This window comes from Cellulomonas fimi ATCC 484 (assembly GCF_000212695.1).
Classification (GTDB): domain Bacteria; phylum Actinomycetota; class Actinomycetes; order Actinomycetales; family Cellulomonadaceae; genus Cellulomonas; species Cellulomonas fimi.
In genome coordinates this window covers 4,186,447-4,244,117 of record NC_015514.1, presented here as the reverse complement: position 1 = coordinate 4,244,117, position 57,671 = coordinate 4,186,447, and the positions used below count along the sequence as shown (strand labels likewise).

Sequence of the window (57,671 nt, the reverse complement as noted above, 5' to 3'; positions counted from 1 at the left end):
GGCCCTTCGGCAGGCACCACTCGAGACGGCCGGCGCGGTTGCGGCGCGCGATGACCGCGGCCTGGTAGACCCCGTCGCGCTGGCGGACGACGATGCCGCCCGCCGACGTCTCGTCGACCACGGGCAGCGGCGGCGGCGCGGGGCGCACGGGGCTGTGCCGCGGGTCGATGCGCAGCGCGTGGCCGCCCGGCGGCGCGGGTACGCCCCCAGGGACGGAGGGCTGCGCCGGGCTCGACATGCCGACACTGTAACGACTTGTCGGGAGCGTCAGTCCCGCGTCGGAGGGCCGCCCCATCTGGCAGGCTTGGACGAGTGCCTCCCCTCGACCCGACCACCGCGACCACGCCCGACACGGCCGCCGCCCTCGTCGCGCTGCGCAAGCGCGCGCTCGGCGTGCTGGCCGGCCTCTCCGGCGACGCGATCGAGCTGGGGGAGCTGTTCCGGGCCGCCGGGCACGAGCTCGCGCTCGTGGGCGGTCCCGTGCGCGACGCGTTCCTGGGCCGGCTGAGCGCGGACCTCGACTTCACGACGTCGGCGACGCCCGACGAGACGGAGGCGATCCTCGCGCGCTGGGGTGACGCGCACTGGGACATCGGCAAGGAGTTCGGCACGATCGGCGCGCGCCGCATGCCCGGCGGCCGGCGCGGCGCCGAGCGGGACGTCGTCGTCGAGGTCACGACGTACCGCACCGACGCGTACGACCCGTCGTCGCGCAAGCCCGAGGTCGTGTTCGGGGACACCCTCGAGGGCGACCTGTCCCGCCGCGACTTCACGGTCAACGCGATGGCGGTGCGGCTGCCGGAGCTGACGTTCGTCGACCCGTTCGACGGGCTCGCGGACCTCGCGCGCGGGGTGCTGCGGACCCCGGTGGACCCGCGGCAGTCGTTCGACGACGACCCGCTGCGGATGATGCGGGCGGCGCGGTTCGCGGCGCAGCTCGGGTTCACCGTCGAGCCGGCGGCGCGCGCGGCGATCGAGGACATGGCCGAGCGGATCGGGATCGTCTCCGCGGAGCGGGTGCGCGACGAGCTGTCGAAGCTGCTGGTCGCCGCGCAGCCGCGGGCGGGCCTGGAGGTGCTCGTCGACACGGGCCTGGCCGACCACGTGCTGCCCGAGCTGCCGGCGCTGCGTCTCGAGATCGACGAGCACCACCGGCACAAGGACGTGTACGAGCACTCCCTGACGGTGCTCGACAAGGCGATCGCGCTGGAGACGGGGCCGGACGGCCCGGTGCCCGGGCCCGACCTGGTGCTGCGGCTCGCGGCGCTGCTGCACGACATCGGCAAGCCGCGCACGCGCCGGTTCGAGCCGGGCGGCGGCGTGAGCTTCCACCACCACGAGGTCGTCGGCGCCAAGCTCGCCGCCAAGCGCCTCAAGGAGCTGCGCTTCGACAAGGCGACCGTCCAGGCGGTGTCCCGGCTGACGGAGCTGCACCTGCGCTTCCACGGCTACGGCGAGGGCGGCTGGACCGACTCCGCGGTCCGGCGGTACGTGACGGACGCGGGACCGCTGCTCGAACGCCTGCACCGGCTCACGCGATCCGACTGCACGACCCGCAACCTGCGCAAGGCGGCCCGCCTGTCCGCGGCCTACGACGACCTGGAGACGCGCATCGCGCGCCTGCAGGAGCAGGAGGAGCTCGCGGCGATCCGCCCGGACCTCGACGGCACGCAGATCATGGAGATCCTGGGGATCGGCCCCGGGCGTGAGGTCGGGGCGGCGTACAAGCACCTGCTCGAGCTGCGCATGGACCGCGGACCGCTCGGCCCGGACGAGGCTCGTGCCGAGCTCCTCCAGTGGTGGGACGAGTTCCTGAACGCCTGAGTCAGGCGCCGCGCACGACCAGCAGGCACACGTCGTCCTCCTGGTGCTCGCCCACGAGCGCGGACACGAGCGCGTCCCGCACGCCCGCCGCGTCGGTGCCGTCCGGCACGGCCGCCAGCGCCGCCTCGAGCGCGTGCAGGCCGTCGACGAGCGCGCGGTCGCGGCGCTCCACGAGCCCGTCCGTGTACAGCACGAGCGTCGCACCCGGGGGCACCTCGACCGTGGCGTCCGGGACGGGCGGTACGCCCGCGAGCCCGACGGGCGTGCGCAGCGCCCCACCCAGCCGCTCGACCCGCCCACCGGGCAGCCGCAGCATCGGCGGCGGGTGCCCGGCGCGCGCGTACGTCAGCCGGACCCCCTCGTCCGTGCGGGTCCAGCGCGCGTAGGCGCACGTCGCGACGTCCGCCAGGTCGAGGCCGCGCACGACGCCGTCGATCCGGTCGAGGACCTCGCCGGGCGGCGCGAGCTCCCACGCGTAGGACCGCAGCAGCGAGCGGAGCTGGCCCATGGCGGCCGCCGCACGCAGGTCGTGGCCCACGACGTCGCCCACCGCGAGCCCCACCGAGCCGTCCGGCAGGGGAAGCACGTCGAACCAGTCCCCGCCGACCTCCGCCGTGCGGCCCGCGGGCAGGTACTCCGCCGCGACGTCGAGCCCCGCGACGTCCGGGACGTCGGGCAGCAGGCTGCGCTGCAGCGTGAGCGCGGCGGTGCGCTGCGCGAGGAACAGGCGCACGTTCTCCAGCGCGAGGCCGGCCCGCCGGCCGAGGTGCGCGGCGGTGACGACGGTGTCCGGGGTGAAGCCGTCGACCTTCTCGTGCACCAGGCACAGCACGCCCAGCACGCGCTCACGGGCGCGCAGCGGGACGAGCAGCGCGCTGCCGAGCCCGAGCCGCTGCAGCAGGGCGAGCTGCTCGGGGGTGGTGCGGGCGGGCAACGACTCGACGTCGACCGGGAACGGCTCGGCGACGAACCCCGGCGGGCTGTCCAGGGTCGCGCTCGTGCGCGGCGAGCGCTGCAACCAGCTCACGTCCTGCGCGCCGAGGTTCTCCGCGAGCTCGACGTCGGCGGCGTGCCCGGCGACGACGTGCACGTGCTCGAACCGGCCGCGCTCGTCGGTGACCGCGACGAAGCCCCACGTCGCGAGCGGGGGCACCGCGGCGTCGGCGAGCGCGTCCACGGCGTCGTGGTAGTCGAGGTGCGGCGCGAGCTCGTCGCTGACCCGGGCCAGCAGGTCGAGCCGCGCGGTGGTCTGGTCGCCGAGCGTGTCCCGGAAGCGCTGCGCGTCGACCTCGTCGGTCACGTCGGTCAGCACCCCGACACGGCGCACCACCCCGCCGGCGCCGTCCCGGACCTGCGCGACGACGAGCCGGTTCCAGAACGGCGTGCCGTCCCGGCGGTAGTTGAGGACCTGCGCGGTGGCGGGACGCCCCTCGTCGAGCGCGGTGCGCAGGGCGCCGATCGCGGCGAGGTCCGTGCCGGTGCCCTGCAGGAAGCGGCAGTTGCGGCCGACGACCTCCGACGCGCGGTGCCCGGTGAGCCGCTCGAACGCGGTGTTCACCCAGACGATCGGGTCGTCCGGCTGCGTCGGGTCCGTCACGCACGCGGCGACACCGCTGTCGACGACCGCCCGCAGGAGCACCTCGTCGGGAACCGCGTCGGGCGAGGGGCGCCCCGCGGGCACGGCGCGAGCGGGGACGGTGTGGGCGGGCACGGCGCGAGCGGGGACGGTGGGAGCGGGGTCGTCCGGGCGGCCCGGCGCACCGAGCGGACCGGTCGCCGGCGTCATGCGGCGACCGTCGTGCCGGCGGGGCGGTGCCGGACGGTGCGCGCGGCCGCGGTCCCGTACCCGACGGCGCCCGCGACGTACGCGGCGGCGAGCGCGAGGAACACGCCGCGCGACCAGCCCGTGTCCGGCAGGGTCACGGCGCCGAGCGCCGCGGCGCCGACGAACGCGGCGTTGTAGAGGACGTCGTACAGGGCGAACGCCCGGCCCCGGTACGCGTCGTCGGTGTCGCGCTGCACGATCGTGTCGACCGCGATCTTCGCGCCCTGCGCGGCAAGGCCGAGCGTCGCCGCGCACACCAGCAGCACGACACGGTGCGGCGTCACCGCGAGCAGCACCTGGCTGGCCGCGGCCAGCGCCAGGCACGCCACGATCCACCGGTGCGGCCCGGTGCGCGGCGACACCACGGGCGTGACGACCACGGCGAGCGCGAACCCGACGGCGGACGCGGCGGCCACGGTGCCAAACGTCGCGAGGCCCTGCGTCGCGTCCGCCGGGTCGGACAGCAGGTTGCGGGCGATGAGGATGCTCGCGATGAATGTGACGCCGTACAGGAAGCGGTGCGTCGCCATGATGCCGAGCGCGTAGGCCGGCGTGCGGCGTGCGACGAGGTGACGCGCGCCGGCGACGAGCCCGCGCGCGAGCGTGCCGAGCGCGCTGCGCAGGGCGGTCGCGTCGGCGCGCTCGACGGGCCCGAGCTGGTCGCGTCCGAGCCGGGTGGCGAGCGCGGCCGCGACACCCATGACCGCGGCGGCGACCGTCAGCGCCGCGGCGTCCTTGAGGCGGCCGGCCGGCAGGACGAAACCGAGCAGGAAGCCGAGCCCGGCGCCGACCCCCGCCGCGGCCGCACCGAGGGTCGGCGTGAGCGAGTTGGCGGTGAGGAGCAGCGGCCCGTCGACGACGCGGGGCAGCGACGCGGACAGCGCCGACAGCAGGAACCGGTTGATCGACAGGTTGACCAGCGCGAGCACGTACACCGCGACGCTCACGCCGTCGGTCACCATGAGCAGCGCGATCGTCACGGTGAGCCCGACGCGCACGACGTTGCCCCACAGCAGCACCTGGCGCCGCCGCCACCGGTCGAGCAGCACCCCCGCCCACGGCCCGACCACCGTGAACGGCAGCAGGAGCACCGCGAACGCGGCCGCGACGCCCGTCGCGGTGCTCGCGTTCTCCGGGGAGAAGAAGAACAGGGTCGCGAGCCCGACCTGGAACATCCCGTCGGCCGACTGGCTCACCAGGCGCACGGCGAACAGCCTGCGGAAGCCCTCGAGCGGCCACAGCGCCCGGAGGTCGGCGATCACCTGCACGCCGCCCATCCTCGCACCCGCCGCGGTCGGACCCCCGTCGCCGCCCCGGTCGGCGCTCGCGTCGGCACCCCCGGTAGCGTCGGGGGGCGGTCCGCGTCGCACCGCCCTGCACGGCCCGCGACGGCCACCAACCTGCACGCGCCGGGCTCCGTTCTCCTTGTCGTGCGCAGCAGGACAGGACGAGGGGGACGCCGATGACGGCCCGGTGGCAGACGGTGCTCGAGCAGCTCGTCGACGAGCGGTACGCGCGGCTCCTCGCGCGGGCCACGCTGGTCGCGGCGAGCGCGGCCGACGCGGAGGACCTCGTGCAGGACGCCCTCGTCGCGACCTTCGCGAGCCGGGCCCGGTTCACGCACGTCGCGCAGGCCGAGCAGTACGTGCGCCGCGCGATCGTCACCCGGTCCGTGGACCGGGCCCGGTCGGCAGCGTCCGAGCGTCGGGCGGTGGAGCGCTCCGCGGCCCAGCCCGTGCCCGTCGTCGAGATCGAGCTGCCCGGGCTGCAGCGGGACGTGGTCGCGGCGCTCGCGGACCTCACCCCGCGGCAGCGGGCGTGCGTCGTCCTGCGGCACGTCGAGGACCTCTCGGTCGCCGAGACCGCAGCCCTGCTGGGGCTGGGCGAGGGAACCGTCAAGCGCTACACCGCGGACGCGACGGCCGCGCTGCAGCGACGCCTGGACGTCGCACCCCCCGAGGACGACCGTGAGCAGGTCGCCCTCCTGACCCGACAGGAGACGACGCGTGACTGACCTCGGAGAGCTGCTGAGCGGCACGGAGGCGGGCATCGCCCGGCTGCGGGCCGGGTCCACCCCGGCCGACGGTGCCGTCGCGCGCACGGTCCGGCGGGTGCGCCGCCGGCGCGGCGTCCGGCACACGCGGGACGCCGTCGTGGGCGTGGCCGCCGTCGGGGCCGTCGGCACGGCCGCGTGGTGGGCGGGCCCCCTCGGGCTCGAGGCGACCGAGGCCGCGTCGAGCCCGTCGGCCACGGCGACGAGCAGCGCGACGCCGGTCGCACCGGTGGAGGCGGCCCCGCCCGCGACGGCGCGGCCCGTGCACGTCGCCGAGCCGCTCGCCGTCCCGGACGGGCTGCTGGCCGGCACCGCGCCCGGCTGGGTCCTCGCGACGAGCCTCCAGCAGCGCCCGGGGCCCGCGGACACCGCCGACGACGTCCGAGGCGCGCTGCACCTCGTCGCGCCCGACGGCACCCGCACCACGCTCCTGCACGTCACGGGTCCCGTGCTGCTGTCGGTGCTGGACTGGCGGGCGGGCGAGTCGACCGCCCTCGCCTGGGCGGACCTCGACGGGACGCGGACCGTCGGGCGGCTGGACCTGCGCACGGGCGACCTGACACCCCTCACGGGCCTGCCGTGGGGCAACCTGCTGGTCGGCTCGCTCGACGACGGCGCCTCGGTGTGGCTGTCGTGGGACGCCGCGTCCGACGCACCGCCGGACGCGGCGTCGGTCGCGGCCCGGCACGTGTCCCGCCTCGGCACGGACGAGACGTTCACGGGCACGTTGCGGGTCCTCGCGGCGGACGGGACGTCGCGCGACCTGGCTCCCGTCTCGACGGCCCGGTGGGTGCCGACGCTGAGCCCCGACGGCGGCCGCGTCGCGATGACGTCGCCCGCGGGGGAGCCGCAGGTCGTGGGCGTGCGGACGGGTGCGGTCGACACCCTCGCGGACGTCGGCGACGGGTGCACCCTGGCGGGCTGGGCGAGCGCCGGCGAGATCGCGCTGAGCTGCCCGGCCGGCGACGGGTTCACGCTGCTGGCCCGCGACGTCACGGGTGGTTCGCCGGGCCGGACCCTCGCGACGACGCAGCACCCGGTCCGGGACGCCTGGCCCCTGGGGGACGGGCGTGTGGGCGTCGGCCTCGCAGAGCGCGCGGCGCCGTGCGACGCGGACGTGCAGCCCGCGGTCGTCGCCGGCGGCGAGGTCACCGCGATCACCGGCGGCTGGGGGGCCGGTGACCACGGAGGCCCCGTGGCGTTCGCGGCCGGCGCGGCGTACACGCAGCTCAACGCGTGCAGCCTGGGGGAGACGCCCGGTCCCGTGCGGGACGTGCGCACCGACGTGGCGACCGGCGACGTCGTGACCTTCGGGTGGCTCGACGAGGCGCACGCGCAGGACCTGGCCGCGCCGGACGGCTGGGGCGACTCGTCGGTGGGGTTCGTCGTCGCCCGCTGACCGGCCCGCTGACTGGCCTGCTCCACAGCCTGCTCAGCGGCCTGCTCACCGGCCCGCTCAGCGGCCTGACGACGCCCTCGCGGGGGACGGCGGTGGCGGATGCGGTGGTGACGTCCACCACAGCCGCCACCGTTTCCCGTGAACAGTCCCGATCCGCAGATGAACACTCGGTGAACTGGGACCTTTTCGGCCTCGAGCACCCCTGCGCACCAGGCACTCTCTAGGACGTGGACGGGACCCTCATCCTCGCGCTCGTCGTCGCGGCAGCACTCGCGTTCGACTTCACCAACGGCTTCCACGACACGGGCAACGCCATGGCCGCGTCGATCGCGACCGGGGCGCTCAAGCCCCGGCAGGCCGTGCTCCTGTCGGCGGCCCTCAACATGGTCGGCGCCTTCCTCTCCCTGGCGGTCGCCGCGACCATCGCGAAGGGCATCGTCGACCAGGGCGTCGTCACGCTCCCGCTCGTCGTCGGCGCGCTCGCCGGGGCGATCGTGTGGAACGTCGTGACCTGGTACCTCGGCCTGCCGTCGTCGTCGTCGCACGCGCTCGTCGGCGCCCTGGTGGGCGCGACGCTCGCCGCGGTCGGGACGGGCGGCGTCGTGTGGGCCGGACTCGTCCAGAAGGTCGTCCTGCCCGCGCTGCTCGCGCCGCTGATCGCGGGCACCGTCGCGGCCCTGTCGACCGCCCTCGTCTACCGGATCACGCGCCGCGTCCCCGAGGACCAGCGCGACCGCCGCCTGCGGTGGGGCCAGATGGCGTCCGCGTCGATGGTGTCCCTCGCGCACGGCACGAACGACGCGCAGAAGAGCATGGGCATCATCCTGCTCGCGCTCGTCGCGGGCGGCGCCGTGCCGGCCGGGTCCGACGTTCCCCTGTGGGTCGTCGTCTCGTGCGCGCTGGCCATGGCCGCCGGGACCGCGCTCGGCGGGTGGCGCGTCATCCGCACGCTCGGCAAGGGCCTCACGGACATCCAGGTGCCGCAGGGCATGGCGTCCGACACCTCGTCCGCGTCGGTGATCCTCGTGTCCAGCGCGTTCGGCTTCCCGCTGTCCACCACGCAGGTCGCGACGGGCTCGATCCTCGGCTCGGGCGTCGGCCGCCGGGAGAAGGTCCGCTGGGCCGTCGCGGGCCGGATGCTCGTCGCGTGGCTCGTGACCCTGCCTGCCGCGGCCGCGTTCGGCGGCCTCGCCGTCGGCCTCGAGCGGGTCGTCGGTGGCGATGCGGGCATCCCCGCGGTCCTCGGGGTCGTGGCGGCCGTCTGCGCGGTCATCTGGTGGCGCTCGCGCCGCGCCGCCGTCGACGCCGGGAACGTCACCGCCGAGTGGGAGGACACGGCCGACGGCCCTGCCCGCCCCGCCGAGCCGGTCGCCGCCGGCACCGCACCGGCCGACGACGCCCTCGTCGCCCGACCCGCGCCCGTCCCGACGCCCGTCGGCGTCTGAGCGACCAGGAGCCGTCGTGATCGTCACCGTCCTCACCGTGCTCGGCCTGAGCCTCGTCTTCGGCGTCGGCCTGCCCGCGCTGACCTCCACCGCGGCACGCGTCGCCGCCCCCGAGCTCACGACCGCCGACGGCGGCACCGTCCCCGCGCGCGGTCCGCGGGCGGTGCGGCTGGGCGCCGCGGTGGCGCTCCTCGTGGTCGTGGTCGCCGTCGTCGCCTTCGCCGTGTGGCTCGTGGCGACCGGCGGCACGAAGTAGCACCCCGCCTCGTCCGCCCGGTCGGGCGCGGGCGCCCGACCGGGCGGGAGCGCTGCACGACCGGGCAGGCCGTCACCGCGGCCGGCAGTCGCCCGATCCGGTGGACCGCGGGCCGCGCACAATCCTGACCTGCGTCACGGCCGCCGCCGGGGACGGGATCACGGGCCCCGTGGCTGGTCGGCCCTGACGGCGCTGACGCGATCCCCGTCGAGGGGGACGACGCGCCCACGCGTGCTGTCGCCACCCTGCTGTCGTCGGACGGAGGTGGGCGGAGCCGGGCGCATGGCGACCGCCGTCACGGAGCGACCCCCGGGACGGCCGAAGGGCCGACGCCGAAGCGTCCGACCACTCGAGCTTGGCTGCGCTCCGCGTCAGCGCTCGTTCTGCCGGTCGCGCTGCCGCTGCGCTCCGCTACGGCCGAGGGGCCGGACGCTGACGCGTCCGACCCCTCAACCTTCGCTGCGCTCCGCGTCAGCGCTCGTTCTCACCGCGGATGAAGGCCTCCAGCTCGGCACGGCCCTGCGTGTCCTCCATCTGGACCGGCGGCGACTTCATGAAGTACGTCGACGCGGACAGGATGGGGCCGCCGATGCCGCGGTCCTTGGCGATCTTCGCGGCGCGCAGGGCGTCGATGATGATGCCGGCGGAGTTCGGGGAGTCCCAGACCTCGAGCTTGTACTCGAGGTTCAGCGGCACCTCGCCGAAGGCACGGCCCTCGAGGCGGACGTAGGCCCACTTGCGGTCGTCGAGCCACGCGACGTAGTCCGACGGGCCGATGTGGACGTTGCGGTCCTCCTTCTTGCCGCCCAGGGGGCCGGACAGGTTGGAGGTGACGGCCTGCGTCTTCGAGACCTTCTTGGACTCCAGGCGCTCGCGCTCGAGCATGTTCTTGAAGTCCATGTTGCCGCCGACGTTCAGCTGGTACGTGCGGTCCAGGATGACGCCGCGGTCCTCGAACAGGCGGGCGAGGACGCGGTGCGTGATCGTCGCGCCGACCTGCGACTTGATGTCGTCGCCGACGATCGGGACACCGGCGGCCTCGAACTTCGCGGCCCACTCGGGGTCGGACGCGATGAAGACCGGGAGAGCGTTGACGAACGCGACGCCAGCGTCGATGGCGGCCTGCGCGTAGAACTTCGCGGCGGCCTCCGACCCGACGGGCAGGTAGCAGATGAGGACGTCGGCCTGGACCTCGCGGAGCGTGGCGACGATGTCGACCGGCTCGGCGTCGGACTCCTCGATGGTCTGCGAGTAGTACTTGCCGAGGCCGTCGAGCGTGTGGCCGCGCTGCACGGTCACGCCGAGCGGCGGGACGTCGCAGATCTTGATGGTGTTGTTCTCGGAGGCGACGATCGCCTCGGACAGGTCGAAGCCGACCTTCTTCGCGTCGACGTCGAACGCCGCGACGAACTCGATGTCACGCACGTGGTAGTCACCGAACTGCACGTGCATGAGACCGGGCACGGTCCCGTTCGGGTCGGCGTCGGCGTAGTAGTGCACGCCCTGGACCAGCGACGCGGCGCAGTTGCCGACGCCGACGATGGCGACGCGGATGGAGGTCATCCTCGCTCCTTCTCGGTGGTGTTCGCCGTGTCGACGGAGTCGGACGGCACAGCGGGGGAGTCGGCTCCGGCCGGGCGGCCGGTGCCTGCGGTACGCGCGCGGCGGTGGCCACGCTCGTTGTCGATGAGCCCGTCGAGCCAGCGGACCTCACGCTCGACCTGTTCGAGGCCGTGCCGCTGGAGCTCGAGCGTGTACTCGTCCATGCGCTCGCGGGTGCGGGCGAAGGACTGGCGGATCGTCTCGAGCCGTTCGGTGAGGCGGGTGCGCCTGCCCTCGAGGATCCGGAGCCGGGTCTCGGCGTCGGTCTGCCCGAAGAAGGCGAACCGCACGTCGAAGTTCTCGTCCTCCCAGCTGGACGGGCCGGACGACGCGAGCACCTGCTGCAGGTGCTCCTTGCCGTCGGCGGTCAGCTGGTAGACGATGCGCGCGCGCTTGCTGGCGACGGCGTGCCCGGCGCTGGGCGTGGACTCGGTGCCGACGATCCAGCCGCGGTCGACGAGCGACTTCAGGCACGGGTACAGCGACCCGTAGGACAGTGCGCGGAAGGAGCCGAGCACGAGGTTGAGGCGCTTGCGCAGCTCGTAGCCGTGCATCGGCGACTCGTGCAGCAGCCCGAGGATCGCGGGCTCGAGGACGTCGGAACGACCACGCACGGCACGACCTCCTCACGGGCTGCGGTAGCGTCCGCGGCACCCGGGCCGCAGGACGAAAGGGACGACGACCGGACCGCTCCGTCCGTCGATGTATCAACTCGATACATCTGGAGACTATGTCGCCTCGATGCCTCGCGACAAGTCCGGCATCGACGCGCCCTGGGCGGTGACCGCCGCCACGGCACCCTGCCGACCCGCGGGGAAGCATGGATGGCCACGTGCCGATCGTGTGAAGGGTGTCGCGAGGAAGCCCTCGTCACCCTGGGCGGACACCGACGACTCCCCCATACTGGGCTGCGCGGTGGACGTCCGTCCGACGTGGCCCCGGGCCCCGGGCACGCCACCGCGGTCATGTCGTCGTCAGGAAGGCACCGCCTTGGCAGGCTCGAACCGGCGCGCCGCGCCCTCACGGACCCGACGCGCCACGCGCGCGGCCCGTCCGTCGTCGCGCGCCACGGCCTCGACGCGCGCCGGCACCGCCTCGGCCGGCAGCGGGCGCAAGCGCAAGTTCTTCGACTACCCGCGCAGCGGCTACCGCGGCCTGCACCGGTGGCTGCCGTCGTGGCGGTTCCTGCTGGGCTCCTTCCTCACGTTCTTCTTCCTGTGCCTCGGCGGTGCCGTCGCCGCGTACCAGTCGGTGACGATCCCCGGTGCGAACGACGACATCGCCAAGCAGACGACGACCGTCTACTACGCGGGCGTCGACGGGCAGCCCGGTCCGGTCATGGGCCAGTTCTCGGTGCAGAACCGCGAGATCGTCGACTACGCGACGCTGCCGAAGTACATCGGGCAGGCCGTCGCCGCGGCGGAGGACCGCACGTTCTTCACCAACTCCGGCGTCTCGGTCACGGGCATGGCGCGCGCGCTGTGGATCAACATCACGACCGGCAAGAAGCAGGGTGGCTCGACGCTCACGCAGCAGTACGTCGAGCGGTACTACTTCTCGACGACGACGGACTACGTCGGCAAGGCCCGCGAGGCGCTGCTCGCCGTCAAGGTGAGCCGGCAGCTCGACAAGGAGGACATCCTCGGGCGCTACCTCAACACCATCTACTTCGGCCGGGACTCGTACGGCATCCAGACGGCGGCGAAGGCGTACTTCGGCAAGAACGCCGCGGACCTCACGGTGTCGGAGGCGGCGCTGCTCGCCGGGATCATCCCGTCGCCGAACAACTGGGACCCGGCCGTCTCCCCGGAGAAGGCCGAGGCGCGGTGGAACATCGTGCTCGACTCCATGCAGGAGATGGGGTGGGTCACCGCCGCCGACCGTGCCGCGATGACGTTCCCCGCGACCGTGGAGTACCAGCGCACCAACGACATGGTCGGACCCAACGGTCTGCTGCTGCAGATGGTTCGTGACGAGCTGCGGGCGGAGCCGCTCGCGCTCACCGACGAGCAGATCGACACCAAGGGCTACAAGGTCTACACGACCATCCAGGAGCCCCTGCAGCGGCAGGCGGTGTGGACCGCCGAGGCGTTCCGGCTCGGCGCGCTCGAGGGGATGGACGGCGCGGTCCCGTTCGCGCGGACCAAGTTCTCCATCTCGTCGGTCGACCCGCAGACGGGCGGCATCGTCGCGCTGTACGGCGGGCCGAACGACGCCGCGGACCAGATCAACCGCGCGGCCTGGGACAAGATCCAGGGCGGGTCGACGTTCAAGCCGTTCACGCTGATCGGCGCGCTGGAGAGCGGCATCAGCCTCGCCACGCGCTACGACGGCAAGTCGCCGCAGCGCTTCCCCGAGTGGGAGGGCGGTCAGAAGGACGTCAAGAACTTCGGCTCCGGCAAGGGCGGCCAGTTCGGCAACATCGACCTCGTCGAGGCGACGGCGAACTCCGTCAACACGGTCTACGCCAAGCTCAACATCGAGATCGGTGCGGCCAAGACGGCCGAGGTCGCGCAGCGCGCGGGCGTCACGACGACGATCAACCCCGACAACGTGTCGAACGTGCTCGGCACCGACCTCGTGCACCCGCTCGACATGGCGAGCGCCTACGCGAGCATCGCGAACCAGGGCAAGCACATCGACGCCCACATCGTCGCGAAGGTCGACAACTACAACGGCACGACGGCGTTCACCTACGACACGGGCGGCGAGCAGGTGTTCGACGCGGGCGTCATGGCCGACACCGCGTTCGCGATGCAGCAGGTCGTCCAGGAGGGCTCCGGCGAGGACTGGGTCAAGCCGCTCGGACGCCCGATCGCCGGCAAGACCGGTACGACCACCGACAACAAGGCGTCGTGGTTCGTCGGCTTCACGCCCAACCTCGCGACGGCCGTCTCGATGAGCCAGGTCGGTGAGGACGGCAAGTCGCAGGAGTCGATCGAGCCCTTCGGCAAGGACAAGCGAGGCCGGACGCTCGAGCAGATCACCGGTGGCTCGTGGCCCTCGTTCCTGTGGGCGCGGTACATGGAGCAGGCCTTCACGCTGCCGCAGTACTCCGCGGTCGTGGAGTTCCCCCCGCGGGCCAACGTCGGCGGGAAGCCGACCGCCACCCCCACGCCGACGCCGACGCTGACGGAGGCACCGCCGGAGGAGGTCGCGCCGCAGGTGGTCGACGTGCCGAACGTCGTCGGGAAGCTCGAGGCCGACGCGGCAGCGACGCTCGACCGGCTGGGCCTCGGCGTCTCGGTGGTCACGGAGCCGTCGGACAGCGTGTCGAACGGCCGCGTCATCCGGATGGACCCGGGCGGCGGCCAGGTCCCCGTCGGGAGCACGGTGACGCTCGTCGTGTCGACGGGCCCGAAACCGCAGCCCACGCAGGGCCCGCCGACACCGCAGCCCACGCCGACGCCGACGCCGAACGCCGGCGGGAACGGCAACGGCAACGGCGGCTGACCGTCCACGCCCACCGGCCCGTCGCGGTCCGCAGGCCCCGTCGCACGACGGGATTTCTGCGGGCGGCGGCGGGCCGGTAGGCTGTCTCCCTGCTGTGCCCGTGCACGCCTGCCGCCGATCGGCGGGACGCGCGGGACGCCACCCGGACCGCGACCTCGGTCGTCGTGCGGGTCGGCTCGCAGCGACGCACAGAACCCTCCTGTCACGGAACGACCGTGACCGCCGAGACCAGAGGAGGTGGGTATGAGCCTGCGTCAGTACGAGATCATGATCATCCTCGACCCCGAGATCGAGGAGCGCACCGTCGCCCCGTCGCTCGACAAGTACCTGTCGGTCGTCAAGACCGACGGTGGCACCGTCGACAAGGTGGACATCTGGGGCCGTCGTCGCCTCGCGTACGACATCAAGAAGAAGTCCGAGGGCATCTACGCCGTCGTCGACTTCACCGCGGAGCCCGCGACCGCCAAGGAGCTCGACCGTCAGCTCGGCCTCAACGAGGTCGTCCTGCGGACGAAGGTGCTGCGCGCCGACGCGTGAGTGTCGGTCTCCGCGCGTACCGTGCGGAGCCGACGAGCGGTCCGGCCCCGGACCGACCCGACTGATCGAACGAGCGAGGAGCTGGCATGGCTGGTGAGACCACCATCACGGTGATCGGGAACCTCACGGGGGACCCCGAGCTCCGCTTCACCCCCTCGGGGGCTGCGGTCGCGAACTTCACCGTCGCGTCGACGCCCCGCACGTTCGACCGTCAGAGCAACGAGTGGAAGGACGGCGACACGCTGTTCCTGCGCTGCTCGATCTGGCGGGAGGCGGCCGAGTCGGTCGCCGAGTCGCTCACCAAGGGCACCCGCGTCATCGTCACCGGCCGGCTCGTGCAGCGCTCCTACGAGACCCGTGAGGGCGAGAAGCGCACCGTGTACGAGCTGCAGGTCGACGAGGTCGGCCCGTCGCTGCGCTACGCCACGGCCAAGGTCACCCGGACCCAGCGTTCGGGTGGCGGCGGCTTCAGTGGTGGGGGCGGCGGCGGTGGCGGCTTCGGCGGCGGTGGCGGTGGCGGCAGCTACGGCGGCTCCGGTGGTGGCGGCCAGCAGGACGACCCGTGGGCCACGCCCGCGGGTGGGTCCGGCGGCGGCTACTCCGACGAGCCCCCGTTCTGATCGACGGGTCCGCCCACAACCCCAGACATCCCCATCCCCGGGTCCGGCAAACCCCGGGGCTCCGAACGAAGGAGCACCACGATGGCCAAGGCCGTTGTCCGTAAGCCCAAGAAGAAGCAGAACCCCCTCAAGGCCGCGAAGATCGAGTCGGTCGACTACAAGGACACCGCGCTCCTGCGCAAGTTCATCTCCGACCGCGGGAAGATCCGCGCGCGTCGTGTGACGGGCGTGTCCGTGCAGGAGCAGCGCGCGATCGCGCGTGCCGTCAAGAACGCCCGCGAGATGGCCCTGCTGCCGTACTCGTCGTCGGCCCGCTGAGGAAGGAGAGACCCGACATGGCGAAGATCATCCTGACCCACGAGGTCACCGGCCTCGGTGCTCCTGGCGACGTCGTCGAGGTGAAGGACGGGTACGCCCGCAACTACCTCATCCCGCGCAGCCTGGCCACGCCGTGGACCAAGGGTGCCGAGAAGGACATCACCGCGATCCGCAAGGCCCGCAAGGCGCGCGAGATCGCGACGCTGGACGACGCGAAGGCCGTGCGCGACTCGCTCGAGTCGAAGACCGTCGTCGTCACCGCCAAGGCGGGCGACTCCGGTCGCCTGTTCGGCGCCGTCACGACCGCCGAGATCGCCGACGCGGTCAAGGCGTCGGGCGCCCCGGCGATCGACAAGCGCAAGGTCGAGATCGGCCAGCCGATCAAGGCCCTGGGCGAGTACAAGGTGTCCGTCCGCCTGCACGCGGACGTCGCTGCGAACGTGACCGTCAAGGTCGTCGCCGGCTGACACCGGCACCGTCGCCGAAGGGCCGCACCCCGACCGGGGGTGCGGCCCTTCGTCCGTCCGGTGCCCGCGGCCGAGCCCGACGACCGAGGGTGGTGGAGCCCACCGGGCGGAGATACCGTGCTGATGTCACCCTGACGGTGCACGACCCGACGGCATCCAGCGAGGGGTGTCGGTGCCCGGGATCCGCGAGGCCCGCATGTCGCTCACGACGGCTCGTCCGCCCCAGGCAGCACGCGCTGCCGCATCGGTGGTGCCCGAGGAGCCGCGGATCTTGCGCTCCGTGGGGGTCGAGGAGGAGCTGCTCCTCGTCGACCCCGGCACCGGCCGCACCGTCGCCGCCTCCGTGGCCGTCACCGGCGGGCCACCGGACGAGGTCGCGGTGTCGGTCCCGGCGGGTATCTCGGCAGCGGCCTCGTCGGCGCTCACGTCGGCTGCGGTCGACGCGTCCGTGACCGCGGCGTCGGACGACGCGGTCGGTCCGCGTGTCGTGCTGCCGCTGACGACCGAGCTGCAGCAGGAGCAGGTCGAGACGGCCACGCCCCCGCGGACCCGCATGGCGGACCTCGCCGCCGACCTGAGGGCGCTGCGCCGGTGCGCCGACGACGCCGCCCGGACCGTGGGGGCGCGCGTCGCCGCGCTCGCGACGTACCCGCTGACCGTCACGCCCGTCCTCACGCCGTCGCCCCGCTACCGCGCGATCCGCGACCAGATGGGCCTGACGTGCGCCGAGCAGCTCACGTGCGGCTGCCACGTCCACGTGGCCGTCGAGTCCGACGACGAGGGCGTCGCCGTGCTCGACCGGCTGCGGCCCTGGCTCCCGCTCCTGACGGCGGTCGCGGCGAACTCGCCGTACTGGCAGGGCGCCGACACCGGGTACGCGGGGTACCGCACCCAGGCGTGGAACCGCTGGCCCGGCACCGGACCCGCCGACCCGTTCGGCTCCGCGGCCGCCTACCACGCCGTCGTGGCCGAGCTGCTGGCGACGGGCACGGTGCTCGACGAGGGGATGGTCTACTTCGACGCGCGCCTGTCCCGGCACTACCCGACGGTCGAGGTCCGCGTCGCCGACGTGTGCCTGGACGTGGACGACGCCGTGCTCGTCGCCGCCCTCACGCGCGGGCTCGTGGAGACGTGCGTCGACCGGTGGCGGGCGGGCGAGCCGGCGCCGGGCGACCCCACGAGCGTCCTGCGCATGGCGGCGTGGCGCGCCAGCCGCTCCGGGACGACGGGAGACCTCGTGCACCCCCGGACGCACCGGCTCGTGCCCGCCGCGGAGGCGTTGGCGTGCCTGCTGGAGCACGTGGGGCCCGCGCTCGGGGCGTCCGGGGACCTCGGGCTCGTCGAGCAGGGGATCGAGCGCGTGCTGGCGCGGGGGACGGGGGCGGCCCGGCAGCGGGAGGTCGCGGCCGCGTCGGGCCGGCTCGAGGGCGTCGTCAAGGACGCGGCCGAGCGCACGGTCGCCTGACGCGTCGGTCCGCCCCGGGCTGTCTGCCGTGGGCGGATCCGCGCACGGCAGACCCGAGCCGGTGCGTGCGCCGGGCGGTGGCAGCGTCGGAGGAGCCGACGTACCCCATCCCGACGAGGAGGCTCCCGTGACCGTCACCGCCCGCTCCGCCGCACCACCCACCCGCCCGTTCGACGACGACCTCGCGACCCGGCTGCTGCACCAGCGCATCGTCGTCCTGGGCCAGGAGGTCGACGACACCGTCGCCAACCGCGTGTGCGCGCAGCTTCTGCTCCTGTCCGCCGAGGACCCGCGCCGCGACATCGCGCTCTACATCAACTCGCCCGGCGGCTCCGTGAGCGCGGCGCTCGCCATGTACGACACCATGCGGCTCATCCCGAACGACGTCGCGACGCTCGCCATGGGGCTGGCCGCGTCGGCCGCGCAGTTCCTGCTCAGCGCCGGGACGCCCGGGAAGCGGTTCGCGCTGCGCCACGCACGGGTCCTCATGCACCAGCCGTCCGGCGGGATCGGCGGCACCGCCGTCGACATCGCGATCCAGGCGCAGAACCTCGCGCACGTGAAGCGCACCATGCAGGGCCTCATCGCCGAGCACACCGGGCAGGCCGTCGAGACGATCGAGCGGGACTCCGACCGTGACCGCTGGTTCACGGCTGCCGAGGCGCTCGAGTACGGGTTCGTCGACAAGGTCGTCGAGCACCTCGACGACGTGCGCCCCGACGGCGCGCTGCGGAAGGCGGGGCTGTGATGGCCGGCCAGTACACGATCCCTTACGTCGTCGAGCAGCGGCCGACCGGCGAGCGTGCGTCCGACGTCTACTCGCGGCTGCTGTCCGACCGGATCGTCTTCCTCGGCACCGAGATCGACGACGGCGTCGCGAACGTCGTCATCGCGCAGCTGCTGCACCTGCAGTCCGAGAGCTCCGAGCTACCCATCCACGTGTACGTGAACTCGCCCGGCGGCTCCATCACCGCGCTGCTCGCCGTGTACGACACCATGCAGTACGTCCGCCCGCCCGTCGCGACGTTCTGCCTCGGTCAGGCGGCCTCCGCCGCCGCCGTGCTGCTCGCGGCAGGCACGCCCGGGCAGCGGCACGTCCTGGAGCACGCGCGCGTGCTGCTGCACCAGCCCTCGGGGGGTGCGGAGGGGACCGCGGCCGACCTGGAGATCCAGGCCGCCGAGATCCTGCGGCTGCGCGGGCAGGTCGAGCAGATCCTGTCCCGGCACACCGGGCAGAGCGTCGAGCGGCTGCGGCAGGACACCGACCGGGACCGCATCTTACGCCGTGTGGAACCAGGTGTTCGCCGGGGTGGAGGGCGCGCCCGACGACGCGACCTTCCCCGACCCGCCGTACACGACGCTCGACCAGACGCCGCTCAGCCGCGAGAAGCCGTACCTCTTCGTCGACGCCCGCGGCCGCTGGAACGTCCGCGTCCCGTCCGCGCACGAGGGCACGCGCGGCATCAGCTGGGCCGACGGCCTGACCCCGGGCCGCACCGTGCCGCTGAGCGACTTCTACGTCGCCAAGCCCGGCGACCCGGTGCAGCGGATCAACAGCAAGCTCGCGCAGGGCAAGCACCTGCTCCTGACCCCCGGCGTGTACGACGTCGCGCGCAGCATCGAGGTCAAGCGGCCCGGCACCGTCGTGCTCGGTCTCGGCCACGCGACGCTCACCGCCGTCGGCGGGGCCGTCCCGCTCACCGTCGCGGACGTGCCCGGCGCGATCGTCGCGGGCGTCACGATCGACGCGGGGACGACCGAGTCGCCGGTGCTGCTGCAGGTCGGCGACCGCCGCGGCGGCCACGGCCACCACGGCCGGGGCGCCAGGCTCGACCCGATCACGCTGAGCGACGTCTACTTCCGGGTCGGCGGCCCGCACGTCGGCAAGACGGACGTCGCGCTGCGGATCGACGCGGACGACGTGCTCGTCGACCACACGTGGGTCTGGCGTGCCGACCACGGCGTCGAGGGCTTCACCGCGGGCGTCAACGGCGACACCGACCGCTGGCGCACCAACACCGGGCGCACCGGCGTGGTCGTCAACGGCGACGACGTCACCGCGACCGGCCTGTTCGTCGAGCACTTCCAGCAGCACAACACGATCTGGAACGGCGAGCGCGGACGCGTCGTGCTCTACCAGAACGAGCTGCCGTACGACCCGCCGACGCAGGCCGACTGGACCGAGCCCGACGGCACGCTCGGCTGGGCCGGGTACAAGGTCGGTGACCGCGTGCGTGACCACCAGCTCTGGGGCGCGGGCGTGTACGTGTTCAACCAGAACAACCCGTCGATCGTCACCGAGAACGGCTTCGAGGTGCCGCAGCGGCCGGGCGTGCGGCTCACGCACGTCATGACGGTGAACCTCAGCGCCGGCACCGTCCGGCACGTCGTCAACGGCGTTGGGGGCCAGGCCGACTCCACGAACACCGGCACGCCGCAGTTCGTCACGAGCTACCCGGGCTCGTAACGACCGGTCGACCCGCTCGACGGCACCCCGTCCGCACCCGTGCGGGCGGGGTGCCGTCGTCGGTGCGGGGCAGGAAGCCGTGCGCCTGCGGGCCGGTGGTGCAGGAGGTGGCGCCGCCGGGGGGCACGGCCGCCGGTACGCTCCGACGCCATGGACGCGTCCGCCCCGAACCCGCCGGCCCCTGCACCAAATCCGCAGGTCCCGGGCACGCCGCCGGTCGTCGCGGGGCGCACGTCCCTGGTCGGGCCCGTCGTGCTCACCTCCGTCGCAGCGCTGCTGGTGGTGGCCGCCGTCGTCGTGACCGTGCTCGTCGTGCGCGCGTTCGCCGGGCTGCTGCCGCTGGGGGTCGTCGGCGCCGACGGGGGTGCGGGCCCGGCCGCCGTCGGGGAGAGCTCCGTGCCGGGGACGGTCGAGCTGGAGCTCGAGGAGGGCCTGCACGACGTGTTCCTCGTCCTTCCGGGCGGGCAGGCGCACGGTGGGCTGGAGGGCGAGGTCCTCGTGGTGGGTCCGGACGGTGGGTCCGTCGACGTCGACGACGCTCCCGGCGTGAGCATCAGCGCCGCGCGTGGCGACCACCACGCGTTCAACGTCGCGGCGTTCCGGGCGCCGACGGCGGGCGAGTACACGCTGACGTTCCCGCCGTCGACGCCTCCGGACGCGCTGGCCGTCGTCGCGGAGGGCCAGGAGGTGCCGTCGTTCCTCGCGGGCGTCTTCGGGACGATCGCGGGAGTGCTCGTGGCGGTGGCGCTGGGCGTCGTGGCGATCCCGCTGCTGATCACCGGGATCGCCTGGTGGGTCGTCCGGGCGAGCGCCCGGCGCCGCGTCCCGGCCTGAGGTCGGTTGCGCTCCTAAACGGTTCATCGCTCGACCGGGGTATCCCGGGCGCCGGTTTCCTGGCTACGATCGAGAAACCGGTTTCCCGGTAGGGGGCGCACGCCGCAGCGACGCGGCGACGGCGCCCGACGAGCACGTCCGCACCGGCACCTCCCCACGCGGTCGGCGCCACGCGCCCGCAGAAGGCCGTTCCGGGAAACCGGTTCGCACCGTGCTCGACCCGCTACGACGAAGGTGAGGCAACGATGAGACGACCGGTCGCAGTGCGACTTCTCGCGGCAGGGGCCGCGACGGCTCTGGCGACGACGATCGGCGTGACCGCCCTGATGGCGCCCGCCGCCCAGGCGGTCACCGGCAGCGCCAACGGGTTCGCGGCACAGAACGGCGGGACCACGGGCGGGGCCGGCGGCGCGACCGTCAGGGCGACGACCGGCACCGCCATCCACCAGGCGCTGTGCGGTCGCGCCAGCGCCAGCACCCCGATCACGATCCAGGTCGAGGGCACCATCACCGTCGGCAACACCGCGAAGGTGTCGGGCAGCTGCAGCACCGCCGCCGGCGTGATCGAGCTCAAGGAGATCAGCAACGTCACGATCGAGGGCGTCGGCAGCGGCGCCACGTTCGACCAGATCGGGATCCACATCCGGGACTCGAGCAACATCATCATCCAGAACGTGACCGTCAAGAACGTCAAGAAGTCGGGCTCCCCGACGTCGAACGGCGGCGACGCGATCGGCATGGAGAGCACCGTCCGCAACGTCTGGGTCGACCACGTGACGCTCGAGGCGTCGGGCGGCGAGTCCGAGGGCTACGACGGCCTGTTCGACCTGAAGAACGACGTCGAGAACGTCACGCTGTCGTACAGCATCCTGCGCAACTCGGGCCGCGGCGGCCTCATCGGCTCCAGCGAGACCGACACCGGCAGCGGGAACATCACGTTCCACCACAACCTGTACTCGAACATCGACTCGCGGACCCCCCTGCTGCGCGGCGGTGTCGCGCACATCTACAACAACCACTACGTCTCGCTCAACGAGTCGGGCATCAACTCGCGCGCCGGGGCCAAGGCGAAGGTCGAGAACAACTACTTCGAGGACTCGAAGGACGTGCTCGGCACCTTCTACACGGACGCGAAGGGCTACTGGCAGGTCGCCGGGAACATCTTCGACAACGTCACGTGGTCCAGCGCGAGCGGCACGACGCAGCCGGCCGGGCCGAACGTGCAGTCGACGACGACCGTGAGCATCCCGTACTCCTACAGCCTCGACGGGGCGAGCTGCGTGCCGTCGGTGGTCAGCGCGACCGCCGGCGCGAACAAGGGTCTGAAGACGTCGAACGGCTCGTGCACGCCCACCACGCCCACCCCGGACCCGACGTCGCCGAACCCGACGACGCCGAACCCGACGCCGACCACCCCGACGCCCACGCCCACGTCGACCGCGCCCAGCGGCACCAACCTCAGCCTCTCCGCCAGCGGCGCGGACGGGTCGAGCAAGGCCAGCGGCACGAGCTACGGCAGCGTCAAGGACGGCTCGCTCAGCACCTACTGGTCGCCGACGGGCTCGACGGGGACCATCTCGGTCAAGTGGGGCTCGGCCACGACGGTGTCCGCGATCAACGTGCGCCTCGCGTCCGGCAGCGGCTCGATCAGCGCGTGGCGGGTGCTCAACGGCGACACGGGTGCGGTGCTGAAGTCCGGCACCGGAACGCCCGGTGCGATCAGCTTCACGTCGACGTCGCTCAAGAAGGTCAGCTTCGAGATCACGAGCGCGTCGGGCACGCCGCGCGTCGCGGAGCTCGAGTCGTACCGCTGACCGACCCCTGACGCACGGCCCGCTGAGCGGGGACGTGCACGCACCACGACACCCCCGGCCGAGGACCTGCGGCCGGGGGCGTCGTCGTGGCCGGTGCGGGAGAGCGGCCCGTGCACCGGCAGGATGGGGGCATGAGTGCCACCCTCCAGGCCCGCGCGGTGGCCGCCGCCTTCGGTGACCGTGAGCTGTTCGCAGGGCTGGACCTCGTCGTCGCGCCCGGGGACGTGGTGGGGCTCGTCGGGCCCAACGGCGCGGGCAAGACGACGCTCCTGCGGATCCTGGCGGGCGTGCGGGCGCCCGAGCACGGGTCGGTGCAGCTCTCGCCACCGACGGCGCAGGTCGGCTACCTCGTGCAGGAGGTCGAGCGGCGAGCCGACGAGACGGTCCGGTCGTTCCTCGAGCGGCGCACGGGCGTCCTCGACGCGCAGACGGAGATGGACGACGCGTCGCACGCGCTCGCGGCGGACGAGCCCGACGCCGGTGACCGCTTCACGCACGCGCTGGAGCGGTGGATGGCGCTCGGCGGCGCCGACCTGGACGCGCGGCTCGGGGTCGTCGCCGACGACCTGGGGCTCGCGGTCGACCTCGACCTGCCGATGACGGCCCTCTCGGGCGGGCAGGCGGCGCGCGTCGGGCTCGCGGCGCTGCTGCTGTCGCGGTTCGACCTGTACCTGCTGGACGAGCCGACCAACGACCTGGACGCGGACGGCCTCGACCGGCTCGAGGAGTTCGTGCAGCGCGCGCAGGCGCCGGTGGTCGTCGTGAGCCACGACCGGGAGTTCCTCGCACGCACGGTGACGACGGTCGTCGAGATCGACCGCAGCCTGCAGCGCGTCGCGACCTACGGCGGCTCCTACGACGCCTACCTGGAGGAGCGCTCGACGGCCCGGCGGCAGGCGCGCGAGGCGTTCGAGGACTACGCCGCCCGCCGCGGGGCGCTCGAGCTCCGCGCCCGCACGCAGCGCGCGTGGATGGAGAAGGGCGTGCGCAACGCCCGGCGCAAGGCGACGGACAACGACAAGAACGTCAAGCACCACCGCGGGGAGACGTCTGAGAAGCAGGCCGCGAAGGCGCGCCAGACGGACCGGATGATCGAGCGGATGGAGGTCGTCGAGGAGCCGCGCAAGGAGTGGCAGCTGCGCATGAGCATCGCGACGGCGCCGCGGTCGGGGGCGGTGGTGGCGACGGCGCGTGCGGTGGTCGTGCGGCGCGGGGACTTCGTCCTGGGGCCGGTGGACGTGCAGCTCGACTGGCAGGACCGGGTCGCGGTGACCGGCCCGAACGGGTCGGGCAAGTCGACGTTGCTGGCGCTGCTGCTGGGCCGCCTCGCGCCGCAGGACGGGTACGCCTCGCTCGGGTCGGGCGTGCTGGTCGGCGAGGTCGACCAGGCGCGGGCGGCGTTCGAGGGCGACGCACCGGTGGGGGAGGCGTTCGCGCGCGAGGTGCCGGACTGGACGACGGCCGACGTGCGGACGCTGCTCGCCAAGTTCGGGCTGGCCGGGCACCAGGTGGGGCGTCCCGCGGCGTCGCTGTCACCGGGCGAGCGGACGCGTGCCGCCCTCGCGCTGCTGCAGGCGCGCGGCGTGAACCTGCTCGTGCTGGACGAGCCGACGAACCACCTGGACCTGCCGGCCATCGAGCAGCTGGAGCAGGCGATGGAGTCGTTCGACGGGACGGTCCTGCTCGTCACGCACGACCGGCGGATGCTGGAGACGGTGCGCCTGACGCGTCGGTGGCACGTCGAGGACGGGCGCGTGACGGAGGTCGCGGCGGACTGACCGGCCGGTCCCGGGGGCGGGACGGCGGCGCGTACGGGCGGCAGTCATGGTCGCCCGAGCGGGGGACATGCCTCCGCTTGACAGGGACTCGCGGCCGGGTGAGCCTTGGGGTGCGGCCCGGTGACACGAGTCACCAGGCGGTGTCCCTCAGAGCCGAGGGATCCCGTCGCCCTGCCGGGTCGCACCCTGGGCGGCCATCCGGCCACCCGCACCACACCGACCGCGACGCGCGGCCGGGCCGCGACGACGACGTCGGGGACCGGGCACGCGGCCGGTCGGCCCCCACCGGCATGGGGCCCGCAGGGCACCGGGCCGGAACCGCTCGCAGGCGCGTCCCCCCTTCGCGCGCCCCGCCCCGGTGCCGCAGCGCTCGACGACGAACTCCGCGGCACCCGACGCAGCAAGAACGGAGTCCGTCGGATGTCTGGTCATGCAGACCTGAGGAGAACCCGACCCGCCCTGGACCGCCGTGCGGCCCTCGCGATGGTCGTCGTCGGCGCCCTGCTGGCGTACCTGGTGCAGGCGCTGTTCCTGCCCGTGCCGCAGGCGGCCGCCGTGGCCGTCGGGCAGGGGAGCTACGCCGAGGGCACACCGCCCGGCGGCGCCGTGCCCACGGAGTGCAACAACACCCCGATCACCAACCCCCGCGCGCACGTCACCGCCAACTTCCCGGCGGGCGCGATCCCGACGAACGACTGGTGGACGTCGCTGCTGTGGCGCAAGTTCGACTGCGCCGCCGTGTCCGAGAACCTCGTCGCGCACCCGCTGACGTTCCGCGCCAGCACCCAGGGCCTCGGCGTGAGCTACCCGACGACGCCCAGCATCTCCGGCACCGCGACGGGCGTGAGCGAGTACCACTACGGGTACGCCGAGGACTTCCGCATCGGCGTCGCGGGCCTCACCGCCGACGGCAAGGTCGACGGCTACTCCGACTGGACCGTGAGCGAGCTCTGGACGAACGGCAGCAGCAGCCTGCGGACGACGTTCGGCCACGGCCTGCCCTTCGTCTACGCGACGAAGACGGGCGGCAACGCGACGCTCACGACGACCGCGCCGCCGACCGTGTGGAGCAGCACCGACGGCACCCTCGGGTTCACCGTCAACGGCCACGACTACGCCGCGTTCGGCCCGACCGGTTCCACGTGGAACGTCTCCGGCACGACCATCAGCTCGAACCTCTACAACAAGAGCTACTTCTCGGTCGCGGTCCTGCCGACGGCCGCCGGGAGCAGCACGGCGACGAAGGTCGCGGCGCTCAACGCCTACGCGCCGTACGCCCACAACCACGTGACGGGCACCAAGGTGTCGTGGTCGTACGACGAGGCGACGGCCCGCATGACCGCGACCTACGCGTTCACCACGACCGCGCGCCAGGGCTCCGGCACGGGCACGGTCTACGCGCTCTACCCGCACCAGCGCGACCAGCTCTCCGGCGTCACGCCGAGCAGCTACGCGTACGTCTCGCCGCGCGGGCCGATGCGCGTCGTAGTCGGCGGCTCGCAGTTCCAGACCGTCGCGAAGTTCAACGGCGTGCTGCCGCAGCTCGCGAGCACGGGCTTCCCGGCGGGCTCCGCGGACGCGGCGCAGCTCAACGGCTACGTCGACCAGGTGGCCGCGACCGACCCGTTCGCGGGCTTCGGCGAGGACACCTACTGGACCGGCAAGGCCCTCGGCCGCGCCACCCAGGTCATCCAGATCGCCCACCTCACCGGGAACACGACGGCGCGCGACAAGCTGCTCGGCTCGGTGAAGACCCGCCTGACCGACTGGATGACGGCCTCGTCGGGCGAGACGCAGCGCGCGTTCTGGTACAACCCGTCGTGGGGCACGCTCATCGGGTACCCGGCGTCGTACGGGTCCGACACCGACCTCAACGACCACCACTTCCACTACGGCTACTACGTCGTCGCGGCGGCGACCGTCGCGCAGTTCGACCCGTCGTGGGCCGCGGACTCCGCGTACGGCGGCATGGTCGACACCGTCATCAAGGACGCGGCGAACTGGGACCGCACCGACACCCGGTTCCCGTTCCTGCGTGACTTCGACATCTACGCCGGCCACGACTGGGCCTCCGGGCACGGTGCGTTCGGCGCGGGCAACAACCAGGAGTCGTCGTCCGAGGGCATGAACTTCGCCAGCGGGCTGATCCAGTGGGGTCAGGCCACGGGCGACAAGACGGTCCGCGACCTGGGCATCTACCTGTACACGACGCAGGCGTCGGCCATCGAGAACTACTGGTTCGACACCGACGACGAGGCGTTCCCCGCCGCGTTCGGCCACTCCACGGTCGGCATGGTGTGGGGCGACGGCGGCGCCTACGCCACCTGGTTCAGCGCCGAGCCCGAGATGATCCAGGGCATCAACCTGCTGCCCAGCACCGCGGGCCACCTGTACCTCGGCTACGACCCCGCGTACATCGGCCGCAACCTCACCGAGCTCGAACGCAACAACGGCGGCCCGGCCACCGTCTGGCAGGACATCCTCTGGGAGTTCCAGGCCCTCGCCGATGCCCCGACTGCCCTGTCGCAGTTCCGCGCGCAGGCCGGCTCGTACGCCGTCGAGGAGGGCGAGTCCCGGGCCCACACGTTCTACTGGCTGAAGAACCTGTCCGGCCTCGGGACCGTCGACCGCACCGTCACCGCGAACACCCCGCTGCACGCGGTGTTCGTCAAGAACGGCGTGCGGACCTACCAGGCCGCCAACATGAGCGGCACGGCGACGACCGTGACGTTCTCCAACGGGGTCACGCTCCAGGTGCCGGCGCGTTCCGTCGCGAGCTCGACGGGTGGCACCGGCGGAGGCGACACCAGCGCGCCGTCGACCCCGGCGGGCCTGGCCGCGTCCGGGACGACGTCGACCGCGACGTCGCTCTCGTGGTCGGCCTCGACCGACAACGTCGGCGTCACCGGGTACGAGGTGCTCCGCAACGGGACCGTCGTCGGCACCGCGACCGGCACGACCTACACCGCGACCGGGCTCTCGCCGTCGACCGCGTACACGTTCGCCGTCCGGGCGTACGACGCGGCCGGCAACCGGTCCGGCACCTCGGGGTCCGTCTCCGTGACGACCACCGCCGGGGCCGGTGACGCCACGGCACCGTCCACGCCGTCCGGGCTCGCCGCGTCGGGCACCACGTCGTCCGCGACGACGCTCGCGTGGAACGCGTCGACGGACAACGTCGGCGTCACCGGCTACGAGGTGCTGCGCAACGGCACCGTCGTCGGGACCACGAGCAGCCGGACCTACACGGCCACCGGGCTGTCCCCGTCGACCGCGTACACGTTCGCGGTGCGCGCCTACGACGCGGCCGGCAACCGGTCCGGCACCTCCGGCGCCGTCAGCGTCACCACGTCGGCCGGCTCGACCGGCGTGGACGCGACGTCGCGCATCCAGGCCGAGGCCTACAGCGGGATGTCCGGGGTGGCCGTCGAGACCACGCAGGACGTCGACGGCGGGCAGAACGTCGCGTGGATCGCCAACGGCGACCACCTCCGGTTCGACGGCGTCGCCTTCGGCAGCACCCCGCGCACCCAGTTCAGCGCGCGGGTCGCCTCCGGTGTCGGCAACGGGGCCAGCGGTCTCGTCGTGGTGCGGCTCGACAGCCTCACGGCCGCCCCCGTCGGCAGCTTCGCGATCGCCAACACCGGCGGCTGGCAGACGTGGCGCACCGTCCCGACCAACATCACGGGCGTGACGGGCACCCACACGGTCTACCTGACGTTCGAGTCCGGCCAGCCGGCCGACTTCGTCAACGTCAACTGGCTCACCTTCCAGTAGACCGCCCCGCGACCGCCTCCAGGCGGCCGCACCCGCAGGGCGCACCCGCCGGGCTCCACACCGGCGGGTGCGCCCTCGTCGTCACGGTGCGGCCGCGCGCCGCCGCGACCCGCCTGACGGCCGTCCCGGCGTCCGGGACCGGTCGGCGGTCACGTCGTCGACGGGGGAAGGGAGGGAGCCGCTGTCGGCGCCGGCCGACGACGGAGGTCGGCGTCAGGTCGACTCGCGCTGGACGACGTGGAAGACGTCGCTCGTGCGCTGCGGGGGGTCGTGGGCCAGGCCCAGCGCCGTGAGCACCGACGCCGCGAGGTAGGACGCCTGCGCGTCGATCGCCTGCCAGACGGTCGTGAGCGCCGGAGCGGCGAGGCGCGCGGCGGAGATGTCGTCGACGCCGATGACGGCGACGTCGTCGGGGACGCGCAGGCCCTCCGCGCGCAGCCCCGCGAGGACGGCCAGCGCGACCTCGTCGTTGTAGGCCGCCACGGCCGTGACGGGGTCGTCGCCCGAACGCCACTGGCGGACCGCCGCCACGGCGGACGCGACGTCGAGGTCCACGGGCGCGACCCGGGGCTCCGGCAGGCCCAGCCGCTCGCACACCGCCCGCGCACCCGCGAGGCGGCGGTCCGCGAACGCGGCGAGGCGGTCGTCGCTCGGTGCGGCGTACGCGAGGACCCGGTGCCCGCGCTCGGCCAGGTGCTCGACCTGCAGCCCGCCGATGTCGGCCTGCGGGACGGAGAAGATCTCGGGGTGCGGGTCCTCGTCGAGAGCGGTGCCCACGACCGGGATGCCGGCCTGCCGCATCGCGTGCGTGTCGGCCTCGTCGAAGGGCGCCAGGCCCAGGACCGCGCACGGCGTGACCGCGCGCCAGAGGTCGGCCAGCGATCCCTTGCCGCGCCCGCTGTGCACCAGCACGGACAGCCCGTGCTCGGCGAGCGCGGTCGTGAGGTGGTCGATGAGCGTGTCGATCACGGGGCCGACGGTCCAGTCGGGCAGCACGCACAGGACGAGGTCGCTCCGGCCGGAGCGCAGGGTCCGGGCCGCGGCGGAGGGGGTGTACCCGAGCCGGGCGGCGGCGTCGAGCACGCGCTGCCGGGTCGCGTCGGTGATGACGACGCCGTCCTTGGCGTTGAGCACGTACGACACGGTCGTCCGCGAGACGCCGCTCTCCCGCGCGACGTCCGCACTGGTCACCCGCGCCACGGTGCTCTCCTCCCCGACGCCCGCACGACTGCGCGCCCACCCTAGTCGCGTGTCCAGTGCCGTGGTGGCCGCTCCCCGAGGAGCGTCGCCGGTCCGCCGTCCAGGTGCGACACACTCGAGCACGTGCCGGACAGGAGCCGGGTATGAAGGACGACCCACCGGAGGCCCGCACGACGTTCGTCGCGCTCTACGAGCAGGCGTACGCCGACGTCGTGCGGTTCGCTCAGCGCCGCGCCGGGCCGGACCACGGCGAGGACGTCGCGGAGGACACGTTCCTCGTGGCGTGGCGCCGGCTCGACGAGGTCCCGGCCGCGGCCGACGACGCGCGGGCGTGGCTGTTCGGCATCGCCCGGCACGTGATGCTCAACCGACGCCGCGGCGACCAACGCCGCGAGGCGCTCGCTGTCCGTGTCGCGCACGAGGCGGCCGTGCCGCGCGGGCCCGACGACGACGCCGATCTCGTCGCGCGGCGGGTGGACCTGGCCCGTGCGTGGCGGCTGCTCTCGCCCACGCACCAGGAGGCGCTCGCGCTCGCGGTCCTCGACGGGGTCGACGCCCCGCACGCCGCACAGGTCCTCGGGATCTCGCCCGTCGCGTACCGGCTCCGTCTCAGCCGCGCACGACGCGCGCTGCGCGCACACCTCGGACACCTCCCTGCGACCGGAGCACCGGCCCGGGCACCGGAAAGGACCTCGACCCGATGACGCACCACGACCACCTCACGCTGCTCCACGACCTGGACGTGGCGGACCCGCACCCGGACCCCCGCTCGCCACGCGCCCGCGCGGCCGTCGAGCGCATCCTGCGCGCCGACCCCCCGGCTCCCGCGCCCGTGCCCACCCGGTCCCACCGACTCCGACGCGTCGCGGTCGCGGCCGGTGGGATCGCGGCGCTCGCCGTCGGCGGTGTCCTCGCGCCGCCGCTCACGGGTGGGGACACCGCCTACGCGACCTGGACGCCGCAGGCCACGGTCGCGACCGGGGTGCAGCGCGCGGACGCAGGCGAGGCGTGCCGCGACCGCCTGCGGGACGCGGCGGACGACGACGCCGCGCTCGACTCCGCCCGGGTCGCCGTCGCCGAGCAGCGCGGCACGTGGACGACCGTGGTCCTCGCGGGGGACGGGGGATTCTCGGGCCTGTGCGTCGACGACGGGTCTGCCGGGCTGTTCGACACCATGCTCGGGTCGGTCGGCACGGCGCTCGTCGCGTCACCCGGGCCGCGCGAGGTGACGGCCACCGATCTCGGCGTCGGCGCGACGTCGGCGGGCGAGCTGTCGCTGGTCGCCGGGATCGCGGGCGACGAGGTCGCGGCGGTCCGGCTCGTCAGCCCGACGGTCGGTGTCGTGACCGCGACGGTCGGCGACGGCCGGTTCGTCCTGTGGTATCCCGGTGACGAGCTGTTGGACGCGAGCACCCGTGGCGTCGACCTCGAGCTCACCTTCGCGGATGGCAGCACGGGAGCGGCCACCGTCCGGCTGTGAGCCGGCCGAGGTCGGAGGTCGCCGCAGCCGGCGGCGTGCGGGAGGTCCCCGCCACGCCGCCGGCGGGCGGTCAGGGCTGCTGCGAGCGGGCGACCAGGCGCTGGCCGAGCTGGCCGGCGGAGCGGTTGTCGAGCATCTGCGTCTGCGCCTCGATCATGCGGACGAGGGCCGGGTCGTGCCGCTGCACCTCGGACGACTGGAGCAGGACGGTGCCGGCGCCGGTGAAGTCGAACTGGCGCTCCTCGCCGGACTGGCGGCCGAACATGCCCTGGATGCCGGCGACGAGCGACTGCGCCATCCAGTTGTAGTCGTAGTGGTGGCTGGGCGACGGGCAGTCGGCCCAGCCGAGCAGCGCCTCGGGGTCGGCCCGGAACGGCGGCTCGACGAAGATCACCGGCCCGTTGGACGAGGCCAGGAACTTGCCGGTGCCGATGAGCGTCACGAAGCCGGGGACGATCGACTGCTTGAGCTCGAGGCCGGTCTCGAACGCGAGCAGGTTGGTCTGCTTGATCGTGAGGTTGCCGGCCTCGAGGTCGTACGAGTTGATGTCGTTGCCACGGTCGCCGATGACGAGCTTGCCGTGGCCGGACGCGACGACCCAGTCCTGCGCGTACAGGGGCGAGGAGAACCGGGCGGCGACCCAGGCGGCACGCGACGCGTACGCGCTGACGCCGGAGAAGTCGATGTTCCCGTAGTACGCGATCATCGCGCCCTTGGACGTGAACCACTCGCCGTTGAGGTCGATCGAGAACGCGTACGGGTTGACGTTGTCGTTCACCGGCAGGGTGCGCGCGTCGAGGATCGTGGTGTCGATGCCGCTGATCATCAGAACTTCTCCTCCGAGGCCTGGACGTACACCGTGCCGTGGCCGGACACGTGGAGCTGGAACGCCTCGCCGGAGCCGCGTCCGACGAGGTCGCGCAGCCCGACGGAGGCCTTGAGGTCGACGTTGAGCGCGCCGGTGTGCCCGACGTAGGCCTGCGGGTCGACGCCGACGGTGTCGCCGTTGAGCTGCAGCGGGAACGTGCCGCCGTGCGAGAGCACGGCCACGGACCCCTGGCCGGAGATGCGGGTGGTGAACAGGCCCTGCCCGGTCATCGCGCCGCGGACGGCGGAGCGGACGCCGCCCTGGCCGATGAACTCCACGGACGTCTGCAGGTGCGCGTCGTGCGCGAGGACGCGGTCGGCCTCGACGGTGAGCGAGTCGCCCGTGAGGTCGATGACGGTGACGTGCAGCCCCCGGAACCCGTAGAGCACGGACCCGTTGCCCTCGGTCGCCATCATCGGGTTGGACTCGCCGGACATCGCGGCGCCGACCATGCCGCCGACGCCGTGGCCCTGCCCGGAGATGGGGCGGAACGCGACCTGGCCGCTGTACCCGAGCATCGCGCCGCGCCGTGCGAGGACGGCGTTCTGCGGCGTGACGGGGATGCGGACGACCTTGCTGTTGACCTTCTCGAACGGCATTCCGGTGCCCCTCAGCGCTCGGCCGGCTGGATGTAGACGGTGCCCTGGCCCTCGAAGCGCAGGGAGAACGGCTCGCCGCCGTCCTCGCCGACGAGCGACCGCCAGGACACGCCGGACACGAGGCTCATCTGCGTCTGGCCGGTGCCGGCGACGTAGACGTCGGGGTCGACGACGAGCGGCTCGCCCGGGTTCACGGCGAGCGCGATCAGCGGGCCGTCGGAGATGATCGCGCACTGGCCGGTGCCGGTGACGGTGGTGGTCGCCAGGCCCTGGCCGGACGTCATGCCGCGCAGGCCGGAGAACTGCACGTCGAGCTGGAGCCCGTCGGTGACGGCGAGGATGTGGTCGGACTCGACGGTGAGCCGGTCGTTCTGGAGGTGCACGACGGTGACGTCCATCGCGTCCTGCGCGAGGTAGACGCGCCCGGCGCCGGAGCACGTCATGAGCGAGATCGACTCGCCCGCGACCCGCTGCTTGAGCGCGGCGCGGAGCCCGCCGCCGCCGCCCATGCCGGCGGACTTGAACTCGACCTTGCCGGTGTAGGCGACCATCGAGCCGGACGCGGCCCGGAGCGAGTCGCCCTGCAGGTCGGCGTGCAGGACCTTCTTGTCCGCGGTGAGGACGGCCACGGCTCCCCTTTGTGGTGTCAGGCCCGACGGGCCCCGGTGACGCCTGGTGCGGCCCTGGGCCGCGGCGTCCGGTCGCCGGGAGCCTAACGGTGCGGCGGGGCGCCGCGGTGCACGATCCGGGGTGCGGGTGGGTGATTCGCCCGATCGCGTGTGCGCCGGTGCCCCGGACGGGCACGCCGTCGGTGCGCACGTCGTTCGTGCGCTGCGCGCGGTCTCCGCGGAGGTCGACGGAGGGTGACGGAGGGTGACGGAGGGTGACGGCACAATCGTCCTGCGGCCGGACCTGTCGGCCGCAGGACGGGAGGTGCGGTGGCGTACCGGTACCTCGGCAACAAGGCCAGGCTCGCGGGCTGGGTCGTCGACGCGATCGCGACGCGCGTGCCCGCCGGTGCGACGGTCGCGGACCCCATGTGCGGCACGGCCGCCGTCTCGCGCGAGCTCGCCGACCGCGGCTACCGCGTGCTCGCCGCGGACCTGCTGCGGTTCCCGACGCTGCACGCGCGCGCCCGGCTGCTGGTCGACGCGACGTTCGACGACGAGGTCGGCTTCGCGCCGGTCGGCACGTACGCGGACGCGCTCGCGGCGCTCGACGCGCTGCCCCCCGAGGACGGCCTGTTCGCCCGCGAGTACGGCATGGCCGGCACGCCCGCCAACGGGTCACGCCCGCGCCGGTACTTCACGCCCGAGAACGCGGGCCGGATCGACGCCGCCCGTCGCACGCTGCGCGAGTGGCGGGCCGCCGGGATGCCCGACGCGGCCGTCGACCTGCTGCTGCACGACCTCGTCCGCGCGGTGAACACGGTCGCGAACGTCGCCGGCACGTACGGCTTCTACCGGGCCGACCTCAACCCGGCCGCGGCGGGCAGGCTCACGTTCACGCCGACACCGCGGGCGCCCGACCGCGGTCCGGGTGCGGGGCACCGCGTCGCGCAGGGGGCGGTCGAGGACCTGGCCGCGACGATCGAGGCGGACGTCGTCTACCTGGACCCGCCGTACACGAAGCGCCAGTACGCGGGCGTGTTCCACATCCCGGAGACGATCGCGCGCGAGGACGACCCGGAGCCCGCCGGCCTCGGCGGCCTGCGCGACTGGTCCGACGCGCGCTCCGACTTCTGCTCCTACCGGCGCGCGCGGCAGGCGCTGAGCGACACGGTGAAGCGGCTCGAGGTGCCGCTCGTCGTCGTCTCCTACAGCGAGGACGGGGTGGTCCCGCCGGACCGGGTCCGGGAGACGCTCGACGAGCACGGGCGCGTGACCCGGCTGGAGCGCCCGCGCGGGCGGTTCCGGTCGAACGGCGGCCGTGACGGGCCCGTGCACGAGCACCTGTACCTCGTCGAGAAGCGCTGACGCCGGCCGCTGCCGCCCTCAGAGCGTGACCGTGCAGAACGAACCGCCGCCTGCCCACGCGGTCGCGGGCGTGACCCCACCGGGGTCGAGGCCCTTGACGACGAGCTCGAGCCGCGGCACGGCCACCTCGGTGAACGTCCGCTCCTCACGCTCGACGGCCACCCAGCGGCGCCCGGTCTTGTGTGCAACGGCGGCCGTCGTCCCCGAGCCCGCGAACAGGTCGAGCACGAGGTCGCCGGGGTCCGACGCGACACCGATCACGCGCGCCACCAGGGCCTCCGGCTTGGGCGTCTCGAACGGCACCTGGTCGGGCAGCAGCTGCTTGAGGTGCCGCTTCGCGGACGCGGTCGTGCCGACGACGTCCCCCGGCCACCACGTGTCCGGCACGAGCCCGGGCTCGACCTCCGCGAGGAACCGCTTGAGCCGCGGCAGCCGGTCGCCGTCGCCGAAGTCGATCCGGTCGTCGTCGCGCAGCGCCTCGAACCGCTCGCGCGTGAACCGCCACGCCGTCCCGGGCGTGGGCCGGACCATCCGTCCCGACGGCAGCGTCACGTCGTAGAACTGCGCCGCGCGGCGCCCCGGCCCGGCCTTCGCCATGAGGTCGCCCGACGTCCACGGCCCCCGCGGGTCGGCGTCGGGGTTGCGGTACCGGTCGAGCTGCGTGGGCGTCGGCGGCATCTTGTTGCGGCGCGCGTGCCAGGCGATGCGGTTCCGGGCGTAGACGAGCAGGTACTCGTGGCTCGTCGAGACGGCGGTGCGGCTGTCGCGGCTCATCGTCTTCTGCCAGACGACGGTCGCGACGAACGCGTCCGGGCCGAACACCTCGTCGAGCAGCGTGCGCATGACGGGCATCTCGGCGTCGTCGATGTGGACCCAGAGGCTGCCGTCGTCGGTGAGCAGGTCCCGGACGGCGGCGGCCTGCCGACGCCGGTCCTGCGCCCACGCGTCGCGCCGCTGGCTGTCGGCGTAGTGGTGGAACCGGGTGCGCCGGTTGTACGGCGGGTCGAGCAGCGCGAGACGGACCGGCACGTCCGCGGCCGCGAGGTGCGCGAGCAGGTCGTCGGCCTCGCCGAGCGCGAGCACGTTCTCGGTGCGCAGCGGCGCGTGCAGCGGGTCGTCCGGACGACCGCTCGACCCCATCGACCCTCCCCGGCACGACGCGCGGGCGCTGCGGCCCGCCGTCCCACCGTAACGACGGGCGGACGCGGCCGGCGGCGGGGTCATGCGTCGAGGTGCGGCTCCACCCAGGTGACGGCCTTGCCGGCCTGCCGCGCGTACGCGACCTCGCGCCGTGTCGACGCCCCGACGTAGCCCCCGTCGCTCACGACCCGGACCTCGTCGGCCAGGTCGATCCGCCGCAGGTGCAGCTCGCCGAGCGCCGCGCGCCGGGCCGGCGTGAGGTCGTCGTCGACCTCCTCGGGGCCGAGCACGATCACCCCCAGGGACGTGAGGCGTCGCCGCTCCGACGCGAACAGGTCGCGGAAACGCAGCGAGCCGCACAGGCACACCACCCGGGGGCGGTCCACGGGGCGCATCAGCGGCACCTCCTCGGTGCGACGGTCGGACGCGAGATGCTCGCACGCGTACCCGACGACCCGTGATCGACGAGCCGCGGGGCCGCAGTCACGGCCCCGCGCGTGCGGCCGCCTCGGCGCGCGCGAGCGGCGGGCCCGCCGTAGCGTGGCTCGTCCCCGACGCGGACGGAGCGTGGTCTCGATCGTGACCGGTCCCCATCACCACGACGTGCTCGTCGTCGGCGGCGGCAACGCCGGCATCTCCCTCGCGGCGAAGCTGCGGCGCGACGGCTGCCGCGACGTCGCGATCGTCGAGCCGAAGGACGTGCACGAGTACCGCCCGCTCCTGTCCTACGTCGCCGGCGGCATGGCGACCCTGGACGACCTGCGCCGCCCGCAGGCCGAGGCCATGCCGCGCGGGGTGCGGTGGTACCGGGACGCGGTCACCTCGATCGACCCCGCACGGTCGGCGGTCCGGCTCGCGAGCGGCGGCGAGCTCACGTACTCCGACCTCGCGGTCTGCCCCGGGTCGCAGGTCGACTGGGACGCGGTCCCGGGTGCGCAGGACGCGGTCCGCACCGGGGCGGCGTCGACGAACTACCTGCCCGAGCACGCGCCCGCGACGTGGGAGATGCTGTCGGCCCTCACGTCCGGGACCGCGGTGTTCGCGATCTCCGACCGGCACGTGCCGTGCGCGCCCGTGGGTCTCAAGCCCCTGTTCCTCGCGGCCGACCACTGGCGCCGCACGGGCGTCCTCGACGCGATCACCGTCGAGCTGGTCGTCGAGGCGGACCGGCTCGTCGACCTCGACGAGTCGGACCAGGAGCTGAGGGCCGCCGCGGCGGAGTACGGCGTGCGGGTCCGGACGGCCACGTCCGTCGAGAGCGTCGACGGCGCGTCCCGGCGCGTGAGGCTGCGGACCCCCGACGGCCCCGACGAGATCCGGTACGACACCCTGTACCTCGCGCCGCCGCACCGCGCGCCGGGATGGTTGGCGTCGAGCGGCCTCACCTCGCCCGAGAGCGACGGCTTCCTCGCGGTCGACCCGGTGACGCTGCAGCACCGTGACCACGCGACGGTGTGGGGGCTCGGCGACGCGGCCGAGGTCGACGCCCTGCCGTCGGGCGGTGCGCTGCGCAAGCAGGTGCCCGTCGTCGCGCACAACATCGCGGCCCGGCGCACCGGGGCGACGATGCGTCACTACGACGGCTACTCGGTCGGCCCGGTGACGACGTCCCGCACGCAGCTGCTGCTCGCGGAGTTCGACCGCCAGGGCCGCAAGGAGCCGACCCTGCGCGTGCCGGACCTGGCACGCCCGCGGCGCAGCCTCCTGGTCTTCGACCGGTACGTCGAGCCGCAGATCTACTGGAGGCGGCTGCTGCGCGGCAAGGTGTCCTGAGCGGTCAGCGGGCGCTGACGAGCACGCGACCCGCGCGCACCTCGACGGCCCACGTGGCGAGGTCCGCCGACGCGTCCTTGGGCGTCTTGCCGCCCGTGTCGAGGCACTCGCCCGTGCGCAGGTCCCAGACCTGCTTGTGCATGGGCGACGTCACCGTGGGGGCGTCGCCGACGGTCCCGACGATGCCGCGTGCGACGACGTTCGCGCCGGCGAACGGGTCGCGGTTCTGGACGGCGAGGACGCTGCCGTCGTCGAGCCGGAACAGGGCCACCTGGACGCCGTCGACGAGGGCGGCGGCACCCCGCTCGGGGACGAGCGCGTCGAGCGCGCAGACGTCGGTGCGCAGGTCGGTCGTGGTCACCGGGTCACCTCCGTGAGGGGCAGCAGGCGCGCGACGCGCGGGTCGTGGTGGCCGACCTCGCCGGGCTCCGCGGGGCGGACCTGGCCGCGCTGCGGGGTGTAGCGCAGGTCGGGGTCGTGCTCGCCGGGTGCGTTGACGAACGCGGTGAACCGGTCGAGCTTGTCGGGGTCCTCCAGGGCGGCGGCCCACTCGTCGCGGTAGTCGTCGACGTGCGCGGCGATCTCCGCCTCGAGCTCCGCGACGATGCCCTCGGTGTCGTCGACGAGGACGGCGCGCAGGGCCTCGATGCCGCCGGGGTACTCGGCGACGAAGGGTGCGGTGCGCTGCAGACGGTCGCCGCGCCGCACGTACAGGGCGAGGAACCGGTCGATCACGGCGACGAGCCCGTCGTCGTCGAGGTCCTCGGCGAGCAGGTCCGCGTGCCGCGGGTTGGCCCCGCCGTTGCCGCCGACGTACACGTTCCAGCCGCCGGCGGTCGCGATGACGCCGACATCCTTGCCGCGCGCCTCGGCGCACTCCCGCGCGCACCCGGAGACGCCGACCTTGAACTTGTGGGGCGTGCGCAGGCCGCGGTAGCGGTTCTCCAGCAGGATGCCCATCCCGACGGAGTCGCGGACGCCGAACCGGCACCACGCCGAGCCGACGCAGGACTTCACGGCCCGCAGCGACTTGCCGTACGCCTGCCCGGACTCGAACCCGGCGTCGATGAGCCGCTGCCAGATCGCGGGGAGCTGGTCGATGCGGGCGCCGAACATCCCGATCCGCTGGGCGCCCGTGATGCGCGTGTAGAGGCCGAAGTCGGCGGCCACCTGGCCGAGCACGACGAGCTTCTCGGGGGTGATCTCCCCGCCGGGAACCCGCGGGATGACCGAGTAGGTCCCGTCCTTCTGCAGGTTCGCCATGACGTGGTCGTTGGTGTCCTGCAGGCCCGCGTGGTCGCGCTCGAGCACGTGCCCGGCGCGCAGCGAGGACAGGATCGACGCGACGACGGGCTTGCAGACCGCGCAGCCGCGGCCGGTGCCGTGCGCGGCGACGATCTCGCTGAAGGTCCGCAGCTCGCTGGCCGCGACCAGCGCGTACAGCTCGGCGCGGGGCATCGCGAAGTGCTCGCACATGGCCCGCGAGACCGCGATGCCGCTGGCCTCGAGCTGCGCGTTCATGATCTTGGTGACGACCGGGACGCACGAGCCGCAGACCGTGCCGGCCTTGGTGCACGCCTTGACCTCGCCGACCGTCGTGCAGCCGTGCTCGGTGACGGCCTCGCGGACGGTGCCGGCAGTGACGTTGGTGCACGAGCAGACCACCACGTCGTCGGGCAGGTCCGCGCCGGTGTCGTGCGCGCCGCCCTCGGGCGCGAGGAACGCGGACGGGTCGGCGCCGAGCGGACGGCCGAGCATGGGCCGCAGCTGCGGGTAGAGGGCCGCGTCGCCGACGAAGACGCCGCCGAGCAGCGTGCGGGCGTCGTCGGACACGACGAGCTTGCGGTAGGTACGCGCCACGGGGTCGGTGAACGTGACCTCGAGCGCGCCGGGGGTCAGGCCGAACACGTCGCCGAAGCTTGCCGCGTCGATGCCGACGCCCTTGAGCTTGGTGCCCTCGGGGGCGGGCGTGTAGAGCCGCGGCCCGCCGAGCAGCCGGTCGACGACGACGTCAGCCATCGCGTTGCCGGGGGCGACGAGGCCGGTGCACTCGTTCTCGAACGACGCGCACTCGCCGATCGCCCAGATCGCCGCGTCCGAGGTGCGGCAGGTGGCGCCGACGACGACACCGCCGCGCTCGCCGATCGCGAGGCCGGACTCGCGGGCGAGCCGGTCGCGGGGCCGGACGCCGGTGGAGAAGACGACGACGTCGGCGGGGATCTCGTCGTCGCTGGACAGCCGCATGGTGGCGACGGCGCCGTCCGCGGCCGGCGCGAGGCCGGTGCAGCCCGTCGAGGTGCGCACGTCGATGCCCAGGTCGCCGACGAGCACGCGCAGCGCCTCGCCGCCGCCCGCGTCGAGCTGGACGTTCATGAGGTGGTCCGCGAACTCGACCACGGTCGCGGAGGCGCCGAGGTGCTGGAGCGCGGCGGCCGCCTCCAGGCCCAGGACGCCGCCGCCGACGACCGCGCCGCGCAGCGGGCGGCCCAGCGCCTCGGACCGCTCCGCGACCCACGTCTGCATCGCCTGCAGGTCGGCCATCGTGCGGTACCGGAACACGCCGGGCAGCTCGGTGCCCTCGGTGCGCGGGGTCCACGCCCACGAGCCGGTCGCGAGGACGAGCTGGTCGTACGGGAGGACCACGCCGGACCGGGTGGTCACGGTCTGGGCGTCGCGGTCGAGCTTCTCGACGGCGTCCCCGGTGAGCAGCGTCGTGCGGGGGTCGTCCCACACGGTCGGCTCGAGCGCCAGGTCCTCGGGGGTGCGGCCCGCGGTGAGGAGCTCGGAGAGGTGGACGCGGTCGTAGGGGGCCCAGGGCTCGTCGCCGACGACGGTGACGTGCCAGCCGTCGGCGGGGGCGCGGTCGAGGAGCCCGGCGACGAGGCGGTGGGCCACCATGCCGGCGCCGACGACGACGACGCGGCCCAGGACGGGGGTGGGGGCGGTGCGCATCGGAATGCCTTCCGTGGTGCGGGGACGTGCGGTGCTGCGACCAGCATCCGAGGCCGCCGGCCGTACCGGTCAGGCCCTTCGACCCACGCAAACGCACACCGTGCGCGGGGCCGCTGAGAGATCCGTCCCGGGAGCGGCACCGAGCCGGGTCCGGCGACCGACGGGCCGGCGCACACTGTGCGCGTGATCACCCTCTACCTGCACGGACGCGTCCGGACGAGCCGCGTCGACCTCGAGGCCTTCCTGCGGCGGGCGCGGCCGACGTACGAGGCGCCGGGCGGCATCCGGACCCGCCTGCAGTGGCGGCTCGACGACCCGGCGGAGTTCGTCGAGATCATGGAGTACGCGGACCGCGCGACGTACGACGCGGACCAGGTGCGCGTCGAGCAGGACCCGGCGATGCGCGCGCTGCTCGCGCAGTGGCGGGCCCACCTCGACGGTCCGCCGCGGGTCGAGGCGTTCGAGGAGTCGGACCTGCGGGACTGACGCGGCGCTGCACGGGCGCGTGGTGGCGCCGTGCACGGACGCGTGCCCGGCCGCTCGCCGCCCCAGCGGTGCGCGTCCTCGCCGGTGGCCTCGGTCGCTCCCGCCTCGGTCGCCCGCGCCTCGGTCGCTCCCGCCTCAGTCGCCCCCGCCTCCGCCACCACCGCCGTCGCCACCGCCACCGCCGTCGAAGCCGCCGCCGTCCCAGCCGCCGCTGTCGCCGCCGTCGTACCCGCCGTCCGACCCGCCGTCGTACCCGCCGCCCGACCAGCGCGACCCGTTCGGCCGCCGGCCCGGGCGGCGCCGCGGCCGCAGCCCCTGGACGGTCAGCAGCACGACGGCGCCCACGAGGAACAGCACGACGAGGACGGTGGGCTGGAAGAGGCCCGAGCCGGGGTCCGGCACGGCGGCGGCGAGGTGGGTCACGAGGAGTGTTGTACCGGGTCCGGCGACTCGGTGGGGCGGGTTCCGGCGCACGACCGCCCGGTGGCCGGGACATTCGTCCCGCGCGACGTCGGGAGCCGCGCTGCCACAGTGGGCTTGAAAGGATTCAAGACCGAGAGGGCGACCATGAGCAGCACCGACGCACGACCGCGCGCGACCCAGGCGCTGCGCGAGGAGATCCTCTACTACTGCCGCGAGTCCGTCCGTGCCGGCCTCAACTTCAACACCCAGGGCAACATCAGCGTCCGCGTGCACGGCGACGACGGGTTCGAGGGCATCGTCATCACCCCGTCCGACGTGCGCTACGACGCCATGCACCCCGAGGACATGCTCGTCGTCGACCTCGACGGGAACGTCGTCGAGGGCGACCTGCTGCCGTCCACCGAGCTGCCCGTCCACCTCGCGCACTACCGCCGCCGCCCCGACGTCCAGGCGATCGTCCACACCGAGTCGACGTTCGTGAACGTCCTCGGGGCGCTCGGGCAGCGGATCGACCCCGTGCTGCTCAACATGGTGCTCTACGCCAAGGGCCCGGTCCCGGTCATGCCGTTCGAGTTCTCCACGTGCGCCGACTTCGGCCGCCGCAGCGCCGAGCTCATGGGCGACGACGTCAACGCCGTCGTCTGGGCCAACCACGGCCTGCTCGCCGTCGGCGTGTCCCTCAAGCTCGCGTTCAAGGTCGCCGTGGCCGTCGAGGAGAACGCCGAGGTGCTCTACCACGCGCAGCGCGCGGGCACCCCGACGATCCTCGAGTACGACCGCATCGCGATCCCCGAGGGCGCTCGGCTGCCCTGACGGGTCAGCTGTCCCCGCGGTGCCGGTCCGCCTCGGCGGCCTCCGCGGTGCGCCAGAAGCCCCGCAGCAGCGCCTCCTCCGGGCTGAGCGGCTCCGGCGCGTCGCCGGTGTCGTCCTCGGCGATGGCCTTCACCTCGTCGTGGATCCGCTCCATCGTCGCGTCGAGCGCGGCGGCGACGTCCGCGGCCTGCGCGAGCGAGTCCCGCAGGTGCTGCGGCACGTGCCGGTCGTACTTGTAGAAGATCTTGTGCTCGAGGCTCGCCCAGAAGTCCATCGCGATCGTGCGCAGCTGGACCTCGACGACCACCTGCTCCACACGGTCCGAGAGGAACACCGGCACCTGCAGGATGAGGTGCAGCGACTGGTACCCGTTGGGCTTCGGGTGCGCGATGTAGTCGCGCTCCTCGAGCAGCGTGAGGTCGGTCTGCGAGACGAGCATGTCCCGCACCCGGTAGATGTCCGACACGAAGCTGCACGTCACCCGGACGCCCGCGACGTCGAACATCTGCCCGCGGATGCCCTCGGGCGTCAGCGGGATGCCCTTGCGGCGGCACTTGGCGAGGATCGACTCGAACGACTTGAGCCGCGACCCGACGTGCTCCACCGGGTTGTAGTCCCGCATCAGCCGGAAGTCCTCGCGCAGGATCGAGATCTTCGTCATGACCTCGTCGATCCCGAACTTGTACGTCAGGACCAGCCGTCGCAGGTCGGTCATGAGCGCGCGCACCTCGGTCGGGTCGGGCATCGGGCGCTCGGGGTGCAGGGACGGCTCTCTCACGCGACCACGGTACGTGCGGGCCGCCGCGCGTCCGCGGGCCCGACGTCCGGGGTGCAATGGCATCGCCGCACCGCTGCCCGCCGGGGGAGGATGGGCGCATGAGCAGCACGACCCTCGACCGACTGACCGCCGACCTCACCACTGCCATGAAGGCCCGCGACGCGTTCCGCACCGGCACGCTGCGCCAGGTCGTCGCCGCCGTCCGCGGCGAGGCGAAGGCAGGGCCCGTCGAGAAGGACCTCGGCGAGGACGACGTGCTGCGCGTGCTGGCCCGCGAGGTGAAGAAGCGCCGGGAGAGCGCCGAGATCTACACCGGTGCGGGCGCCGACGACCGCGCGGCGAACGAGTCGGCCGAGGCCGACGTGATCGAGGAGTACCTGCCGAAGCAGCTCTCCGACGACGAGCTCGCCGCGCTGGTCCGCGACGCGGTCGCCGCGACGGGCGCCACGACCCTGCGCGACATGGGCGCCGTGATGAAGGAGGCCACGGCCCGCGCCGGCCTGAGCGCCGACGGCAAGAAGCTCTCCGCCCTCGTCCGCACCGCGCTCGCGGGCTGACCCGACCACCGGCCCCGTCCGTCGTCGCCCCGTCCGGGGCGGCCCGGGCGGGGCCTCGTCGCGCCGCGCTCCGGACGCCGGCACGCGTGCCCGGCCCCGCGCGACGTCCCCACGTCGGTGGTCAGACGTGCGCTGCGAGGACTGCCTGCGCCGCGTCCGCGTCGCCGCTGACGAGCCCTGCCGTCGCGAGCGACGCGAACGGGACCGCCCCCGAGGCGACGCCCAGGAGCAGAGGGCCGGGGGCGCTCACCGTGGCGTCGACGGGTCGGTCGTCGGGCCGGCCGGTGGCCACGCGCACGCCGTCGGGCCCGGCGTCGAGCGTGCCCCACCAGCCGTCGACGTGGACCGCGACGCGCACGGGCCGCGGCGTCCGCACGTCGTCGAGCAGCGCGTCCATCGCGACGACGAGCCACTCGGGGTGGAAGGCGTCGTCGGGCGCCGGGCCGCCCGCCATCGACCGGGCGGCCCACCGGACGAGCTCCCGGACGACGCCGCGCAGCTCCTCGCCCCACGGCGTCAGCGCGTAGACCGTCCCGCGGTCGGCCAGCCGGCGCTCGACGACGCCCGCGTCCTGGAGGGCTGTGAGGCGCCGGCTCAGGAGGTTGGGGGCGATGCCCGGCAGCCCGTCGCGCAGGTCGGTGAAGCGTCGTGGTGCGACGAGCAGCTCGCGGACCAGCAGCAGCGTCCAGCGCTCCCCGACGACGTCGAGCGCGCGGGCCACGCCGCAGAACTGGCCGTACGTGGACACCGGCGGCTCCTATCGGTTTACTTTCTTTACGACGATACACTCTATCAACCGGAGGGGCCGTGACGACGCGCGACTGGCTGGACCGCACCACGTACCCCTGGGCGACGCGCACCCTCGAGGTCGCGGGCGCCACGGTGCACCTCGTCGAGGAGGGCACCGGTCCGACGCTCCTGCTGCTGCACGGCAACCCGACGTGGTCGTACGAGTGGCGCGACGTGATCCGTCACCTGCGCGACGACTTCCGCTGCGTCGCTCTCGACCTCCCCGGCCTCGGCCTCAGCACCGCCCGGCCGTCGTTCGGCGGCGCGCCCACCGACCACGCGCGCGTCGTCGCCGACGTCGTCGCTGCGCTCGACCTGCGGGACTGGACGCTCGTCGCGCACGACTGGGGCGTGCCGATCGGGCTGGCCGCCGCGCACCGCGACCCCCGGCGGCTGGGCGGCCTCGTCGTCGCCAACAGCTGGGCGTGGCCCGTCGACGACGACCGCCACTTCACGGCGTTCTCCCGCGTGATGGGCGGACCCCTGGGGCGGTTCGGTGCCCGGCACGCGAACCTCGTGGTCCGCGCGATGCTCCCTCTCGGTCACCGCCGCCGTCGGCTCACGCGCGCCGAGCTCCGGCACTACCGTGCCCCGCTCGACACTCCCGACCGCCGTGCGGCCACGTCCCGCTTCGCGCGCGAGATCGTCGCGTCGACCGACTTCCTCGCGGGCGTCGCGCGCGCCCTCCCGGACCTGGCGGACGTGCCGTCGCTCCTGCTGTGGGCCGACCGCGACATCGCCTTCCGCGAGGCCGAGCTCGCCCGCTGGCGTGCCGAGCTCCCGCACGCCGACCTCGTCCGCCTCCCGGGCACGGGCCACTTCGTCCCGTCCGACGCCCCCGCCGACGTCGCCGCTGCGATCCGCGCCTGGCACCCCGCCCTGCGCACCCCCGCCACGACGAGGTGACGACGCGGAGCCGGTGTCTGTCGAGGACGAACGAGCAGTCGTCGCCGCCGTGCTCGCCTTCCACTCCGCCTCGACACGAGGCGACCCGCGCCATCCGGGGGACGCGGGTCCGTCTGACGGCATGCGGCGCTGGGCCGCGGGTCCGACCCGGGACGGATGACGCGTGGGCGGACCGCTGGCACCGTGGCGCACGGTGTCAGACCCGTGGCGCCCATGCGTCGTCACAGGACAGGTCACCCGTGTTCCGTCAGGTCCCCGTGCTCCCGGTCGTCGTCCCGCTCGCCGCCGCGGTCCTCGCGGCGCTGCTGCGGAGCCTGCGCCGCAGCGGTCGGCTGTCGGCGCCCCGCGCCGCCGTGGCGGTCGTGCTGTGCGTCTACGTCGCCGGCGTGGTCGCGAACACCGTCTTCCCGGTCTTCCTCGACAAGCCCGTGAGCACAGAGCCGTGGAGCAGCCACCTCGCGCTCGTGCCGCTCGCGGACTACGACGTCGCGGACGCCGTCACGAACGTCGTGGTCTTCGTCCCGCTGGGGTTCCTCGTCCCGCTGCTGAGCGCGCGGACGTCGTGGCGGCGCGCCGTGGCGACCGCGGCGGTCGTCAGCCTGGCCATCGAGGTGACCCAGCTCGTCACGGCGCACCTGCTGGGCGGCGGCCACGTCGCCGACGTCGACGACCTGCTCTTCAACGTCCTCGGTGGCGTCCTCGGCTGCGCGCTGTTCGCGGCGCTCACCCGGGTGCCGGCCGCAGGAGCCCTCCTCGACCGGTTCCGCTGGGACGACCAGCCTGCCCGCTTCCCCAAGGCCCTCAGCGCGAACCCTGTGAAGTGAGGTCCGCCGGCCGTCGTGGCGGCGCCACGCGGAGCCGGCGGGCACGAGGTCAGGCCTCGCGGCGCTCCGGGGCGTTGACCGCGCGCTGCATCGGGGTGGCCCGGCCCGCGACGTGCAGGGTGCGGTCCTCGGAGAGGAACGGGTTCGGGTCGGTGAACGCGTGCGTGATGTTGCGCTCGCCCGCGGTGTGCGGCGCCGTGTTGTCCTGCTCGCTCATGTCGTCCTCCGTGGGGGGCGTTGGACCTGGTCGCGTGTCCGGTTCGAGACGGCCGCGCGGCAACTTACCTGCTCGATCGGGCGCCGCGGGCGCCATCTGAGGCGAAGGAGAGAGTTCTCACGCTCGGGATACCGGGCGACAAAGCCGCAAAAGCCCCCGTCCTGGGTCCTTCGGCCTTACGCTCGGCGCGTCGTGCGACGCGGCGACGACGCCGACCGGCAGCGCCGGTGCGTCGCGCGGACGGCGGCGGGGGGCGGCATGTCGACGAGCCTGGAGGTGCCCCCGACGGGTGCCCCGTCGGGCTCCACGGTCGCGCCCGTCGTCGACCTCGACGTCCGGGTCGTGCCCGACGGCACCGCGCACCGGGCGCTCGTCGCGTGCGACGAGCTCGGCCTGGCGACCACCCGCCCGTTCGTGCCGCCGCTCACGCCCACGGGCATCGACGCCCTCGCCGAGGAGCTCGACGTGGCCCGCCGGCAGACGCGCCCCGGGCCGCAGTCGGCGGCCGTCACACGGCGGCTCGACGCGCTGGGCACGGCGCTGTTCGGCGCGCTGCTCGACGACGAGGCGCGCGACCTGTTCGTCCGCACACGGGAGCGGGCCGCGCACGACGGGCGGTCGGTGCGGGTGCGGCTGCAGCTCGACGACGCCCCCGACGTCGCCCGCCTGCCGTGGGAGCTCATGCAGCACGACCGCACGGTGCTCGTCCACAGCGACGGCGTGCACGTGGTGCGGTACCCCGACGCGACGACGCCCGTCGAGGCCGCCCCGCTGGACGGGCCGCTGCGCGTGCTCGTCGTCGCCGCGTCCCCGTCGGGGCTCGCACCCCTCGACGTGGACCGCGAGGTCGACGCCCTGGGGACCGCGCTGGCGCCCCTGGGTGAGCGGGTCGAGGTGCACCGTCTCGCACCGCCCACGCTCGACGCGCTGCGGCGCGAGCTCGACGACCGGTGGCACGTGCTGCACGTCGTCGGGCACGGCGGCGTCGACGCCGACGGGGGAGTGCTCGCGCTGGAGGCCGCCGACGGCACCGCGGACGTGGTCGACGCGCGCACGCTCGCCGACCTGCTGCTCGCGGCACCGCGGCTGCGGGTCGCGGTCCTCAACGGGTGCAGCACGGGCGCGGTGACGACGCAGCAGCCGAAGGCGGGGTCGGCGCACCAGCTCGTGCGCGCCGGTGTGCCCGTCGCGGTGGCCATGCAGCTCCCGGTGACGGACCGGGCGGCGCACGTCGTCGCGGCGACCCTGTACGAGCAGCTGGCCGCGGGACGGTTCGTCGAGCAGGCCGTGACCGCGGCGCGGCGTGCGCTGCTGCCCGGCACCGAGTGGGTCGCGCCCGTGCTCTACACGCGCACCTCGCCCCGCGTGTTCGTGGCGCCCGCGCCGGTGCGGGCGGTCCGGCCGCGCGACCGCGTCCCCGCGGGCGTGGTGCCGGGCGCGGACGTGCTGCAGCCGCGCTGGTCGGCGGTCCGTGAGGTCGCCGCCTGGCTCGACGCGCCCGCCCGCCCTCTGCTGCTCACGGGCGAGCCGGGGGCGGGTACCTCGGTGCTCGCCGGGTGGCTCGCGGGTGCCGGGTCGGGCGCGCACGACGGCGCCCCGGCCGGAGCGGTGGACGCGCTGGAGGCCCTGCGGGACGCGTGGTCCGCGGTGCACGTGGAGCCTCCGGGCGGGACGGGCACGACGGTCGACGTGCGGGCCGTCGTGCGCTCGCTCGCCGAGCAGCTCGCCGGCACCGTCCCGGGGTGGCGGTCCGCGCGCGCCGACGCCGCGGGCGCGTACGGCCTCGCGCACCTGCCCCCCGAGCAGCTCTTCACGGTCCTCGTCGGAGACCCGCTCCGGGCCGCGCTCGCCGCGGCACCGGGCACGCCGGTGCGCGTGCTCGTCGACGGCCTCGACGCCGCGGCCGTCGCGCCCGTGCTGCGGCTGGGAGCCGTCGAGGGCGTCCGGGTGCTCGTCGCGAGCACGGACGTCGACGTCGCGGCCGCGCTCGACGCCGCCGGGGCGTCGCGCGTGGACCTCGCGGCACCGGAGCGCCGGGCCGTGGTCGACGCGGACGTCGCCGCCTACCTGCGCCGCCGCCTCGCGACGACCGAGCACGACGAGACGATCGTCGACGCGCTCGTCGCCCGGGCCGGCGGGAACTTCCTCGTCGCGCGGCACGCGGCCGACGAGGTCCTGGCCCGCCCCGGTGCGGCCGTCGCGGACCTGCGCCTGCCGCCCGGCGCTGGCCCGTCGGCCGGGCGCCACCTGCGGGCGACGCTCGTGGCGGCGTACGGCGCGACGTGGCGCGAGCCGTGGACCGCGAGCGTCGAGCCCCTGCTCGCGCACCTGGTCGTGGCCCGCGGACCCGTCCCGCTGCCGGCCCTCGTGCGCTGGCTGGGCAGCACGCTGCCGCGCGTCGCGGTGACCGTCGACGGCCTGGCGGGCCTGGTGGTGACCGACGCGGCGGGCTGCCGCCTCGCGCACGACTCCCTCGTGCCCGCGCTGCGCGAGCCCACGACCCCGGAGGGGGCGCTCAACGCCCTGCTGGTCGACGAGCCGGCCGCGCACCGCCGGGTCGTCGCCGACGCGATCGCGCTCACCCCCGCCGACCTCGCCCACCCCGCCGACGCGGGGTCCGCCTACGCGCTGGTCCACGCCCCCGGCCACCTCGCCGAGCTGCCACCCGACGCGGCCCTCCTGGCGGGGCTCACGGCGCGCGCGCTCGAGCCGCGCTGGGTGACGGCGCTGGTCGCGGCGGTCGCCGACCCCCTGCTGCTCGGCCTGCCGTACCGCGACCTGGTCGCGCTGCACCTGCGGGCCGGGGACACCGCAGCCGTCGAGCGCGTCGTGCGGTTCCTCGCCGCCGCCGACGTGCCGCTGCTGCGCGGCGCGGTGTTCGACGTCCTCGCGACGTACGTCCAGCACGACACGGTCGCCGCGGGGGCGTTCCTCGTCGCGCTCGCGCTCGGTGACGACCCCGAGCTGCAGCGCATCGCCCTGCACGCGACGTGCCTGCTGCCCGCGGCCGCGCAGGCCGACGTGTTCGCGCGCGTGGTGAGCGCACCCGCGCGCACCGAGGCGCAGGCCGTGGCCGCCGCGTTCGCGCTGTACTCCAACGGCACGTCCGACCCGCAGCACCTCATCGCCGACGTCCTCACGACGCTCCTGTCGGGCCTGCGCCTGCTGCCGCCCGACCGTCGCACGCGGCCCCTGGTCTCCTTCTTCTCGCAGGTCACCGTGACGAACTACGTCAACGGCTGCGCGGACGCGCAGGTCGTGCGCGTCACGGGTGACCTGTGGCGCCGGCTCCTCGTGGACCGGCTGCGCGTGGACCGCCCGGTGTGGGGGGCGGCCGTGCGGCGGCTCGTGGTCGACGGGCTCGTCGCCCGCCGGGTGGGCCGGCGCGTGCTGCGCCTGTTCACCCCTCCCGGCGACCCCGACGGTCCGGTGGAGCTCGGCCGTGGGCGCCCCGAGGAGGCCTCCGCGCGTCGCGTCGTCCCCGCGCTAGACCCCGAGGCCGACCTCGCCGCGCGCACCGACGACCTGCGTGCCCTGCTCGCGTCGGGGACCACGATGTTCCGCGTGCTCGCCGCGCTCGCGGTCGCCGTGCACGGCCTGCGTGACCCCGCGGCCACGGAGGCCCTCGTCGACACGCTCGTCGCCGACGGGGACGCGCGCACGCGCCGGGCGCTGCTCGTCGCGCACGCCGTCGTCGCCCCGACGCCGCCGTCGTGGGTGCCGCTGCTCGAACGCCTGACGCGCGCGGTCGCGACGGGACCGCACGACGACCACACCGCGTCCGGCCCGCTCGGCGGCCGGCACCTCGTCTTCGTCCCGCTCGTCCTGGCGTGCGCCACCACGGGCACGCCGACGACGGTCCTCGACGCGTGGCTCGCCCCCGACGCCGACCCGGGCTGGCGGGAGTGCTGCCTGCGCGGGCTCGGGGCGGTCGGGCTGTACCACCCGGACGTCGTGCTCGGCACGCTCGAGCGCGTGGACGCGGCCGGGACGCTGCCGCTCGCGGACGCGGTCCCCGCGCTGGCCCTCATGGCCGGCCTGCACCCGATGCGCACCCGCACGTGGCTCCTGCGAGCAGGACGGCGGGACGTCCTCGACGCGGTGTTCGGCGCGACCGACCCCGAGGAGAGCCGCGAGCACCTCGAGCTCCTCGGCATGTACAACGCCGCGGTGCACGCGTGCGCGACGTCGCCGCAGGTCCGCGCACGCCTCGTGACGGAGATGTTCGACGCGTTCCTCGAGTGCCGGACCGGCCGTGCGTGGTCGCGCCGGTTCGGCGCCGCGGGCGTCGCGCTGCTGCGGGAGGCGCACTGGGACGTCACGGCGCTGACGCCCACCGCGGACGCCTGATCGCCGTCGGAGAAATCGATGGCGGGGCCCCCGGGTCGGACGTAGCGTCGTTCGCACACGGGAAGGAGGTGGTCCGGAACATGAAGCATTCCAGGACGCGTGAGGTGACTGTCCGCTAGTCGCCCGACAGCTCGGGACGGACTGGTCGTCCGCCCGTTGTCGTCACCGGGAACGGTGGGGGCGGCGAGCGAATACCGGCAGTCACCGCAGCCCGTGGGAGCCGCGATCTCGTCCACCGCGGCAGGACCGAGAGGTCCGGCCCACGGGCTGTCCCGTGCCCGGGCACCGTCACCCGGCGTGACAAGGTGGACCCGTGGCTCTCAAGACCCCCGCCCAGATCGACCAGATGCGTCCGGCCGGACGGTTCGTCGCCGGCGTTCTCTCCTCGCTGCGGGACGTCGCCCGCCCGGGCATGACGCTCAACGACCTCGACGCGCACGCGCACCGCATGATCGACGCGGCCGGCGCACACTCCGTCTACCTGGGCTACCACCCGTCGTTCGGCGCGATCCCGTTCCCCGGGGTGCTGTGCATCTCCGTGAACGACGCGGCGCTGCACGGCCTGCCGTCCGACCACGTGATCGAGGACGGCGACGTGGTGAGCATCGACTTCGCCGCGCAGGTCGAGGGGTGGGTGTGCGACTCGGCGCTCACGTTCCAGCTCGGCACGCAGACGCCCGAGGCGCAGCGGCTCATCGAGACGACCGAGCGCGCGCTCGACGCGGGCATCGCGGCCGCGCGCGTCGGCCGGCGGATGGGCGACCTGTCCGCCGCGATCGGGCAGGTCGGGCGGGCCGCGGGGTACGGGATCAACGCGGACTTCGGCGGGCACGGCGTGGGGCGGACGATGCACGAGGAGCCGCACGTCGCGAACCTCGGGAGGCCGGGCACGGGGCTCAAGCTCAAGGCCGGGCTGGTCGTCGCGATCGAGCCGTGGTTCATGGCCGGCGGCGACGACTACGTGGTGGACGCCGACGGGTGGACGATCCGCACCGCGGACGGGTCGCTCGCGGCGCACGCGGAGCACACGGTCGCGCTCACGGCCGACGGCCCCGTGGTGCTGACGGCCCGCGACTGACGCGCCCGCGGCCCCGGTGGTGCGGCCGCCCGCCACGGCCCCGCGGCTGAGCCGGGGACCGCGGCGGGTGACGCGTCAGAGCGAGCGCTGGTAGCGGCGCATGGCGCCGACCGACCACGCGGCGACGGCCGTGGCGAGGACGGTCAGCAGGGCGGCCCGCGTCCCGACGAGGCCCCAGTCGACGGCGGGCGACATCGCCGTGCGGGCGATCTCCGTGGCCCACGTGAGCGGGTTGTACCGCGCCGCCGACTCCACCCAGGACGGCAGCACGGCCGTCGGCATGAGGGCGGTCGAGACGAACGTCGCCGGCAGGACGATCGTCGTCGAGATGCCGATGAGGGCCGTCTGGTCCCGGGCGAGCAGCGCGACCGCCGCGGACAGCGAGCAGAACGCCGCCGCGAGCAGCAGCGACGCGGCCAGGGCGACGGCCAGCCCGAGGAGCCCGCCGTCGAACCGGGCCCCTGCCGCCGCGGCGATGGCCAGCACGACCACGCCCTGCACCCCGGTGACCAGCAGCTGCTGGAGCAGCTGGCCCAGGACGAGCGCCGAGCGGCGCACCGGGGACGTGAGGAGGCGGTCCATGACGCCCGAGCGGATGTCGTCGATGAACCCCGTCCCGGCCCACGCGCCGGAGTACAGGACGGTCATCATGAGGACGCCCGGCACGAGGAACGTCAGGTAGTCGTCGGCGCCGAAGCCGGGGACCGACGCGACGGACTCGAAGACGTTGCCGAACAGCACGATCCACACGAGCGGCTGCAGCACCGACACCCCGAGCCCCCACGGCTGCCGGACGGTGCCGACCACCCACCGGTGGCACACCACGAGCGTCTGCGCGACCCGGCCGGCGCGGCGGGCCGACGGTGCCGTCGTGCGCGTCGGCGCGAGCGTGGCGGCGCTCATCGGGCCACCTCCGACCACGACCGGCCCGCGTACCGCAGGTAGACGTCGTCGAGCGTCGGGCGGGAGACCGCGACGGCGCCGTGCCGGACCCCGGCGTGCTGCAGCGCCGTGATGACCGCGCCGACGACGGCGGGACCGTCCGGCGTGCGCGCGACGAGCCGGCCCGTGGGGCCCTCGACGTGCACGGTGACGTCGTCCAGCACGGGCGCGACGGCACGGCGGACCTCGTCCGCGGCCGGCTCGACGAGGTCGACCGTGAGGGTGTCGCCCGCGAGGGTCGCCTTGAGGTCGTCGGGCGTGCCCGCGGCGACGACACGGCCGCGGTCGACGATGCTCAGGCCGTCCGCGAGCCGGTCGGCCTCCTCCAGGTAGTGCGTGGTCAGCAGCACCGTCAGCGCGTCCTCGCCGGCCAGCCGGCGGATCTCGTCCCACATCGCGGCGCGCGCCTCCGGGTCGAGCCCTGTCGTCGGCTCGTCGAGGAACAGCACGCGCGGCGCGTCGACGAGCCCGAGCGCGACGTCGAGCTTGCGGCGCGTGCCGCCGGACAGGCCGCCCGTGCGGCGGTCGCCCGCGTCGCCCAGGCGGAAGCGGTCGAGCAGCGCCGCGGCTCGTGCGCTCGCGTCCGCGCGGTTCGCGCCGCGCAGGCGCGCAGCCATGACGAGGTTCTCGCGCGGCGTGAGCAGCGGGTCGGCGCCCGTGCCCTGCGAGACGAGGCCGACGGCGCGGCGGACGTCGTCGGCGTCCCGGACGACGTCGTGCCCCGCGACCCGCGCGGTGCCGGACGTCGCGCGGGACAGGGTCGTGAGGACCTTGGTGGTGGTCGACTTGCCGGCGCCGTTGGGGCCGAGCAGCCCGTGGACGGTGCCGCCGGGGACGGTGAGGGTGAGGCCGTCGAGTGCCGTGACGTCCGGGCGGCCGCGGCCGCCCGGGTACGTCTTGACCAGGTCGACCGCCTCCACCGCGCCGGAGCGCGACGGGGTGCGGGTGGGCATGGTGGTGCTCCTTCGTCGGTCGCGCCGTCCGTCGGGACGGCCACGGCACCGGCGCCTGCTGACGCCGGTGGTGCGACCGAGGGGCCACCTATGCTGGTCGGTGCAGCGGATCGCACAGGTGGTCCCGCCTCGCGGCGGGGCCTCGGTCGGTTCGTCACCGGTCGGCCCGGGTGTGCCAGCACCTGGGCCGACCTGCTGTCCGGGGACGGGTCCCCGGGGTCTCGTGGGCGCCGTCGCGCGGCGCGCGGGTCAGCGTGTCGTGGGCGGGTCCTCCTGGACGGAGAGGTAGGGCGCGAGCGCGTCGGCGAGCTCGTCGGGGTCGAGCCGCCCGGCGGCGTCGGCCCGGTCGTGCAGCGACCGCCACAGATCGACCTGCTCGAGCGAGCCGTCGCCGATGCCGGCCTCGAGCGCGACCACGAAGTCGAGCTCCGCGCGCAGCAGCGCCATCTCGTACTCGGCCTCGAGCGCGAAGATCCGCGGCAGGCCCTGCGCGCGCGCGTCGGCGACGGTCGACTCGAGCGACGTGAGCGTGACGCGCACCGACGCGGCGCGCATCCGCAGGAGCCGGGCGACGTCGTCGGGCGCCAGCAGCGGGAGGAAGGAGAGGGCCGCCTCGAACTGCGGGAACTCCTTGACCGGCGTGCGGACCAGGTCGCTCAGCCAGTCGACGGCCTCGGTCGCGCCGGCGTCCGTGATCCGGTACACGGTGCGCGGCGGCCTGTTGCCCTCGCGCTCGGTCGACGCGGCCTCGATCAGCCCGCGCTTCTCGAGCCCGTCGACGACCGAGTAGAGCGAGCCGAAGTTGAGCCGGACGGTCTCGTCCTTGCGGCGCTCGCGGAGGGTCATCGACATCTCGTAGGGGTGCATCGGGCGCTCCCACAGCAGCGTGAGGACGGCGAGCGCGAGGGGGTTGCTGCGCGTGCGCGGTGCCATGCCCGGCTCCCTCGTCGTGGTTACTCGCTGCCGAATGCTCGGCCCAGAGTATATCGCGTCTATATCGCGTCACAAGGGTGTGGCGCTGGCCGGCCGCCCGCGTGACCTCGTCGTCCGGCCGACCGACGGCGTTCACCTGCGGGTCCGGTGTGCGACACCCGTGACCGGCACCCTCGCGCCGACACCGAGAGAGGTCGGCACCGAGAGAGGTCGACACCGAGCGAAGTCGACACCGAGAGAAGGAGCACCGATGCTGCGTCCGCAGCCCCGCGCCGACCACCCCGTCGGCCGCCGACGCGGCACCCCCGACCGTGGCACCGCCAGTCCCCGCACCGCGACCGTCGCGCTCGCCACCGCCGCCGCGGCGCTCGCCGCCGGGCTCGCGACCACGGCCGCCGCCGCACCCGCTCGCACCGCTGTCGCGGACGCCGCCGCCGTCTCCCGCCCTGCGGCCGCGGACTGGTCCACGCCGACCGCGGAGCAGACGTTCCACCGGCTCGCGACGTACCCGGTCCACCTCAACCGCCCCGCGGGGGAGGACCCCACGGCGGAGACGGTCGCCGAGATCTCGGCGGTGAGCGACGACGGGCGCACGTTCGTCCACACCGACGCGCTCGCACGTCGCATCGGCTTCGTCGACATCACCGACCCCGGTGCGCCGGCCGGCCTGGGCACGCTGGACCTGCACGCGGGGCTCGGCGTCGGAGAGCACGCGGAGCCGACCTCGGTCGCGGTCGTCGGCAACCACGTGCTCGTCGTCGTCGACACCTCCGCGTCGTTCACCGACCCGTCGGGCGTCCTCGCCGTCGTCGACCTGCGCACCCGCACCCTCGTCCGCACGCTCGACCTGGGTGGCCAGCCGGACTCGATCGCGCTCGCACCGGACCGGCGCCACGCTGCGATCGCGATCGAGAACCAGCGCGACGAGGACGCGTCCCCGGCGGACGGCGACGAGGGCGACCTGCCGCAGGCACCCGGCGGGTTCCTCCAGCTGCTCGACCTGCCGGACACCGCCGACCCGGGCACCTGGACGACGCGTGCCGTGCCGTTCACCGCACCGGACGGCTCGGCGCTGCCGTCGTTCGTCGCCGCGGGCCTCGACACCCCGCACGACCCCGAGCCGGAGTACGTCGCGGTCGACCCGACCGGCACGACCGTCGCGGTGACGCTGCAGGAGAACAACGGCGTCGTCCTCGTGGACCTCGCGTCCGGCTCCGTCACGCGGGTGTTCAGCGCCGGCTCCGCCGCGGTCACGGGGGTCGACGTGACGAAGGACGGGCGCGTCGACCAGACCGGGGCGCTCCCGACGCGTCCGCGCGAGCCCGACGCCGTCGCGTGGCTCGACGCGGGGCACCTCGCCACCGCGAACGAGGGGGACTGGAAGGGCGGGACGCGCGGCTGGACGGTGTTCGACACCACCGGCGCCGTCGTCTGGGACGCGGGCGCCGAGCTCGAGCGGCTCGCGGTGCGCGTCGGGCTGCACACCGAGGACCGTGCCGCGAAGAAGGGTGTCGAGCCCGAGGGCCTGGCCGTCGCGACGCTCGGCGGCACGCCGTACGCGTTCGTGGGCTCGGAGCGGTCGAACTTCGTGGCCGTCTACGACGTGACCGTCCCGGCCGTGCCGCGGTTCGTGCAGGTGCTCGCGACGACGAACGGGCCCGAGGGGCTCCTGCCCGTGCCGTCGCGCGACCTGCTGCTCGTGTCGAGCGAGGAGGACGACGCGTCCGCGCTGGTCCGTTCGTCGGTCACCGTCTTCGGCCGGGGCCCGGCGCACGCCGCCGCGTCCGGCACGCCCGCGTTCCCGTCGGTGGTGTCCGCCGACGACGGGGCCGGGAACCCGATCGGCTGGGGCGCCCTCGGCGCGCTCACCGCCGACCCGGCCGACGACCGGCGGCTCTGGTCGGCCACGGACGCCGCGTACACGCCCACCCGGCTGCTGTCGCTCGACGTGTCGGGCACGCCCGCCGTCGTCGACCGCGAGGTCATGGTGACGCGCGACGGCGCACCCGTCGGGCTGGACGTCGAGGGCGTGGCAGCGCGCGCCGGCGGAGGCTTCTGGCTAGGGGTCGAGGGGGCGACCGGCGCCGCGAACCAGCTCGTGCGCCTCGACGCGTCCGGGGCGGTCGTCGAGACGGTCCCGCTTCCCGCCGACGTCGCGTCCGGCCTGACGAAGTGGGGCGTCGAGGGTGTCGCGGTCGCGGCCGGGAAGGACGGCGAGCACGTGTTCGTCGCCCTCCAGCGGGGTCTGACGACCGATCCCGGCGGCCTCGGCGGGACGGCGCGCATCGGCCGGTTCGACGTCGACCACGGCACGTGGACCTGGTTCGCGTACCCGTTGGAGACCACGAGCACCACCGGGGACTGGATCGGGCTGTCCGAGGTGACGGCCGTCGACCACGACACGCTCGCCGTGGTCGAGCGGGACAAGCTCAACGGCCCGACCGCCCGCGTCAAGCGCGTCTACGCCGTCGACCTGCCGGCCGATCCCGCACCCGGCACCGTCGGCACGCTCACGAAGGACCTCGTGCGCGACGTGCTGCCCGACCTGCGCGCCACGCACGGGTGGACGCAGGAGAAGCTCGAGGGCCTGACCGTCGGCGGCGACGGCACCGTCTGGGCCGTGACCGACAACGACGGTGCCGTCGACGCGACCGGCGAGACCGTGCTGATGGCGCTGGGTGACGCGGCCGACGTCTTCGCGGGGCACCTCGACGCGGGGCCGACGCCCACGCCGACGCCGTCCGTGAGCACGCCCGTCCCGAGCCCGAGCGGCACGCCGGGTGCGGGCGCCGGTGCCACGCCGGGCGCTGGGCCCACCCGGCCCGACGTCCCCCGGTTCACGCCCACCGCCGACGGCCTCACGGACGCGAACCGCGGCGGTGTGACCGTCGACGGCACGCCCCGGGCCGGCGGCACGATCACCGTGCGGGGCGCCGGGTTCGTGCCCGGCGAGTGGGTGCAGGTGTGGCTGTTCTCCGCGCCGACGGCGCTCGGCTGGGCCCGGGCCGACGCCACCGGGGCCGTCGAGGCGCGCCTGACGATCCCGTCGTCCGTCGCCCCCGGCACGCACCGCCTCGCGCTCGTCGGGCAGGTCGACGGACGGACCGTGTGGGTCGAGGTCCAGGTGCGCGCCGCGTCCGGCCGGGGCGCGGGGGCGCTCGCGACGACGGGCGCGGACGGCGTGACGGCGCTCGCTCTCGTCGCCGCCGGCCTGGTCGCCGCCGGCGGTGCCGTCGTCGTCGCGACCCGCCGTCGCCCGGGCCTCGCGGCCACGACCCGCGCCGCCCGCTTCGTCGTCGGCCGCCGCTGACCCGGGCGGCTGCGCCGCACCGAGACCGTGGTCGTCCCCGTCCGCGCCGCGTGCGCGGCGACGACCACGGTCTCGCGCGGGGCCAGGCGCAAGGATGGGCGCGTGGAGCTGCGGTTCAGCGGTGAGGTGTGGTGGTGGAAGGGCCCGGCGCCCTTCCACTTCGTCACGGTGCCCGACGCGGAGGCGGCCGAGCTGCGGGCCGCGTCGTCCCTGGTCAGCTACGGGTGGGGCGTCATCCCCGTCGCGGTGCAGGTCGGCCGCACCCGCTGGACGACGTCGCTGTTCCCGAAGCAGGGCGGGTACCTCGTGCCGCTCAAGGACGCGGTCCGGGCGGCGGAGGGCATCGAACTCGGAGACACCGTCGCGCTGCGGCTGACCGTCGACGTCGAG

The 57,671-nt window shown here is 74.5% G+C and carries 50 protein-coding genes and 1 pseudogene (2 of these 51 only partly in view); 31 read left to right on the top strand and 20 right to left on the bottom strand.

The genetic code is table 11. The annotated features are described in order from the left end of the window. On the bottom strand, window positions 1-238 hold the beginning of the coding sequence (locus tag CELF_RS19165; RefSeq protein ID WP_049791512.1) for an NUDIX hydrolase. Its footprint begins 317 nt before the window's first position; only the first 238 of its 555 coding nucleotides appear in the window; it begins with the start codon at window positions 236-238; its stop codon lies beyond the left edge, outside the window. Window positions 239-312: 74 nt separating this feature from the next. Here CELF_RS19165 and CELF_RS19160 point away from each other — a divergent pair, with 74 nt between their 5' ends. Further along, window positions 313-1,824 carry a CCA tRNA nucleotidyltransferase gene (locus CELF_RS19160; RefSeq protein ID WP_013772921.1) on the top strand — a complete coding sequence of 504 codons (1,512 nt, stop codon included), beginning with the start codon at window positions 313-315 and terminating at the stop codon, window positions 1,822-1,824. A gap of 1 nt (window position 1,825) precedes the next feature. Here CELF_RS19160 and CELF_RS19155 read toward each other — a convergent pair whose 3' ends face one another. Next, the gene (locus CELF_RS19155; protein WP_013772920.1) at window positions 1,826-3,610 is read right to left on the bottom strand and encodes a SpoIIE family protein phosphatase; all 1,785 of its coding nucleotides are present in this window, start codon (window positions 3,608-3,610) and stop codon (window positions 1,826-1,828) included. After that, window positions 3,607-4,926, bottom strand: a complete 1,320-nt coding sequence (locus tag CELF_RS19150; RefSeq protein WP_013772919.1) for an MFS transporter — start codon at window positions 4,924-4,926, stop codon at window positions 3,607-3,609. Before CELF_RS19150 ends, CELF_RS19155 begins: the two co-directional genes overlap by 4 nt. Window positions 4,927-5,111: 185 nt before the next feature. Between CELF_RS19150 and CELF_RS19145 the strand changes: the two genes are divergently transcribed. From CELF_RS19145 to CELF_RS20260, 4 genes are all read left to right on the top strand, one after another. Beyond that, window positions 5,112-5,663 (top strand): RNA polymerase sigma factor, encoded by a 552-nt coding sequence (locus CELF_RS19145; protein WP_013772918.1) that lies wholly within the window; start codon window positions 5,112-5,114, stop codon window positions 5,661-5,663. After that, window positions 5,656-7,101: a hypothetical protein gene (locus CELF_RS19140; protein WP_013772917.1), complete on the top strand. Its 1,446-nt coding sequence runs from the start codon at window positions 5,656-5,658 to the stop codon at window positions 7,099-7,101. Before CELF_RS19145 ends, CELF_RS19140 begins: the two co-directional genes overlap by 8 nt. 227 nt (window positions 7,102-7,328) lie before the next feature. After that, window positions 7,329-8,546, top strand: coding sequence for an inorganic phosphate transporter (locus CELF_RS19135; protein WP_013772916.1), 1,218 nt, complete (start codon window positions 7,329-7,331; stop codon window positions 8,544-8,546). A 16-nt stretch (window positions 8,547-8,562) separates the two neighbouring features. Then, window positions 8,563-8,802 (top strand): hypothetical protein, encoded by a 240-nt coding sequence (locus CELF_RS20260; protein WP_041553629.1) that lies wholly within the window; start codon window positions 8,563-8,565, stop codon window positions 8,800-8,802. Window positions 8,803-9,273: 471 nt separating this feature from the next. Here CELF_RS20260 and CELF_RS19125 read toward each other — a convergent pair whose 3' ends face one another. Continuing rightward, window positions 9,274-10,365: an inositol-3-phosphate synthase gene (locus CELF_RS19125; RefSeq protein ID WP_013772915.1), complete on the bottom strand. Its 1,092-nt coding sequence runs from the start codon at window positions 10,363-10,365 to the stop codon at window positions 9,274-9,276. After that, complete coding sequence (locus tag CELF_RS19120) at window positions 10,362-11,018, bottom strand: PadR family transcriptional regulator (protein WP_013772914.1); 657 nt, start codon at window positions 11,016-11,018, stop codon at window positions 10,362-10,364. The genes CELF_RS19125 and CELF_RS19120 overlap by 4 nt, the downstream gene beginning before the upstream one ends. Window positions 11,019-11,394: 376 nt before the next feature. On the opposite strand from CELF_RS19120, the gene CELF_RS19115 reads away from it, so the two are divergent. The 13 genes and pseudogenes from CELF_RS19115 (at window position 11,395) to CELF_RS19055 (ending at window position 27,934) form a co-directional block, all read left to right on the top strand. Continuing rightward, complete coding sequence (locus tag CELF_RS19115) at window positions 11,395-13,857, top strand: penicillin-binding protein (protein WP_013772913.1); 2,463 nt, start codon at window positions 11,395-11,397, stop codon at window positions 13,855-13,857. Window positions 13,858-14,100: 243 nt separating this feature from the next. Then, a complete protein-coding gene (gene rpsF / locus CELF_RS19110) occupies window positions 14,101-14,394 on the top strand; it encodes a 30S ribosomal protein S6 (protein WP_013772912.1) in 294 nt (97 codons plus the stop codon). 86 nt (window positions 14,395-14,480) lie between these two features. Further along, entirely contained in the window at window positions 14,481-15,014 is a 534-nt protein-coding gene (locus CELF_RS19105; protein WP_013772911.1) for a single-stranded DNA-binding protein, read from the top strand. 81 nt (window positions 15,015-15,095) lie between these two features. Continuing rightward, window positions 15,096-15,332, top strand: a complete 237-nt coding sequence (rpsR, locus tag CELF_RS19100; RefSeq protein ID WP_013772910.1) for a 30S ribosomal protein S18 — start codon at window positions 15,096-15,098, stop codon at window positions 15,330-15,332. Between the two features lie 17 nt (window positions 15,333-15,349). Next, window positions 15,350-15,799 (top strand): 50S ribosomal protein L9, encoded by a 450-nt coding sequence (rplI, locus tag CELF_RS19095; RefSeq protein ID WP_013772909.1) that lies wholly within the window; start codon window positions 15,350-15,352, stop codon window positions 15,797-15,799. 280 nt (window positions 15,800-16,079) lie between these two features. Beyond that, window positions 16,080-17,264, top strand: a complete 1,185-nt coding sequence (locus CELF_RS19090) for a carboxylate-amine ligase (protein ID WP_232014275.1) — start codon at window positions 16,080-16,082, stop codon at window positions 17,262-17,264. Window positions 17,265-17,391: 127 nt separating this feature from the next. Continuing rightward, a complete protein-coding gene (locus tag CELF_RS19085) occupies window positions 17,392-18,012 on the top strand; it encodes a ClpP family protease (protein ID WP_013772907.1) in 621 nt (206 codons plus the stop codon). Then, window positions 18,012-18,488 (top strand): annotated as a pseudogene (locus CELF_RS21310) (ClpP family protease); the annotation flags it as partial. The gene CELF_RS19085 and the pseudogene CELF_RS21310, both read left to right, overlap by 1 nt. Window positions 18,489-18,549: 61 nt before the next feature. Beyond that, entirely contained in the window at window positions 18,550-19,731 is a 1,182-nt protein-coding gene (locus CELF_RS21305; protein WP_311836335.1) for a hypothetical protein, read from the top strand. A 150-nt stretch (window positions 19,732-19,881) separates the two neighbouring features. After that, entirely contained in the window at window positions 19,882-20,565 is a 684-nt protein-coding gene (locus CELF_RS19070) for a hypothetical protein (protein ID WP_013772905.1), read from the top strand. Window positions 20,566-20,810: 245 nt separating this feature from the next. Further along, on the top strand, window positions 20,811-22,379 hold the full coding sequence (locus CELF_RS19065) for a pectate lyase family protein (protein ID WP_013772904.1): 1,569 nt from the start codon (window positions 20,811-20,813) through the stop codon (window positions 22,377-22,379). Window positions 22,380-22,510: 131 nt separating this feature from the next. Beyond that, window positions 22,511-24,157: an ABC-F family ATP-binding cassette domain-containing protein gene (locus CELF_RS19060; RefSeq protein ID WP_013772903.1), complete on the top strand. Its 1,647-nt coding sequence runs from the start codon at window positions 22,511-22,513 to the stop codon at window positions 24,155-24,157. A 420-nt stretch (window positions 24,158-24,577) separates the two neighbouring features. Beyond that, on the top strand, window positions 24,578-27,934 hold the full coding sequence (locus CELF_RS19055) for a glycosyl hydrolase (RefSeq protein WP_013772902.1): 3,357 nt from the start codon (window positions 24,578-24,580) through the stop codon (window positions 27,932-27,934). A gap of 213 nt (window positions 27,935-28,147) precedes the next feature. Here the strand turns inward: CELF_RS19055 and CELF_RS19050 are convergent, their stop codons facing one another. Then, window positions 28,148-29,125 (bottom strand): LacI family DNA-binding transcriptional regulator, encoded by a 978-nt coding sequence (locus tag CELF_RS19050; protein WP_232014274.1) that lies wholly within the window; start codon window positions 29,123-29,125, stop codon window positions 28,148-28,150. Window positions 29,126-29,277: 152 nt separating this feature from the next. Between CELF_RS19050 and CELF_RS19045 the strand changes: the two genes are divergently transcribed. Then, on the top strand, window positions 29,278-29,838 hold the full coding sequence (locus CELF_RS19045) for an RNA polymerase sigma factor (protein WP_013772900.1): 561 nt from the start codon (window positions 29,278-29,280) through the stop codon (window positions 29,836-29,838). Next, complete coding sequence (locus tag CELF_RS19040; RefSeq protein WP_013772899.1) at window positions 29,835-30,614, top strand: hypothetical protein; 780 nt, start codon at window positions 29,835-29,837, stop codon at window positions 30,612-30,614. Before CELF_RS19045 ends, CELF_RS19040 begins: the two co-directional genes overlap by 4 nt. A 70-nt stretch (window positions 30,615-30,684) precedes the next feature. Here CELF_RS19040 and CELF_RS19035 read toward each other — a convergent pair whose 3' ends face one another. Genes CELF_RS19035 through CELF_RS19025 form a run of 3 tightly spaced genes read right to left on the bottom strand, consistent with a single transcriptional unit; the run spans window position 30,685 to window position 32,710 of the window. Next, a complete protein-coding gene (locus CELF_RS19035) occupies window positions 30,685-31,440 on the bottom strand; it encodes an AIM24 family protein (RefSeq protein ID WP_013772898.1) in 756 nt (251 codons plus the stop codon). Continuing rightward, window positions 31,440-32,081: an AIM24 family protein gene (locus tag CELF_RS19030; RefSeq protein ID WP_013772897.1), complete on the bottom strand. Its 642-nt coding sequence runs from the start codon at window positions 32,079-32,081 to the stop codon at window positions 31,440-31,442. The genes CELF_RS19035 and CELF_RS19030 overlap by 1 nt, the downstream gene beginning before the upstream one ends. Before the next feature lie 11 nt (window positions 32,082-32,092). Continuing rightward, window positions 32,093-32,710, bottom strand: a complete 618-nt coding sequence (locus CELF_RS19025) for an AIM24 family protein (protein ID WP_013772896.1) — start codon at window positions 32,708-32,710, stop codon at window positions 32,093-32,095. 309 nt (window positions 32,711-33,019) lie between these two features. Between CELF_RS19025 and CELF_RS19020 the strand changes: the two genes are divergently transcribed. After that, a complete protein-coding gene (locus CELF_RS19020) occupies window positions 33,020-34,057 on the top strand; it encodes a DNA adenine methylase (protein WP_013772895.1) in 1,038 nt (345 codons plus the stop codon). A gap of 18 nt (window positions 34,058-34,075) precedes the next feature. On the opposite strand, the gene CELF_RS19015 is transcribed toward CELF_RS19020, so the two are convergent. Further along, entirely contained in the window at window positions 34,076-35,197 is a 1,122-nt protein-coding gene (locus CELF_RS19015; protein WP_013772894.1) for a site-specific DNA-methyltransferase, read from the bottom strand. An 80-nt stretch (window positions 35,198-35,277) separates the two neighbouring features. Continuing rightward, on the bottom strand, window positions 35,278-35,592 hold the full coding sequence (locus CELF_RS19010; RefSeq protein ID WP_013772893.1) for a hypothetical protein: 315 nt from the start codon (window positions 35,590-35,592) through the stop codon (window positions 35,278-35,280). A gap of 184 nt (window positions 35,593-35,776) precedes the next feature. On the opposite strand from CELF_RS19010, the gene CELF_RS19005 reads away from it, so the two are divergent. Then, window positions 35,777-36,970, top strand: a complete 1,194-nt coding sequence (locus tag CELF_RS19005) for an NAD(P)/FAD-dependent oxidoreductase (RefSeq protein ID WP_041554850.1) — start codon at window positions 35,777-35,779, stop codon at window positions 36,968-36,970. 4 nt (window positions 36,971-36,974) lie between these two features. On the opposite strand, the gene nirD is transcribed toward CELF_RS19005, so the two are convergent. Both nirD and nirB read right to left on the bottom strand, forming a co-directional pair. Next, window positions 36,975-37,331, bottom strand: a complete 357-nt coding sequence (nirD, locus tag CELF_RS19000) for a nitrite reductase small subunit NirD (protein WP_013772891.1) — start codon at window positions 37,329-37,331, stop codon at window positions 36,975-36,977. Further along, window positions 37,328-39,922 (bottom strand): nitrite reductase large subunit NirB, encoded by a 2,595-nt coding sequence (nirB, locus tag CELF_RS18995; protein WP_013772890.1) that lies wholly within the window; start codon window positions 39,920-39,922, stop codon window positions 37,328-37,330. The genes nirD and nirB overlap by 4 nt, the downstream gene beginning before the upstream one ends. A 183-nt stretch (window positions 39,923-40,105) precedes the next feature. On the opposite strand from nirB, the gene CELF_RS18990 reads away from it, so the two are divergent. Beyond that, window positions 40,106-40,408, top strand: coding sequence for a hypothetical protein (locus tag CELF_RS18990; protein ID WP_157457170.1), 303 nt, complete (start codon window positions 40,106-40,108; stop codon window positions 40,406-40,408). Window positions 40,409-40,543: 135 nt separating this feature from the next. Here the strand turns inward: CELF_RS18990 and CELF_RS20840 are convergent, their stop codons facing one another. Further along, window positions 40,544-40,831, bottom strand: coding sequence for a hypothetical protein (locus tag CELF_RS20840; RefSeq protein ID WP_013772888.1), 288 nt, complete (start codon window positions 40,829-40,831; stop codon window positions 40,544-40,546). Between the two features lie 144 nt (window positions 40,832-40,975). Here CELF_RS20840 and CELF_RS18985 point away from each other — a divergent pair, with 144 nt between their 5' ends. Beyond that, window positions 40,976-41,644, top strand: a complete 669-nt coding sequence (locus CELF_RS18985) for a class II aldolase/adducin family protein (RefSeq protein WP_013772887.1) — start codon at window positions 40,976-40,978, stop codon at window positions 41,642-41,644. Window positions 41,645-41,648: 4 nt separating this feature from the next. Here the strand turns inward: CELF_RS18985 and CELF_RS18980 are convergent, their stop codons facing one another. Beyond that, a complete protein-coding gene (locus CELF_RS18980) occupies window positions 41,649-42,389 on the bottom strand; it encodes a GTP pyrophosphokinase (protein WP_013772886.1) in 741 nt (246 codons plus the stop codon). A gap of 131 nt (window positions 42,390-42,520) precedes the next feature. Between CELF_RS18980 and CELF_RS18975 the strand changes: the two genes are divergently transcribed. Beyond that, a complete protein-coding gene (locus CELF_RS18975; RefSeq protein ID WP_013772885.1) occupies window positions 42,521-42,979 on the top strand; it encodes a GatB/YqeY domain-containing protein in 459 nt (152 codons plus the stop codon). 121 nt (window positions 42,980-43,100) lie between these two features. On the opposite strand, the gene CELF_RS18970 is transcribed toward CELF_RS18975, so the two are convergent. Further along, complete coding sequence (locus CELF_RS18970) at window positions 43,101-43,727, bottom strand: winged helix-turn-helix transcriptional regulator (RefSeq protein ID WP_013772884.1); 627 nt, start codon at window positions 43,725-43,727, stop codon at window positions 43,101-43,103. A gap of 59 nt (window positions 43,728-43,786) precedes the next feature. Between CELF_RS18970 and CELF_RS18965 the strand changes: the two genes are divergently transcribed. Together CELF_RS18965 and CELF_RS18960 are read left to right on the top strand one after the other, a co-directional pair. Beyond that, window positions 43,787-44,674 (top strand): alpha/beta fold hydrolase, encoded by an 888-nt coding sequence (locus CELF_RS18965; RefSeq protein WP_013772883.1) that lies wholly within the window; start codon window positions 43,787-43,789, stop codon window positions 44,672-44,674. A gap of 239 nt (window positions 44,675-44,913) precedes the next feature. Beyond that, entirely contained in the window at window positions 44,914-45,498 is a 585-nt protein-coding gene (locus CELF_RS18960; RefSeq protein ID WP_013772882.1) for a VanZ family protein, read from the top strand. Window positions 45,499-45,547: 49 nt separating this feature from the next. Here the strand turns inward: CELF_RS18960 and CELF_RS20555 are convergent, their stop codons facing one another. Beyond that, entirely contained in the window at window positions 45,548-45,715 is a 168-nt protein-coding gene (locus CELF_RS20555) for a hypothetical protein (RefSeq protein ID WP_013772881.1), read from the bottom strand. Window positions 45,716-45,973: 258 nt separating this feature from the next. On the opposite strand from CELF_RS20555, the gene CELF_RS21420 reads away from it, so the two are divergent. Both CELF_RS21420 and map read left to right on the top strand, forming a co-directional pair. Continuing rightward, entirely contained in the window at window positions 45,974-50,065 is a 4,092-nt protein-coding gene (locus CELF_RS21420) for a CHAT domain-containing protein (protein WP_013772880.1), read from the top strand. Window positions 50,066-50,378: 313 nt separating this feature from the next. Further along, entirely contained in the window at window positions 50,379-51,143 is a 765-nt protein-coding gene (map, locus tag CELF_RS18950; RefSeq protein ID WP_013772879.1) for a type I methionyl aminopeptidase, read from the top strand. 75 nt (window positions 51,144-51,218) lie between these two features. Here map and CELF_RS18945 read toward each other — a convergent pair whose 3' ends face one another. The 3 genes from CELF_RS18945 to CELF_RS18935 all read right to left on the bottom strand — a co-directional run bounded on the left by CELF_RS18945 (window position 51,219) and on the right by CELF_RS18935 (window position 53,971). Further along, on the bottom strand, window positions 51,219-52,046 hold the full coding sequence (locus CELF_RS18945; RefSeq protein ID WP_013772878.1) for an ABC transporter permease: 828 nt from the start codon (window positions 52,044-52,046) through the stop codon (window positions 51,219-51,221). Then, window positions 52,043-53,038 (bottom strand): ATP-binding cassette domain-containing protein, encoded by a 996-nt coding sequence (locus tag CELF_RS18940; protein WP_013772877.1) that lies wholly within the window; start codon window positions 53,036-53,038, stop codon window positions 52,043-52,045. Before CELF_RS18940 ends, CELF_RS18945 begins: the two co-directional genes overlap by 4 nt. 249 nt (window positions 53,039-53,287) lie before the next feature. Continuing rightward, window positions 53,288-53,971, bottom strand: a complete 684-nt coding sequence (locus tag CELF_RS18935) for a PadR family transcriptional regulator (protein WP_013772876.1) — start codon at window positions 53,969-53,971, stop codon at window positions 53,288-53,290. Between the two features lie 250 nt (window positions 53,972-54,221). On the opposite strand from CELF_RS18935, the gene CELF_RS18930 reads away from it, so the two are divergent. Next, window positions 54,222-57,281 (top strand): esterase-like activity of phytase family protein, encoded by a 3,060-nt coding sequence (locus CELF_RS18930; RefSeq protein ID WP_013772875.1) that lies wholly within the window; start codon window positions 54,222-54,224, stop codon window positions 57,279-57,281. Between the two features lie 102 nt (window positions 57,282-57,383). Next, window positions 57,384-57,671 carry the 5' portion of a DUF1905 domain-containing protein gene (locus CELF_RS18925; protein ID WP_013772874.1) on the top strand. It continues 18 nt past the right edge of the window, so 288 of the gene's 306 nt are visible here — the first part of the coding sequence; the start codon lies at window positions 57,384-57,386; its stop codon lies beyond the right edge, outside the window.

What these genes read in the sequence shown, in the direction of transcription:
- CELF_RS19030 (WP_013772897.1), bottom strand. Translation starts at nt 32,081, where the DNA reads ATGCCGTTCGAGAAGGTCAACAGCAAGGTCGTCCGCATCCCCGTCACG.
- CELF_RS21420 (WP_013772880.1), top strand. Translation starts at nt 45,974, where the DNA reads ATGTCGACGAGCCTGGAGGTGCCCCCGACGGGTGCCCCGTCGGGCTCC.
- CELF_RS19015 (WP_013772894.1), bottom strand. Translation starts at nt 35,197, where the DNA reads ATGGGGTCGAGCGGTCGTCCGGACGACCCGCTGCACGCGCCGCTGCGC.
- CELF_RS18940 (WP_013772877.1), bottom strand. Translation starts at nt 53,038, where the DNA reads ATGCCCACCCGCACCCCGTCGCGCTCCGGCGCGGTGGAGGCGGTCGAC.
- CELF_RS20555 (WP_013772881.1), bottom strand. Translation starts at nt 45,715, where the DNA reads ATGAGCGAGCAGGACAACACGGCGCCGCACACCGCGGGCGAGCGCAAC.
- CELF_RS18985 (WP_013772887.1), top strand. Translation starts at nt 40,976, where the DNA reads ATGAGCAGCACCGACGCACGACCGCGCGCGACCCAGGCGCTGCGCGAG.
- CELF_RS19035 (WP_013772898.1), bottom strand. Translation starts at nt 31,440, where the DNA reads ATGATCAGCGGCATCGACACCACGATCCTCGACGCGCGCACCCTGCCG.
- rpsF (WP_013772912.1), top strand. Translation starts at nt 14,101, where the DNA reads ATGAGCCTGCGTCAGTACGAGATCATGATCATCCTCGACCCCGAGATC.
- CELF_RS19060 (WP_013772903.1), top strand. Translation starts at nt 22,511, where the DNA reads ATGAGTGCCACCCTCCAGGCCCGCGCGGTGGCCGCCGCCTTCGGTGAC.
- CELF_RS19065 (WP_013772904.1), top strand. Translation starts at nt 20,811, where the DNA reads ATGAGACGACCGGTCGCAGTGCGACTTCTCGCGGCAGGGGCCGCGACG.
- CELF_RS19040 (WP_013772899.1), top strand. Translation starts at nt 29,835, where the DNA reads ATGACGCACCACGACCACCTCACGCTGCTCCACGACCTGGACGTGGCG.
- CELF_RS18980 (WP_013772886.1), bottom strand. Translation starts at nt 42,389, where the DNA reads ATGCCCGACCCGACCGAGGTGCGCGCGCTCATGACCGACCTGCGACGG.
- CELF_RS19105 (WP_013772911.1), top strand. Translation starts at nt 14,481, where the DNA reads ATGGCTGGTGAGACCACCATCACGGTGATCGGGAACCTCACGGGGGAC.
- CELF_RS19010 (WP_013772893.1), bottom strand. Translation starts at nt 35,592, where the DNA reads ATGCGCCCCGTGGACCGCCCCCGGGTGGTGTGCCTGTGCGGCTCGCTG.
- CELF_RS19155 (WP_013772920.1), bottom strand. Translation starts at nt 3,610, where the DNA reads ATGACGCCGGCGACCGGTCCGCTCGGTGCGCCGGGCCGCCCGGACGAC.
- CELF_RS18945 (WP_013772878.1), bottom strand. Translation starts at nt 52,046, where the DNA reads ATGAGCGCCGCCACGCTCGCGCCGACGCGCACGACGGCACCGTCGGCC.
- CELF_RS18975 (WP_013772885.1), top strand. Translation starts at nt 42,521, where the DNA reads ATGAGCAGCACGACCCTCGACCGACTGACCGCCGACCTCACCACTGCC.
- CELF_RS19055 (WP_013772902.1), top strand. Translation starts at nt 24,578, where the DNA reads ATGTCTGGTCATGCAGACCTGAGGAGAACCCGACCCGCCCTGGACCGC.
- CELF_RS19145 (WP_013772918.1), top strand. Translation starts at nt 5,112, where the DNA reads ATGACGGCCCGGTGGCAGACGGTGCTCGAGCAGCTCGTCGACGAGCGG.
- CELF_RS19045 (WP_013772900.1), top strand. Translation starts at nt 29,278, where the DNA reads ATGAAGGACGACCCACCGGAGGCCCGCACGACGTTCGTCGCGCTCTAC.
- rpsR (WP_013772910.1), top strand. Translation starts at nt 15,096, where the DNA reads ATGGCCAAGGCCGTTGTCCGTAAGCCCAAGAAGAAGCAGAACCCCCTC.
- CELF_RS19125 (WP_013772915.1), bottom strand. Translation starts at nt 10,365, where the DNA reads ATGACCTCCATCCGCGTCGCCATCGTCGGCGTCGGCAACTGCGCCGCG.
- nirB (WP_013772890.1), bottom strand. Translation starts at nt 39,922, where the DNA reads ATGCGCACCGCCCCCACCCCCGTCCTGGGCCGCGTCGTCGTCGTCGGC.
- CELF_RS19070 (WP_013772905.1), top strand. Translation starts at nt 19,882, where the DNA reads ATGGACGCGTCCGCCCCGAACCCGCCGGCCCCTGCACCAAATCCGCAG.
- rplI (WP_013772909.1), top strand. Translation starts at nt 15,350, where the DNA reads ATGGCGAAGATCATCCTGACCCACGAGGTCACCGGCCTCGGTGCTCCT.
- CELF_RS19150 (WP_013772919.1), bottom strand. Translation starts at nt 4,926, where the DNA reads ATGGGCGGCGTGCAGGTGATCGCCGACCTCCGGGCGCTGTGGCCGCTC.
- CELF_RS18930 (WP_013772875.1), top strand. Translation starts at nt 54,222, where the DNA reads ATGCTGCGTCCGCAGCCCCGCGCCGACCACCCCGTCGGCCGCCGACGC.
- CELF_RS18935 (WP_013772876.1), bottom strand. Translation starts at nt 53,971, where the DNA reads ATGGCACCGCGCACGCGCAGCAACCCCCTCGCGCTCGCCGTCCTCACG.